The following is a 57,671-nucleotide window of genomic DNA, read 5'->3' as shown; positions in this document are numbered from 1 at the left end:
CTTGTCGCTACTAATTTGCCATCAGCATACACTTCCATTACACCGGGGTTTTGATCTAGTGGTACCCCAATTCGTACTGCTTCATCATTTTGGATTTCATATCCTTCGGCCACTCGCGCTATGGACAAAGTCACGGGCTTGCGAATGCTCAACAACTCCCAGCCATCACGAGCATACTGTGCAATGCCCGCCGCAAAGATGAAGTCCAGCTCCTCTTCGGTTTCACGCGTGATAGATAGCAGCCCTTTCTGGTAAAAATCCTCCTCCTTTACCATATCATTCGGTCCGGTGGTGGCTACAATCTGATCTACGGTGTTTTGGTTGTCATGCTTCACTTCCAGCATTTGTGCGGTGAGGTTGCTTTTTGCCTGAGTAAAAGTCACATCAGCAATCACCTGATTCTCGCCTTCAAAATAGGGATTGAATACCGTCACAAAGGGTTTGCTCCAGGCTTCTGCCTGCTGACGAATCACCAAAGCAGGGATTTGCTGCCCAATCATTGCTTTGGGAGCTTTGGTTTTATTTAAAGCATTGGATTTTGGTCCGAGCACTGAAAAGTAGTCCCTATTTTGCTGTCCGTTGATCCATACTTTTAAGTGGCTGTCGGGGGCTTCATTGCCCTGAAGGGTAAAAAGGGCCTGGACGCTGGCATCAGCAGCTGTTGATTTTTCATTCGAAAAATAAGCATACGCTGGCAGAAAGCCTTCCCTGCTCAACTCGCCTGATTCAGACATCACGATCTGACGATTGCCCTGGTACAACTGCAACGACTGCCCCAGGCCATGAAGAAAATAGTCATGGTGCTCAGACTGAGCTCCGGGCCTTTCCGACCTGAAAATATCGAGCACATAGCCATTTCCTATGGGCGTATTTACGATTGCTGTTAGCCGTTGCTGATTGGCCTGAGAGGCTGGCTCTACAAACGAAACTTTCGAAAAAGTGATCTGATCAAAAACACTCCGCTCACCGGATGCTGGAAAGTGATGGTCAAGGGTAAAAGGCTGGTTGACACGCATAGCACGACTATCGGAAATGCCGTCTACCACCACGGTGTTGTGCGCCGGATAGCGCGCATAGTATTGCCGGTGGTCTTCGTGCCAGTAGCTTGGCCCCTTGCTCATATCAGGCATCAGGACCTGGCCGTTGGCAAAAAGTTCGATACTTACTCCATTGGCATGGGCGTGGTTGCCTTTGGCTCCTGCAGTAGACACCATCAGCGCTTCATCCCCCGTACCCATCCGCTGAACAAACCAGCTGACATTTGGCGCATAAAATGTAGGAGATGTCACGCGGGCAATAAGTTCGCCGGTAGCCTGTGGAGCCGTTTCCATTAGTTCATCTACGTAGAAAAACAACTCAAACAAGCCCTTTCCGCGTTGTTCAGGAGCAGATAGGCTTTTGTAGAGTGCGGTAATCGTTTTTTCCTTTTCGGAAAAACCATATTTTCGGTAGTTGGCTATGAGGTATTCAAAGGTGTTGTCAGGTAATGGCTGGTGACGCGAATCTCCAAACGCCACTATGTCTCCATTTGGAAACAGGTACTGAAAGGATGCAAGCGTTGCTTTTTCTACAATGGGAAAGTTTTGCAACTCGTTGGCATGGGTAGCCTGATCCAGGAGGGTCAGGATCTTCAGGAGGGTTTCGGTCACGTGCATGGAATAGGATGCAGACTCTGCCCAGATGCCTGTCTGCTGGTCGTAGTTGAGAATGGCTTCCTTCAGTGCGATTTGCCGGTCCGTACTCACCTCAAAAGTATGCTTTAGGTAGTACTCCTGCCCTTTGCCATTATCGTAATACTGGTTGCTATCCAAAGTCAGGGCTATAAACGTAAGAAACCGCGCCTGAAAGAAATTCCAGTTGTTGTCAGGAATGCCATTTTTGATGATCTGATCTCCCCACTTTTGAAATACCGCCGCAGAAAGGTCCAGATCGTGTCCGTTATCCTTTAGGTAGTGGTACATAAAATCATGAATCAGGGACAGTGAGATGACAATCTTTTCATGAATCACCTCGAAAGTAGCCAGCCCGGAGACCCATTGCTGCTTCGTGCTGTCCAGATCTACCGGAGCATCTCGATAATACATCCCCTTCATGTAGGTATCGTATACAGGCATGGCAAATTCGGCATACTTTTTCTTACCGGTATACCAATACAGGAATGCAGCATCTTCCACAATAGCCATAATGTGCCGATTGATACCTTCAATGATGTACCCGGATTTTGACGGATGTATCCACTCCATTTGCCCGGTCTCACGATGCTGAAGGTACATGCCACGCTCATCGTCAACGTACGGCTGTACGTCCTCCAGAGGCGGTCTGGAGTATGCTGTAGCCCAGTCACGCGTGCCCGAAAAGCGAACCGTAGGCACCGGAGCCTCTCCTGCGCTATGCGAAAAGTCGCCACCCCGGAGGTACACTTTGTCGTGCTTCGTTTTCCAGTTCATCTGCAAACGCGACACCAGCCAATTGGGATCATCCTGGCAGCGTGCGATATAGGCATCTATACGCTCCTGTTTCTTAGCGATAATTTCAGCTTTCCACGACACGTTTTTCAGTGATCGTGAATAATCTTTGGCAGTAACCCCTCCGGTATAAATCCGGGGATGATTTTCGGGATCACCCGAGGCATCTGTCTGCGCATACGCGAAAAATGCCCAAAGAAGTAAAGAAACTGAAACTGTCACTTTGATCAGCTTAATAGCACTCATACCCATTATTGAAATTGTTTACTATACCCTCCGGCCCCTGCTCATTAGTGTGAGCAGGGGCTGGTTTGTTCTTTGTCTTTTTACTGCTCTACTCGGCTACCAGGTGCATGGCAAAGCCTTCGTTTGCCGGCAATTCCACCGTCAAATTGTCTGATTTTTTCACGACCAACTCCTCTATTTTCACTTGCGTACGTGTGTTGACAGAGGCATCATCGGTATAGAGCTTGCTGCGGTAGGATTTCCCTTCTTCCAGGAAGGAAAAGTCAAGCACTACGGTACGGTTTCCGGGGCCGTTGATGCCACCTACAAACCAATCACTCCCTTTGCGACGGGCAATAACTCCAAGCTGGGCAATCTCCGCTTCTAGCACTTTGGTTTCGTCCCAGGTGGTTGGCACATTGTCAAAAAATTCGAGCTCTGGTTCGTTTCCGATGGTTTTGGTGTCTCCCCACAGTCCATCGAGCTTTTCGGGAGCTGCTGGTACCCGGTCGTACCAGTAGAGAAACTGCAGCGGGCTAAACAGGCAAACGGTCTTCGCCAGCTGAGAAGCATGTGAGCCCATGGTTTCTACCCGCTTGTTGTAGTAGCAGATGGTATTGTCAGCAGCACCGGCCAGCATACGTGTAAACATGGTGATGAGGGTGTGCTCGTTGCTTACGCTCGTTTCATCTCCGGCGATCCCTTCCTGGGTAAGCAAGTTGGGGTAAGTTCGCGAAAATCCGGTGGGGCGGTATTCGTCGTGTACATCTACAATCATCTCATAGTCAGCCACCTTTTGGATAGCCTCATGTAGCCAGGCGGTAGCTTCCTGATCACCTACCTTCACAAAACCAAATTTGATACCGGCAATCCCCCACTCTTTAAAAAGCGGCAGCAGCTCATCCAGCTGCCTTTCGAGAGAGCGGCGGTTTACATAGAGCATTACTTTCACTCCTTTTTCTTTGGCGTATGCCGTGATTTTCTGAAGATCAAAAGGCCCTTTGGAGCGCTTCGGATCCAGCGTGACAGTGGTGGCATCTGAGGAGTCATCCATTTCATTGCCGTACCAGCCCGCATCGAAATGCACATACTGCATGTTGTGCTCTGCTACAAATTCCACAGCTCTCAAGCCTCCCTGTGTGGTAAGGGTCGTTTCTCTAAGCACTTTTCCTGGTTCTATCCACGATTCATCAGCTATGGCGCTGGGGTCGTTGAGGTTTTGGATCAGGTAGTTTTTCTCCAGCAGGTCGCCATAGCTATCGCCAATCATGATTACCCTCCATGGCGACTGAAATGGCAGGTTTTTCTGTACTTTATCCACTTGTTTTCTTCCACTTTTCAGCGCTCCCGTGATGGTATCCTGCTTTACTCTGATGAGCTTGCCATCCAGACTAGAAAGGATCGAAAGGGGTGCATTGGGATCTGCACTGTAGCTCAGTCGGGCATAATCCACCAGTTTGGCTTCTGCCAAAGCAATTTTTATGTCATCGCTGTATTCGATGAGCAACGGCCTTTCGGCCCCTGCCTTCAGCTGGCTCAAGGGGATTTTTTGGTATTCTCCCTGAGCAGTCAGCCTCCCGGGCTTGCGCTCCGGTGTAGACCATACCTCATAATCCTGATCAAAGCGGTAACTGATCAGCTCATCATCCAGAGAGATACTTTGGAGCCCTCCCTGCGCCGGGATTTCGTAGGCAAAGGCCACGCCTTCATCGTAGGCCCGTATGATGAGCTTGATTTTAGCTGTGGCGCTTTCCAGCATTACCTCTGTTTCATTGTACACATCAGGAACCGTACTTAGCTCCCCGAAGCGGGTTTGCCACTCACCCTGATAAGAATTTTTAGCAACGCCAACAATTTCATACGGACCACTAAAGTCAATATCTTTTGACAGCAGCCGGAAATCAGATGACTGAATCAACGCTTTGGATTCCTTTTCTACTTCAAAAGAGATACCCGCCTTGTCGCTGACGTTCAAAACAAAAGCGTGCTCGCCGTTTGGCGATGAGACATTTACAATTGATTTGACCTCTTTGGTACAGCCCGTGATGAGTAGACCGAGCACCGCCAGAAAGGTGCACTGTTTGATAGCATTGGAGAATACAATTGGATGTTTTTGCATAGCTATAAAAGACAAGCTACCAGACCAGAAGCCAATACACTTGACAGCTCCCTGCCTCGCAGCATTTAGAAGATTTTTGATTGTGTTTTTCTAAATGCAACCTACATGGTGCTTGTGCCAAACTAATGCAATTATGAATCTCTACTTATAACTCATGTACCATCTATCCTAAGAATCCATAAATCCTATCATTTTGTCCATGTATTGGTGCGCTAAACATGAATGAAGTATTAAAAGGATTGCATACCAGATGATCTGCCTCCATGCCTGCCAGGCGGCGTTAGGGATTCCAATTGAAAGCCAGCGGCCCCAGACGAGCTTGAAGTTGAGCTTTCAATTGCTGTACTGTTTCGGGAAAATCTTCCGCAACGTTTTTAACCTCTTTCTCTGCTGTATGATCATAAAGCTCCACCATCCCTTTCCCATTAATGGTAAGCCGATGAGTATCTGTGCGTATCGTGCTGGAAGTGGAGTAATAGGCCACTGCCGGATGCCCTTTGGCCTTTGGATCTCTCATAATGGATGCCAATGACGTACCATGGACAAAATCCGGTACAGGCAATGAGGTTAGGTCACACAGCGTAGGAAAAATATCTACGGTCTCCACAATAGCATCCGTTTTTAGGCCTTGAGCGTTCATCTCAGGATCGTAGATGATTAGGGGCGCACGCAGCGATTCTTCGTAAAGTGTATGCTTTCCCCAAATGGCATGTTCGCCCAGGTGCCACCCATGGTCTCCCCAGAGCACCACGATGGTATTTTTATCTGCACCCGTTTCTTTAAGCTTAGCCAGTATATCTCCGACATGTTTGTCTGCATAGCTCACACATGCCGCATAGTATCGTTTTAATTCCATGGAATAAGCAGAATCGGTACGTGGGTCTTTTCCTTGCCTATCATAGCTCATAAACTCACGAGAACCGCTCCACGAAGCATTGGCTGCAGGTTTATTGGGATAAGGGTTTGCCGGTATGGTGACTCCCTGGTACAGGTCGAGGTACTTTTTGGGTGCACCGAAAGGCAAATGAGGCTTGATAAGACCGATGGCCAGAAAAAATGGTTTGTCCTCAGCAGCCAGGGTTTCTAGCTGACTCAAACCTTCCTTTACAATCAGGCCATCTGGATAAATGTCATCTCCACCTTCGGCTGCCTCAATAGGATCTCGGGATGAGGCTGTTCTTACTTTTCCAAAAGCCAACCCATGCATCGCTCCTCTTGGATTTTGCCAGGCACCAGACGGCATCAGGTGTGCATCCCACGCTCCCGGCATTTCTGGAATAGTGTCACTGTCCCAATATTCACCGCCTCTTCCTCCAGGATGGTGAGACACCTTCCCTACAGAAACGGTGGTATAACCGTGCTGACGAAACCACTCCGGCATACTCGGAGGAATGGATTCTTTATGCTTCTTCATTGCCTCGGCTCTGTGGAACAGTGGCTGGTTATACTTTCGCCGATATTGCACCCCATACTGCCCCGTAAGCAAGGTGTATCTAGAAGGCCCGCAACTAGGCGCATTAACATAGTGCCGATGAAAAGATCGACCTTTGGCGGCAAGCATATCCATATTAGGAGAGTGAATGTAAGAAGAACCGAAAGCGTTTATTTCCGGCCTTAGGTCATCTACACAAATGAGTAGAATGTTTTTGGGTACGTCTTCATTCCGACTATTCTGACAGGAAGCAGCACCAAGTGTAAAAAGTAAGACCCCAAACAATTGAATCAAAAATTGCCATCTCTTCATGCAGCACTGATTTTATAAATACACAAAAACCTAAAAGTAACGTCTCCGCTCAGGACATCCAATAGATACCAATCTTCGAGATATCTTCTTTACTTATAAAAGAGGGCTCAAAACAGGAATATCCATCGCTATGATTCAAAAATTATAGCTCATGGTTCATAATTAACACTTGACGCATACATTATTTGGGAAATTACCGAACACTAAAAGATAGCATCTACCTAATAATTAAAGATCCTATCCTAACAATTCATCAAGTATTATTTCAAACACCAAATGATTATGAACAAAACAATCACCGCAATGATGCTTTTACTTGGGCTTTTGGTCTCATCGACCGCTCTGGCTCAAGACGCTACGCTTAAACACTCCTACACTTTTGATGACGCCACGGCTACAGACGTTGTGGGCGGTGCTCATGCCAGAGCTCATGGAGGTTTCTTTAAGGAAGGTAAGTATGTGACTACACAGGAAGGGCAGCACCTGGTACTTCCTGCAGAACAAATCGCCATAAATACCTATAAAGGGCTTACCCTCGAAGCCTTTATACAAACCAATAAGGAAAATGATGAAATCAGCATGCTATCATTTTTCGGGGCAACCCAGGGCTGGCATGGTAGCGATTACATCTATCAAACCGTGCAGCATAGAAAGCGGAGCAAATCAGTGATTTCTACGAATTCACCTATCAATCAACCCTGGAAAACAGAAACTACTGCACTGTGCAACGAACTAAAAGACGGCAAAAAGCATCATGTAGTAACCACTTTTGATAATAATGCGCTCAAACTCTACATAGATGGTGTGCTAGCCAGTACCCAAACTACTGATGATCACACCCACAATCGCATCGAAAACCTGAGCAATGCATCCGCCTATTTGGCAAAAGGTGGCTACTCATATGATAAGACCTGGAAGGGTGCTTTCGATGCATTCAACATTTACGATGGTGTACTTTCGGCTGAGCAAATCCTGGAAAAAGCCAAGAATTACCTACCAAACCTGGACCTGGCCGCTGTAGCAAAGCAAGTTAAAACCGAAGACCTGTTCATCTCTCGTTCGGGAGCGCTGGAGCAGCCAGTGACGGACAAAGCCGTATTCTTCGCAGAACTCATGCCCACTGAAACCGATGGAGATCGAATCTTTGATCAAATGCTAGTCTTCGGAGACAAACAAATAGAAAGCTGGGATGATGTAGCTGCCATGTTGAAACTAAGTTTCGAAGCTGATTTCCTGGCTGTAGCCGATGGATCCAAGGAAGCACACAATAGCTCCAGTAGAGTGGCTGCTGACATGGAACATGTCTATCAGTGCTGGATTGAGGTGGATGTGCCTGCCAATACTTATACAGTCTATGCCAAAAACTTAAGAATGTCTGCACCCATACTAATTTACGAGGGGGCACGCTTTAGAAACAATGCCTCGTCGCTCACTCACTGGAGCCTGGTTTCTAACCGGGTCAATGATGAACTACTTATGGGCACTTTAGCTGAGGTAGCACAAACTGGAGACTACCCCGAGGGGTACGTTGCCTCGCAAGAACTGGACTTTAGAATAGCTACAGATGAAATACCTGATGGCGCGGAGGTCATCGATCATCCTACCCATGGTGCCAAGTTTGGCTCCTACGAGCTCAGAAAGCTGGTTCTCACAGACAGCACCACCGAACTGTACTTTCATATTAGAAGTAGACGCAGGAACTGGAACATCATTTCCAGCCAAAAAACCATTCGCGTAGATGGTTCGGACAAAACACTCCAAATCAAAGGATCGGAAGGCATTGACCTGGACGTACGACACCACACGGCCTCTTATGGGTTTAATGAGTATAAGCTCATCTTTCCTGCGGTACCGGAGGATGCGGAGTTTATTGACTATGGCCAAGTGGGCAAACCAGGAGAATGGTACATCGCCAATATTTCTCTTGGAAGGGCGAAAGCAGCAGAAAAAAAGGGCCTGGCCGGACATTGGCACAATGCCGAAACCGGAGACTGGGAACTCTCCATTCTGGACGATCAGGTGATCTATGCCTGCAAACTATGGTCGATGGATGCTGTGCCTACAGGCAAAAAAGGTGTACTTAAACTCGATAATGAAGGGCATACTTTGGAGCTACCGTATACGCTAAAAAAAGGCATCCTGAGGCTGGGTAAAGGCAAACAAACCATTGAGCTCACCAAAAAGGCCAAATACAGCAAATTGCCCGGAGTCCAGAATCCAACAGGATTTACAGAACCGATCTTTAAATCCGATACGGCCATATTTCGAGGGCTCCTCTATGGTTATACACCACAAGCACGCAATAAAACAGGGACCCTATATGTCAACAATTATCTGATAGGTAGGCAAGAAAGCCACCTGGTAGATCCCAATGAGGATGGATACTTCGAAGTGAAAATTCCTCTGACGAACCCTACCACGCCATTTATGCGAATGAATGTGGGAAATGCACGGTTTGTACTTTCACCAGGACAAGAGTCCTTTATGCTGGCAGATCTGACTGGCATGGGAAACAACAAATTTATGGGGGCAAATGCCCGACTGTCTACGGAGCTATCCAATCCTGCTTTTGACATTATCTCCTACGACTACAGCATGGTGCACAGCGATACCGAATATATGAATGCGGAGGAGTACAAAAAGTACATTCTTGATCTGAAAGACCAGGATTTGCAAGAATTGAATGCGCTGTATCAATCAGGAGTAATGTCCGATTTTACCTACGAATACAAACTGGCAGAGCTACACACAAAGTACACAGATGAAGTCCTTCGCTTCAAATACCGCAAGAGCTTTCAATCTCCAGAAAACAAAGCCATCACCTCCGCCCCTTCCTATTACCAGTTTATTGGTAATGAAACGCTGGAGGGACAAACGGTATTTGCGACTGGTGAATTCTCTGGATTCATCAACTCGCTGAAATTTAGCCCGCTGCTTAGAAAGCCCTCTAAAGGACAACATAACCTACTAACTGTATTGGAACTTTTTGGCTCGGAAATTTCAAAAGAAGACCTCACACTCCTCACAGAGGAGCAACGTATCCTTACCGAAGAGTTCCGACAAGCAAAAATCAACTTTAACCAAACCGATGGTCAGGCTCTTGGGGGTTTCTATCAGGCCAATAGAGAACTGTGGAAGGAGGCAAGTGCCGAAAACAACTCCATGCCCGACATACTGAAGTATATACAAACCCACAAAAAGGATTTGACCAGTGAAGAAAAGGAAATCATCAAGAAAGCACTCGAACACTACCAATCGCCAGAGGTGCAACCTGTGCTGGATTTTTACCAGAAAAATGAAAGCAAACTGGCGGACATCAAAACTCAATATGCGACTGAAAAGAGAATCCGTTATCTACTGAACCAGGCAGACACCAGAGCGAAAAGTGCTCTGGACTTACCGCACCTAAACATGAAATTGGTCAATGACATCATGTTTTCTCAGGATCTATTGAACTTGATCGTAGAGGAGCTAACTCCACTCCCTCCGCATGTACTGGAGTACGTTTGTAACCGTGTGAGCAATCCGAACATTGCCGCTTATATCAGCGAATGCAACCAACACACCCTTGATAAAATCGAAAAAAATAAAAGCAACACCGGATTTAACGTCCACAACGCGCCTAAGTCCAAAGCTGATGAGCTGTTAAAAGAAATGCTGGAGCCATTTGCTGGTAAAGTGATGTACCTGGACTTTTGGGCTACCTGGTGTGGCCCATGCCGTAGCGCCATGAAAAACCAGAAGCCGATGAAGGAGCAACTACTGAAAGAAGGGAAAGACGTGGTATTCATATACATCACCAATCCCACCTCTCCGGAAACCGCTTACAACAATATGATCGCGGATATCAAAGGTGAACACTACCGCCTTACGCAGGATCAATGGAATTACTTATCTGACCAATACCAAATTAATGGAATTCCCCACTACATGATCGTGAATAAAAAAGGTGAAATCGTAGACGCTAATGCTCCGCGTGATCCCAAAACCCTCCTGGCAAAATTTGAAGAACTGATAACCGAAGAATAGCTCTAAATGGGTCCGGCTTTTCCTGAGGAAAAGCCGGACCTAATTACACCCCTTCTTGTAAAAACGCTGCTGGGCTCATACCATATTCAAAATGAAATGATTTCATGCTCCCCTAAACCTCATGAAGTTGTTGTTAGTCATTTTTTATCAACCTGACAGCCTTATTTCCTTCTTCACCCACAACTTTCAAGAAATACATTCCGGAAGTCCAACTTCTCAGGTCGATGGTGAGACTTTTTTGATCAGGCAAAAAGGTAAACTCCTCCAGCAAAATCCCCGTGCCCGTATACAAACGCACGGAGTGATACTGATGGTCGTGTCTATCCACTACTACCAAATCCTTAGCAGGATTGGGGTAAACAGCAAGTTCTGCTGCTCCATCACTAGCTAGCACAGCACTTCCTATTACTGCCAGATTCTGCGATATCGGTTCAGCAGGGGCAAATTCATCGTTGCCAGACTGTGAAACCGTAATGGTGGTTATCCCTCCACCCGTGATGCTAATAATGCCGTCCTCATTGATGGTGGCGACTGCTTCATCAGAACTTTCATAGCTCAATGTCAAGCCAGAACTTGCGGTAGCTCCTACCGGAAAATCCTCATCACCAACATATTTTAATTCGAAGGGTTCAAAGGATATCTCCTGAGACCGTAGCACTTTCAGTTGCTGACTAACATCTGGCGCTGCACCAAAAAAATCATTCCCGGGTTGTGAGGCTGTAATGGTGGTAGTACCACCACCGACAATTCTCAGTATGTCTTCCTCCACTATGGCTACTTCATGATCGGAGCTCGAAAAGACAACCTTCAATCCTGAGCTTGCTTCTGCTTGTAGAATAAGATCACCCTCTCCTTCTGTGATGATCGGAAGTGGCTCAAAAATTATCGATTGAGCAGCCCCTGTGACTACCAGATCCTGAGATGCAGATGCCGGGTTAAGCGTATCATTGCCGAGCTGATAAGCCGTAATGGTAGCGGTCCCCTGTCCTACCACACTTATTTTTCCTCCCACTATTAGGGCAACCCCTTTATTGGAACTTGTATAAATAACAGGCTGACCGGAGCTAGCTACGGCTCCCGGCTCAAAATCCATATCTCCTACTTTTTTTGCAGCTATCTCATCAAAAGTTACTTCCTGAATGGATTTCTCTGGTGCGTCATTGCTTAGGACGATCATTTCTCGGGTTTCTTCCAAAGCAGGCAGATAATTATCATTTCCACTCTGAGAAGCTGTGATGGAAGTAGTGCCTTCGCCAATGATGCGGATGTTGCCCCCGACAATGGCAGCCACCTCCGGATTGGAACTAGAATAACTAATGGGCAATCCAGAGCTGGCCATTGCATTTGGTACAAAGTCCGGATCACCGACAGACTTGTTGGGAAGGTCCTCAAAAGTAATGGTCTGAGGCTGCTGCTGGCTTTCATAGCCAAAAACCTGCACCTCTGCTAGCGTTATCGCTTTGTCTGAAGTTTTCGAGATTTTCACCACCTTGCCAATGACTCCACCGGTGCCAATACTTAGAAATGGGTTGGGAGGATCCACATATGTTTCTGTAAATACCACCTGATCTTGTGCATCGAAAACTTCAACTGTGAAATTATTGAGGTGAGCTCCGTAGTTAGATCCCGTACGATTGAAAATCCCAATGGATTCGATTGCTTTCTCACTGCCTAAGTCCACTTGCCACCATTTCAGCGTCTCACTATGGCTGGTGTGCGTTACGGAGCCATCGCCATAATTACCACTGGTGTTTCCATCAATGGCCCTATCTGCTGCGCCCTCATACGCTGTAGAAGATTGGGAGGCCGTACCTGCCAGTGCTAAGTTTTCGATGGTCGGATCCAGGGACACTTGCGTTATGGTAAGCTGGTCGATATTGAGCGTGGACAGTCCCGAAAAAACCATTTTCATCTTATAGAGCCCCTCAGCCAGCCGCACTTCTCGTACCACAATCATTTCGCACCAGTTTTCCAGACCACCTGTAGAAGGTACAACTACCTCTCCAGTGAGATTTTCCTCAGCAAATACAAACTGGATTCTGCCTGCTGAATTGGAGGCTGCATACTTCATACCAATGGCGTACACTCCATCGGCTGGTACAGCCAATGTATAAGCAAGATAATCTCCCGGCTCGCTAATGGTCACATGGTAGCCTCCTGAGGTGGTTTCTGAGACTTCCAGGCAGCCGTCAGTGCGATATACACTCTCAGCATTATGATTGTCATTCACTACTGTGTAATCAAAGTTTTCAGCCTCAATCATGGCAGGCAATACATTCATTTCGTACACAGGGGCTCCTTCACTATCAAAGCCACTAATCGGGTATCCCGATATGGTACATTGTCCGTCCACTCCAGAGGATTCTTCGATGTAAATTTCCACATCATTAAAGCCTGCTGTCACAGATCCTGAGCTCGACGCAGCCACAAGTCCAAGGTAATATTGATTGGTATTGTCAAACACTCTGTGAACCAGTGGAGCCCAGTTTTCACCGTCATCAGAAGTGAAGCCGCTAATGTCATCACCCCGAATTTCTATTCGCAACCAGTAAGGCAATGACCGCTCTACAGACGGAATATCTCTGGTGCCACTCACCCCATAGTAGTTGCTCTCAACATCCTGCCCCCGCCAGGTCGAAACCAACTCAGGATACTCCGCACTATTCCTTGCCAATATGCTCATCATATCGGCATCAGCATCGAGGGTTTCTCTAAACATCAGCCCTACCTCAGCTGTAGTGCTCGATGTGTTCATCGCATTTACGTGTGCTATGATGGTGGCATCTCCAGTGATTTGTTGGTATGCATACTGAAACGCATCGGACGATGCTCTCCCACTAATAGCCCCTCCATCAGCTGTTAGTGTCCATTCATTTTCTGCTTCATTGTAGCTAGCCGATCCAGAATTGATGTTACCTATTTGGCTTGCGGTAAGTAAATGATCGGTCTCCTTTGGAGTAAATCCTTCCGGCTCCAGCTTTATATTCGCCTCAAAAGATTCATCTGCCACTTTGAATAAAAAGGTATTTCTGGACACCGGAATACTATTTATTCGTTCGGTGGTGTATGGTGAGGGAATACCCTGACGCACCGTATATGCCCCATGAATGATCTCCAGCAGCGTATTGGTACTATGATCACTCCATCCCCTGCCTTTTTCACCAATGACCGACCAAAACCCATAGCAAGTGCCATGTGGAATGTACTCTACATCTACACCCAAGCCGTAAGCATTCCAATATTCTGATAGGGCTAACAAGCGATAGTTAAGGGTGGAAAAAAGGTCAACACCCTGTGAATAAGCTCTTTCTGCTGCCTGTGCGAGATTTATTACCATGCCAAAAGCATGTCCGTAATCTCTTCCTGTATCTCCATTCTGTCCGTTTGGTAAGGAGTTGACTATCCCCGCACAGGGTTCATTCAGGTAGTTATCAATGGCCTGATTAAACAGCACCACATCATTAGTGAAAATAGCAATGGTCAATGCCCCGTTGATCTGACCAGCTCCCTGATTGGCCACTCTGAGTGGATCCGGAATAAAGTGAGTTGGCAACAATACCTCCTTCGCCCATTTCTCAGTGATAGTAGTATGGCGCTCTGTCCAGCCGGGGTAATGGTACCTCAATATCTCCGCTCCTTCTAAAATTGCACCACCGGGGCCCCCTGCAAAAATAGAAGGTACATTTCCTCCTAAGAAGGTCATCGTTGTTGTCCAGGCATCAATCATAGCCAGCGCATTTTCCGCATACTGTGTGTTGCCAGTGACATAGTATAGGATGGATTGGTAGAGTACAGCATGTCCATCATTCTCAAAAGCGCCATGGTTTTGTCCATTTCTGTCTACCCGCTCCGCAGGCCCCTGCATTTGATAGTCAGGCGAGCTTCTAAAATCTTCCTGCAAAAGCCCATAGGCCGTTTTCCAGGGCTCTATATTGATACTGTTTTTCATGCGCTCCAGATCCTGAGTGCTAAATGTGATCCCAGGATGAGAAAACTCGAAATCTGATGGAACTTGAGCATTTACAGATGCCCCCAAGGTTACCAGAGCATAGATCAGGACGTAGGTAAGTAACTTTTTCATGGTTAGATCAGGTTTTTCATGATGAATCGGATTGCTCTGATTCACATAGGCATATTTATTATTTCACTTCAAGCTGTTTTTTGAAAACATGGTTATTTTCACCTTCGTCGATCACCTCACCAGCAGAAATTCCCGTGCAATTTTTACTATTGTCATCCAGCACCACCGGATAGCCCGTAAGGTTGTGCAGCACGATGTTTGAGGCAGAATAATTTTCATCTTTCCCAAGCATGCCGATGGTTCGGTTGTCACCACCCACGTGAATTTTCAGGTTAGTATCTGGATTTGGAATGGCACTCCGGAGAGTGATTTTATGATTGCTCCCAATGATAATGGCTGCATGGCCACTCCCATTATAAGTTTCCCCTTCGTACGGGAGTAGTGTGATATCTGCGGTCATCCCTTGATCCCAGGTATAGTCTACACCCAGAGCTGGACCATGCTGAGTATCGGCATAGCAGTCTACAATATCTCCAGATCCAATGCAAAACCCGCGTTCACAGCCTATGACGGTAGTACCCGACACGTACTTTTTACCAGTAGCATGGGTTAGCGTCACTCCTGCCCGCATGTTTTTCACTGTACAGTTGATGATGGTGGGGTTTGACGTACCTCTGCGGTATTCTTTTCCATCAATAAGGGTTTCACCGCCGTTGTAAGCACGAATACCCTCCTCTCCCGTACACATTATATAGCCTTTGGGCAGCTCATAGCCCCAAACTGTCTTAAAACCTACCTTATCGGCATCAGATCCGGTGCCCCGCTCGTTGAGCATATCATCTGTGGAGCGCATCGCTCCTTCCACGTAGCAGCCTTCTATGATGGGCAAGTCAGCCGCCTGCATAAAAATGGCGTGCCCGTACGAGCGATGGATGACGGTACAGTTTTTCGCGTGGTTCTTGTAGCCTCTTACCAGAAAAGAAGAATGCTTTCGGTGCCTGATCACGCTTCGTCCACCCTTGCCAAATGCCTCACCATACCCATAAGGGTATGCCCCTTTTGTGGTCAGGTGAAAACCTTCGATGCGGTTGTGTGAGCCATCCATCACGATGTTGGTTCCCCGGTGGGTGGGCGCATCATGTACAGAGCCTACATCCACCATGGTGAGGTTTTTTAGCACATTGTGATTGCCGATGACCTGCAGCTGATGAAACTCATCCTGATTGGGAAAAGCTGTAAAAACCTCTGTTTTTACCTCCAGGGTAACCCCTGTAAAGTCATAAACACTGTGGCTACCGGTAAAAAGGAGCAACACGTTGGCATTGTTTTTTATTCGGATCTGATCCGGAAAAGCTCCCTTTTTGATATCCTCAGCCGTAATGGTATATACACCCGGAGCCAGTTTGACCTGCACACTGTCCTGCTTGAGGTAAGGCCGCAGCTCCTGCAGTGAGTTTACCGTAACCTGTGCCATCCCATTTATGCTCAGGGTGAGTATCATCAGTAGTGTTGCCAATTGCTTTTCTATTTTCATTCTTATCAACTTTTGAAGCGGTTTTCCCATTATTTTCTTAGCATTTAATTCCAGATCGGTAGTTATTCGGCAGCTAGCTCCTCCAGTGTCCAGAAATCTTCCCGATCCTTTGTCTGCGCTCGGGCTCTTCTTACCTCTCTTCTATGGAAAGCGTCTGCATCGTTCATGGCCCTCACGTAGTTTAGCACATCGGTGATCCACTGATCACCATTGCTTTTGTAAGAGGTCATTATTCCATAATCCACCCCATCAATGGGGCCTACCAATCCATTCAACAATATTTTGCTCAGCTTATTGGGGTCACCTTTCACTCTGGGACTTCCGATCAATGGTGGAGCTATCGCCACTCCATTGTCCGTAACAACTCCCTGAAGATCTGGCCCATGACAGGTAATACACAGCTGCTTATAGGTATCATATCCGGCCAGAATACTTCTTTTATCTCGAAGGGGCCTTTTAGCTATCCTCTCTTTCAATTGCTCCAGGCGGGAATCATCTTTCTTGAGACTTTCTTGCACGGCATGCGCCACTACCTCATTGTCTTTGTAGGTGTTCTGGATTTCCTTCAAAAGCTCCGTGGCTGCCTCGCTGCGGCTATAGCGCAAACTGAGCGCAAGCTGCCTGACTACCTCTATGGAGGTGTCGGTCACCAGCGGTTGCATATGAGGAATAAATGCCACATCTCCCGACTTTAATAAATTCTCAGCCAAACGAATAGCGGTGACCCTCACCCTTGGGTCTTCATCTTTTAGTTTTTCGAGCAGCAGTGACCTATCCACTACGCCCAGTCCTTCCAGCGTCCACAGCGCATGTACACGCTGAATCTCAAAATCTTTATCACTATTGAATATTCTGTCTATAAATGAGGGGTAAGCAGACGCCAGCGCTTTCAGTACGGGCACCACTGACTGGTCATCTTTTAAAATGATGAGCTTCTGAGCGGTCATGCGGTACCAGCCATTTGGGTGGCCCAGGTAATCAATCAATTCTGAAGCACGCTTCCCTTTTAGCTGAGGCTTGCCATCAGGCGCTATTTCCTCATGAACGATGCGATAGATTCTACCCCTGCCGATGTTTTTGTCTAGCCCCTTTCTGAGGATATGCGGACGAATTTTACTTCCCTTTCTCGTCCAGTTGCTCTCCTGAATAATGCCCCGATACATGTCTACGATGTACAAGGCGCCATCAGGACCGGTTTTGGCCTGTACCGGTCTGAAGTTCAAATCAGTGGAAGCCATGAATTCGGCCTGATCGTAGGCATTGTATAGTACTTTTTTGCCGTCCTCTATTCTGACCTTTGCTCGTCGGATCAGTCGCCCGACAGGCTCTGGAATAAACAAGTCTCCGTAAGTAGCTGGTGGCAATCGATGACCTAGAAATATCTCTTGACCTGCCACACCAGTAAAATGGTTAAGTGTACCGTCTTCTCTCAACCTTTTGGGGCCACCCTGTATATCCGGTGTACCCACGATGGGCCAGGGCTCCATAAATCCTTCGGACAATCTCCCTTTGGGGTTGTAATCACCATATACGGCCGCTTGCTGAAATCCATAAGCAGGGTTTTCTGAACCAGCCGAAGAATAGTACATGATGCCCATTTCGTCCTGTGTTAGCCCCCACTGGCCGCTTGGCATATTGTCCAGAGAGTCCACAATCACCTGGTCTTTTTTGAATTTAAAGCGCATGGGATTGTACGTGGTATACACCCAGTTGTCCAGGTTCCAGAGCAATCCGCTCTGCTGATGCTCCAGGTTTCCGCCACGTCGGTTTGGATTGTAATAGACACGCTCTTTCTGGTCCGCAACTCCATCGTCATCCGTGTCTTTGTAACTCCAGAGATCATAAGAGAAGGTCTCGTTGACAATAAGTTCATTTTCCAACGGCAAGATCATTCTAGGTAACAGCAAGCTGTCGATGAAGATCGTGCTTTTGTCCATTTTGCCGTCTCCATCCAAGTCTTCCAGCAACCTGATTTTGCTGATGGACCTTTTAGTGCCGCTACCATCCACGTCCTGCATGTAGGTATTCATCTCGGACACATACATCCGCCCATCTCCGTCCCAGGCAATGGCTACCGGCTCATCTATCATGGGCTCGCTGGCCACCAGCTCCACCCGATACCCTTCCGGTAAATAAAATGTTTTCATACTCTCCTCAGGGGACAAAAACGTAGAAGGTGCTTCCTTTACAATTTCTGGTTTTTCATAAATCTTGTCAGAAAACTCTTTTTCTGCACACTTGACGAAGAGCAAGCCTACCACCAGGGCAAGCACCGTACTTTTTACATTCATGGTATTCTCTGTAATTATGTTTTGATCGTTCGGATCCCGAACATCTATCTGGCTATTTGGACTTGACTTTCTTCACCGCCCCAACACTCTGAATGTCGTTGCTGTTGGCTTCCGGAAATAGCAAAACCCTTGTATTTGTCTGGTTGTCTAGCGTAATGTTTATGGCGTGCATTTTGGCTTTTTTATTGAAATTGCCATAGCCCTCCCACACGGCCAGACGAATAGACATCTCTTCGGGGATATACTGATCATCTGCAGTGGTAATCTTCACCTGATGTCCCTTACCGTTGATTTTTGCCAGCAAGTCATTGGCAATCCCGCCTCTGCTATCCAAAATATTCATCTCCACATAGGCGTTTTTGGCATTGAGGTAGGGTACACAAAAGGCTTCCGCATATTTGGCATCAGCGCTGCAGTTGATCAGCGTGTCGCCATTGCCCACGTTGTATCCAGTGGCTACACAGTCGCGCACCACGCAGTTGATCACTTTGTCACCAGAGGTGCTCAACCCTGTGCATATTCCTCGCCGCATTTGTGTCACCGTACAGTTTTTCACAGTGGTGTTAAGCGTTTTGTGGCCCTTGTACTCAGGGTACATGCGTATGCCGTCTTCGCTGAGCGAGATGATCTCGCCGGGCATGATCTTGCCATCATCGCGAATCAACGTACCCTCGACATAGCCACCTTTGCCTGCATAGAAATCTTTGTCAAAAGCGTAACCTGAGGTTTCGGCCAGGATAGCATCTGTAGTACGAAGGAGTCCATCTACATGACAGTCCTCGATCAGGGTGTTTTCCGCACCCTGCAAAAAGATCGCGTGGCCCATTGCACGCATGTGTACCGTACAGCCAATGACTTTTACATTTTTGGCAGGATAGCCCACGCGGATGCCATTCATCTTGCGAACGTCACCTCCGCCCAAACCATATAGGCTACCGTATCCCCAGGGACTAGAGCCGGCTGTGCGAACTTCTACGTTTTTGAGGGTTACGTTTTCACCCACAAGGTTGAATATCTTGTTTTTGCTCTGTCTTCCCGGTGTGTGTCCGTAGGTTTCGATGTATAGCCCCTCCAGAGTTACATCGTTTCCAGATATTTCTATGGCACAGTACATGCTGTTGCCATCGTCGCTTTTGGCCAGGTCTGGTCTGCTAAACAGTTTGGTGTCCACCATAAAGCGCACTCCATTGAGGTCATAGTGTGCATTGTTGCCTGTGATTCGGATAAAGCGGATGCTTTCCGCCTCATCGATTTGGTAATTCCCCGGCTTTAGTTTTACCTGTACGTTGCTCTTGGGGAGGTACTGCTTCAACTCATCCAGCGTTGCGATTTCTACAACCTCTTTCTTTTCCTGAATGGCACTTGCAGGCAATACCCATACCAACGCCAACAGGGCAAGGATCCAACTCGCTCGTCTCATTTTTATATCGTTCGTCTTCATATCTGATTTTACTTTTTAAGAGGTATTACCATGTTCCATGTTTTGGTGCCGTTGCCAAAGCCTCCAGGCCCATCCATGGTGGCAAAAAAGATGTGTGTGGGTTTACCGTCTTCCACAAACACGAAAGGCCGCTCCAGCTGCCCCTGCTTAATGGTCTGACCATTGTCCCAGGTGACCTCCCGGGTGTAGGCTAGCGGGTTTTCATCCAGCACCCAGTTGATGCCGTCTTCGGAGTGTGCCAATACACCGCCGTGGTGATTGCCGTCACCAATGATGTCACCCCTCATGTCTTTGGCTATCATATGAAAGCCCTGATCGTCGCTCCAGAGATGGGGGTCCTCCACTTCTCCGAATTTCTCAGCCGAAAAAACTGGTTCATCTCCCACAACCTTATACGGGCCTTCTACAGCAGGTGCGGTGGCTACTCCAATGAACTGATCTGTATGGGTCAGCTCATCGTCTCGATAACTTCGCCCTTTAAATAGCAATACCACCGAGCCGTCTTCTTTGATCAGTGGAGACGGATTGGACGTAAGAAAGCTATAGAATGAATTCGGTTTAACGTCCAAAATGGGCGCATCTAACCTTTTCCAAGGACCATAGGGACTTTTGGATGTCGCCATCCCCACGCGCTTGCCCCACCTGCCCGCAATACACCATTTGCTGGATAAGGTCAATTCATGTGCATTTTCTTCCGTTACCTCTTCAAATGGGTGTGTAGACCCCATATGATATAAGATATACGTGTCCTTGTGTTTGACAATTTTAGGATTGTGACAGGATCGGCCATCCCAGTACTGGGCCCCTCTTGCACCCAGGGCAACATCACTAAATTCATAGGGGCCTTCGGGTGTATCCGATACCGCATGTACGATCTCGGAGGCTATCATCCAGCCAGGGTGAAATTTGAGATACTTGGGCCAGCGAGAAGCATACATGTGGTATTTACCATCATCGCCTTTGATCACTGAGCTGCCCCACACCCAGTAGTCTTCCATCTCCAGGCCTCCACCTACCGGTGCTTTGCCCAGGTTGTCATAAATGATGTTTTGGCCGCTGGCACCAATACAAATTGCACACAGCATTACAGAAAGGAATTGTTTCATATCACTATCTAATCGTCAATTGAAAAAATGCTTGTCTCATTTTATGATTGGAGCGATTGCCAGTTTCCACTCCAATAGGCCCGGTCTATATCATCTTCTGACCATGGACCCAGGCCACGCTTGGCCCGATCTAGCAAATCCATGTACACATAAAACTGCAACCAGAAGCCATAGCGGTATTGCTGGTTTTCAGACTTTGGGTCTTTCATAAATGCATACCAGGAGGTGTTAACACCCTGCGCCTTGGCCACTGCCAAAGCAGCCTCTGCCTTGCTCCAGATGTCGGCAGCCATCTGCGTGTGCAGCTGCCGATAGGCCTCATAATCTAAATCAGCTGTGGAAATTACTTCACACTCATCACTGATTGCCAGTGCTTTAAGCGACACTGTTTTATCAAAAACAGTATCCCCATTGAGATCTATAGCTATCTGATCAAAAAAACCATTGGCATCAGTATCGTCGTAGCGAAAAGTGGCAAACGGGAGGTTTTCGAGCTGCAATCGCTCTTTGTTGCTCGTATACTCATCATAAATACCTCCATAACCCTGATATGAAAATGCCAGCTGATCCACACGCCATGCGCCCCACTCGGCACCATGGAGGTGAATGCGCCCATCAAACCCCGCACGGTAGATGTTGCCCTCACCACTAAAGTCCAGGTCCCACTCCCCGCGATCACCAATAGCATCTGACTGACGGTTGTTGTCGAGCCCACCGTTCAGTGCTCCTACTTTGAAGAGGTTGTACGGTTCATACAATTCTACTCGCTCCCAGCGCTCACAATCATCATCTTCGTCATACACAAAATGTACCTGCTCCCACTCTCCACGATTGTACACCAGATCAGGGGTAGTCTCATGATCCGGATAGATAAGCTCTGAAGTTTGACGCCATCTGGGATCTATGAAAAAATGGTCTGCAGCTGGCTCACGCTTGTTTTCGAAGGTGTGCACCTGATCCATATAATCGAATCCCGGCCCTTCAAAGCGAAACGACATGTCGAAATCCAGCTCATTGCCCGGGCCATTGTCATTGTCCAGATCCAGCGTAATGGCGATGTAGTTTACCTTGCCTTTGAGCGGAAATCCTTTCAACCTCGCCTCCGCTCTTTTCTCTTCACGCGTAGGATCGTCCAGCACGCGAATGGCCATTTCAGAAAGACCATCCTCATCATAATCGTAAAATAGAAACGGGTTTTCCCAGTTGAGTCGCACATCATTCATGTAGAAGGTAGAGGAATGCAGTTTGAGAAATGTACTCTGACCATTATAGTCTTCTAAAAAGTTGGAGCCACCTTCGTGCAACCAGGCACGCACTTCAAAGGTATTCCAGTCGATATAGTTGAATACATTATCGTGATCTGTGTCTAGCACCCAAAAATAATGATGCCCTTCACCCCAAATTTTGGGATTGTCAGCGGTACTGTTCTCTACATAAGCCTGCATATCAGCATCTCCATCACCATCTGTGTCTATCCAGTCTACTGCTACATCTCCACGGTCGCCGTACTTGCCGTCTTTGTTTACATCGATGAGTAGGCAATCGCTATCGGTATCTCCTTCCAGATCGCCGACTTTCATGTCATCGTCATCGTCTATCCAGATAATGGGCGTGTTGTGTATGGTCACAGAACGAATGATGTCAGGATCTCCATCACCATCGAGATCTTCCTGTGTGGGCTGGTAGCCCACGGGTGGTAGCGGTAAGCGATAAGACACCAGCGGGGTGTTGCTGTTCCAGTAAGGCGTGGAATCCTGTGCCCGAAGTGACGAAAAATACCCGAAAGATATGAGCAACAATGTCCATCTCAGAAACGGCCATGTGGTACCGCGCCTGATCAGTAAAAAATGGGAAAGGGTCATCATGTAATTGTGGTTAGAAATCTTGTTTACACAAATCTGCCTACCCTTCCCCTTAAGGTTTATTAATCATTGCTCAGAAAAGATAACTTATGATCTTTTGCTTAGCAAAACATCTTTATGAAAGGATCATCAAGTTTCCTTTGCACTTTACTCACTAAAGCTCTTGTCTTACTTTTTTATCACTTTCAGTACTTGTTGATCCTGATCGCCTTGAAGTCTAACCAGGTAAATTCCTTTGCTCAAACCAGCTGTGTCTACCTGGAAATTTGACACTCCTGGCGCAATCACCCCTTGCCGTACCACCATGCCTTCTAAATCAAGAACGCTAAACTCATAGAAGGCATTTTCGCTTACCTCTAGTAATAATTCAGTATCGAAAGGGTTAGGGTACAGCTGAAGGTTTGAACTATCAGAAGTCCCTGAAAGGATCACTACCACTTCAACTTCGGCAGAAGCAGTAAATCCCCCATCTTCGGTAGTGGCGGTAATCGTGGTGGACCCTTCCCCCAGCGCTACCACCAAACCAGAGCTATTGACAATGGCCACATCTTCATCACTAGAAGTCCAGACAATGGCCTGATTGCTTGCCGTTGTAGGAACTACAGACGCATTATACTGGACCGTCTCTCCGACTTTGAGCTCTTCATTTCCACCAGTAAGCGCTATGGCCGTCACCTCAACAGGCGTAAATTCGAACCAATTGATCACCGCACCTTCACCCTTAAACAACACATACAAATCATGCTTTCCACTCACTTCCACCACATCGGTAGAAATGGTCTCCCACTTATCCTGCCCCCCTGTTTCGGGGATGGCTACTGTACCTATGTGCGTGCCGGACAAGCTGTCTAAACGCAACTCTACAGTGCTAGCCTGACTTGCTGCCACTCTAAACGCTACTGAATCGACATTTGTACCAAAGTCAAAATCCGTATAGCTCACCCAATCCCCATCATCGATACTGCTCAGGTGTTGCTTACCGGATACATCAGATGTACTTTCTTTGGAAACTCCAGCATACGCGCAAAAATCTTCAGCTTCGATTTTGGCATAAGCCTCAAAGGGCTTGCACTCCGCGGGGTTGACCAGGTCATATCCATCTACGCCGTTGTACAGCGCCACATTGTCATAAGTGACTGTGCGTGTTTCGCCTTCCAGGTGACCATCATACGAAATGTTCTTTCCATCATAAGAGTCGTCGGTATTGGGTTCCACGAAGAAATTGTATTGTCCTAAGGAGGTCCCAAAACAATGGGTTCCATTGATCATGCCAGTTTCGTCCAATTCACCCCAACCGATAGTCTGATTGGTTTCATTGACCTTCAGTTCGCCATTTACCCAAACCTGCACGATACCGTTGTTACGGTTTTTGAGCTGCACATGCACTACGACATCTACAAATTCATTTCTGGGAAAATTAGGCTCTATCAGGTGGTATGTTTTATTCTTCACACTGTTGTACCGATGCTGCCACACCAGTGCGCCTCCTTTTCGCCCATCAAATTTGAGCATACACATATGGTTTCCGTTGCCCTGAGCGCCGGTAGTACCCCAGATCTGCATGAGCCCTGCATTGGTATTGGGGTTGTCTTTCATGTAGTCTTCGTGGATCTTGATGCGCAGCCCCATCCAAATGTGCTGTGTAAAAATGATATCCTCTATGGGTCTAAACTGGGCTTTTCGTCCGGAGTTGGTGCCATTGTATAGCTCCTGCTTCCAATGGGTTTCTACAGCCCCGTCTTTAAGATAGACTCTGGCTTTCTGATCTGACTTATTTACTTCATAAGGCCCAAAAGACCCGTCGTTGAAATCGTGTTTAATGAGCCGCTGGGCATTGCCTAAGTGAGTAGCACCAAACATTACCACGCCTAGCATTGCAAGTTTAAAACCTTCCTTTATTACTGTTTTTTTCATTCTTGTCTAGTCTAAAATATCTTCACTGTATCTGCTCAAAATCAGCAGCACCATGTCCAACAACCTCTCATTTGCATTTCTAGATGCGTTACTTTTTTATCACCTTGAATCGATGCTCCTGGCTAAGTCCAGAAAGCTTCACGATGTAAATACCTGGAGAGAGCCCTTTAAAATTTAGCGGTAATTGATCCATGCTGTCATCATGGATCCTTTCGTAACGAACGCTCCGCCCATCCATGCTGAGAATAGTATAGTTGTGATACGATGCTTCGCCTACAGTCACAATGGCTATGTCATGAACCGGATTAGGGTAGCAAAAAGGCTTGTTCTTAGTCTGAGCATTAAGCACTGCCCCACCGATCACCGCCAGGTTTTGAGATACATCCTCAGCGGCAGAATAAGCATCATTTCCTGGCTGCGAAGCTGTAATGGTGGTAATGCCACCTCCCTTCAACGAAATGGTTCCATGCTCATCTACGATGGCCACCGATTCATCCGAACTGGTATAGGAAATCACCAGGCCCGAACTAGCCACAGCCCCTGCAGGGAATGGAGAATCACCAAGTGATTTCACCTCAAATTCATCAAATATTATCTCCTGCGTTTTTAAAACCCTTAACTCCTGACTCACATCAGCTGCCGGATCATAAACGGAGCTCCCACCTTGAGATGCAGTAATGGTGGTAGTGCCCCCTGCGACTATGTTAATTAACCCATCCACAATTTTGGCCACCCCCTCATTGGAACTGGTGTAGGTGATTTCCAAACCGGAGCTTGCCACCGCACCTGGATCAAAAGGAGAATCACCTACGATCTTGGTTGGCAAAGGCTCAAAAGTGATGTCCTGTCCGCTCTTAACTACATGGAGCACCTGAGTTGCAGAAGTAGGGTTGTAGGTATCATTACCCAATTGAATGGCCGTAATGGTTGAACTTCCCCCACCTACAATGCTGATTTTGTTATTGACAATGATTGCAACAGCATCATCCCCACTGGTGTAGATCACATCTTTTCCAGAGCTAGCCACTGCACCAGGTGAAAAGTCTACATCACCCATTTGCTTTTGTGGGATCTCATTGAAGGTAATTGTCTGATTTTGCTTGCTACCATCTGTAGCGCTACTTACAATTAAGGTCTGAGAAACATCCTTTGCTGGAGCATAGTCATCATTTCCTTCCTGCGAGGCTGTAATTATCACCTTGCCAGGTCCTACCAGATTGATCTTCCCATTGACAATAGTAGCCACGGACTCATCTGAACTTGAATAGGTTACTCTTAAACCTGAACTAGCTGTGGCTCCCGGAGAAAAGACTGCATCGCCTACCTTTTTATTTGGTAAAGCCTCAAATGAGATTACCTGAGTTGCTTTTGGAGCAGCATAACCAAAGACCTGTACTTCAGCTAAACTAAGTACGGCACCAGACCCTTCGACTTGTATCTTTACCTTATTCCCGACGGTGCCTGCTGCAATGCTGACTGATGGTTGAGGATTATCCGCGGGATTTTCGGTGAAAACCACATGATCCGCTTCATCCAAAATAGCAACCGTAAAATTTGAAAGTCTGTTGGAACAGCAGTCTGTTCGGTTGTAGATGATCAACCGATCAATGAAATATTTTCCCCCCAGATCCACCTGCCACCAGGGATTATCCTGTGTAGTGGTATGTGAAACGGATCCAGAAGCAAAAACTCCATTTGTATCCCCATCTATTGCATTAGATGCAAAACCATCATTAGCCCGGGATGTCGATTGTGTGGCCGATCCCTGAAGCGCGAGATTAGAAACAGCATAAGTCGATAACTCAGTTACGGTAAGTTTATTGAGCTCAAAGGATGAAGGCCCTGAAAAGTGCAATTTCACACTATGAACACCCGCACTCAACGATACAGCCGAAGAGATTGTAAGATCTTCCCAACTATCAAAACCACCAGTAGAAGGAACCGTCACATCCTCTGACACTTTCTCTCCATCAATTTCAATGGCTATTTTCCCTGATGAACTCTGTGCTGAGTACCTGACCGCAAACGAATAGGTACCCGTTGCAGGTGCAGCAATCGTGTAGGTCAAAAACTCTCCATCTTCTATAGACGACACCTTATAACCCCCTTCGGAGCAAACCGCAATATCAACAGCCTCACCGGGCCTGTATACTCCTCCCTCATTTTCCGCAGAAATATCATGGTATGTCCGGTTTTGCCCATCCAGTGCGAAGTAGTCAAAATTTTCGGCTTCAATTGTTCCGGGGACATTGTTCATGGCGTAAATGGGCAAACCATTTGAGTCAAAACCACTAATAGGGTCTCCAGGACTCACCCTTCTAAACATCAAACTACCGTAAATCGGAAGCTGGACGGTATTGAGGTCTGCCTGTTCAAACCCTATTTCCTGAATTACATATTGTTGACCTCTTTCTACCCACTTATAGTCGTCTTTTGGCAAATGCATCCGATCTCTATAATGTGCCAGCGGCAACTCGTAGATGGCTCCCAGATTGGTTCCTCCTCTCGTCACTCTTTCCTGGTCACAGTCCACGCCCGGGTTTATTTTCAGCAATTCTCTCCGCTTATGACGTGTTACCCGTTGGATGTATTCACCGCTTTCTACAGTCGGTTCCCATGGAGTAGGCTGATCTTCGAAGGATACATCCTTACTCAAATTGTAACGAACATGAAATTCCATTCCAAGAAGTGGGCGATTGTCCAGATGTCCATAAAGGTCATCACCCTGATTCCATGCTATTTCCGACATGAGGTTGATAGTAGCTACTCCTCCTATGGAGTGTGCCTGATCTCTGGATGCCTCCTGACTCTGTCCATTCTCAAATATGTAATGGCCTATGACCTCATTGTAGCCATAGTCTTCGATGGTAGATTCAAATCCATTGAGGCTCCATTGCCTTCCCCATTCGCAATCGATGGTCAGTTTTCCCTGGATAGGGGGTCCTGAGGGATAAGGCAAATCGTCTGACCGGTGAGGAAGCCCCTTCAAATGCCTGATTGCACGGTCATACATGATTTCATTATCCAAAAAAACACCCATGGCCATCATCAAGCGCACACCTAATAATCCCTGGTTTCCAATTCGGCCGGGATCTCCATTGTACACTCGCCAATAGAAGGTAACATCATTGCTGGCAATGGCCTCCTCAGGCACTTCTGTATTGGAGTATCCTGGATAAACCAACATATCTTCGAATGCTTTCCTGTCTGCATCAGACCACCCATCATAGGTGTGCTTAATGATCTCCGCTGCATCAATAACCCTTACAATGCGGCCGTTTGTGAGTGAAAAGGTGGATGAACTTCTTCTCAACCCCGACCAGGTTTTAAATATTTCGATGGCTTTTTCTGCGTGCCTGGAATCCTCTGTGAAGTACCACATGAGAGCATTCAGATATGCGGCGGTAGCATCGTTTTTAAAAAAATTAGCACTGGCCCCTGAATAATCTACCAGATAGGATGGATCCTGATTCACTACGGTAACCGGGTAATCGTATTGTGCTTTTGGCTGATTTTTGAGATGCTCGAAACTCGAAGCCCATGGGTCCACCCCTGCAGCTATCATGGCCTTCATCCGCTGTAAGTCAGACAGCTTGTGAGAGATACCTGGGTGAACGAACTTCTTCTGTGCATCAACACTTAAAGCAATAAAGCTAAAAATCGCCACCAAGAGTAGCGAAATGGTATGGCACCGACTTACGTGCATCAATTGGGTATGACCTTTTATCATCATCCTTTTGTTTTTATCATGGTGCGATTTCGCATTGAGTAGCTTCTTATTTGGAGGTATCATCAAGTCAGCAACCATCCGGATATCTTACTCCCGGATGGCTGGGAGTAAGGGCATCCCTATGGTATTCGATCATTTGGCAATCAGCGTGATGCTGTGCCCGGGCTCCATATTGAAGTCATACATGAAGCTTTTTGCGGGCTGATATGGTGCTATGCTTGCTTGATCATCGATCACGGGCTCCTTAATCTCCGGAGTCTTATAAAACGGATTTTCGTTGGTTCCTTTGGCTTTTTTCAGCTTGCCCTTGCCCTGTAATTCCAGTTGGGCATAACTTCTTAGCCTGAGGTTTCCACCAATTGTGGACCGAATTACCGCTTTTTGCAAGGTCCCATCTTTCCACTCCAGTGACTCTATCACAAAACCACCACGTGCTCGGAGACCTGTGACTTTGCCATCTTGCCAAACATCTGGCAAAGCAGGCAGCAAGTGAATAGCTCCATCGTGGCTCTGCGCGAGCATTTCGGCCAGACCGGAGGTAAATCCAAAATTGCCATCGATCTGAAAAGGAGGGTGCGCATCCAACATATTGGCGTAGGTACCACCCCCTCGAGGAGATCCCGGACGGCCTACTAGTTTGATTTGGTCTCCCATGAGCTTGTAGGCATGATTGCCATCGAGTAGACGCGCCCACAGGTTTATTTTCCAGTTCATAGACCAGCCCGTAGAGGGGTCTCCACGGTAGATCAGCACATTTTTGGCAGCCTCAAACAACTCAGGAGTGCGGTAGGGTGAAATCTGATTGGATGGCTGCAAGCCATAGAGGTGCGAGACGTGCCGGTGCTTGTCCTCCGGGTCGTCCCAGTCTTTGATCCATTCTTGTATCTGACCGTGCTGCCCTATTTGCATTGGCGCCAGTTTGGGCAAGGTTTCTTCTATTCTTTTTACGAGGGCTTTGTCCACGCCAAGTTGATTGGCTGCCTCGGCGGTTTTGGTGAGCATATCAAACACCAGCTGGTTATCCATAGTGGCGCCATACTGGATGTTTACCATGTTTGGAAAGTGTGCAGGGCGATTTTCTGGTGAGGTGGAAGGTGTAAAAATCAACCAGCCATTTTCTGGCTCAGGCACCAAAAAGCTCAGGCAAAATTCAGTGGCTCCTTTCATGGCCGGATACACTTCACTTAGGTACGCTTCGTCCCCGGAGTACAGGTATTTGTCCCACAGGTGCTGACTCAGCCAGATTCCTCCGGATGGCCACATGCCCCAGGTGGCGCCATCCACTGGTCCACAGATGCGCCACAGGTCGGTATTGTGATGCGTCACCCAGCCTTCAGCGCCGTACATGACCTCCGCAGTTTCCTGTCCTGCTTCGGATAGTTCCTTCACCATAGTGATCAATGGCTCGTGCATTTCTGGCAAACTGGTCACCTCTGCTGGCCAGTAATTCATCTCCGTGTTGATGTTGATGGTATAGGCACTTTTCCATGGTGGAGTAATTTCATTGCACCAGATGCCCTGCAGGTTGCCCGGCTGACCGCCCGGTTGTGAGGAGCTAATCAGCAAATAACGCCCAAACTGAAAATACAATGCCGCCAAAGCCGGGTCATTTACCTGGCTAAATGCTTTGATTCGTTCATCGGTAGAATTATTGGCCGCATCGGAGGTGCCCAGATCGAGGGTTACGCGGTTGAAATACTCCTGATAATATGCGATGTGTGCCGACTTCAATGCGTCATAACTCTTTTTTTCTGCAGCAGTGAGGTAGTCTATAGCACGCTGGTTTTCATCGGCACTTACGTCCTGATAGTTGACGAAATTGGTAGCAATGCTCACGTAGATCAAAACGCTGTTTGCTGACTTCACTACCAATGAAGTATCGGTAGCATCTACACTTCCACCTTCAGGAACAATTTTTACCCGGTTTTGAAATTTCACCAGCCCTTTTATGGGCTCTGCTTCTTTAGGAAGCCGCTTACTTTTGACGTCATGTCCCCTGCTCTCAAGTTTCAACACATTATTGCCTTCAGTAGAAAGCAATAAGGGAGCGGTACCGGGTCTGTCCATAGCAGCAACAAAGCTGAGCTTCGCGGGCTCACTTGCCGTCAACTTCACTACCAGCACCTGATCCGGAAAGGAAGTAAACACTTCACGTTCGAATTTTACTCCTCCAACTTTGTAAGTGGTTTTTTGCACTGCTGTGCTGATATCCAACTCCCGATAATAATCGGAGTAGTCTTCATGGCCTTCAAATTTCAACCGAAGGTTTCCGGCCGTCTCATAGTTCATGCCATGAGCCGTTTTAGATATGATTTTTGCATTGGCCAGGTTGTGAGCCTCCTTGTATTTGCCATCGAACAGCAACTGACGGATCTCATCCAAAATAGCTCGAGTCTCCGGGTTGTCATTCCGATGCGGTCCACCAGACCACAGCGTTTCTTCATTGAGTTGGATGTTTTCTGCCGATGGTCCTCCATGCACCATGGCCCCTATCCTGCCATTGCCTATAGGAAGCGCCTCGTTCCAGTTAGGTGCCGGCTCATCATACCAGAGTTTTAAATCCTGCGCTGACAGTGACACAGATATGCCAACAGCAATGATGACAACCAGGTGCCTTATATTTAGTATACCCATGATTTTCTTCTTATTTCCTTATAAACATTAGTTGACTTGCTCGATCAGCACCAGACTCCAGGGAGTTAGCTCCTGATTGATGCTCACCTGTCCGTTTTCATCAGCTGAAACCAGTGTCGTCTTCAGGTTTTCGGCATATTGCTTCATCACCTTGATCTGCTCGCGAGTAGGAGGCTCTGGCTTGCCCATTCTCTCCCAGTAGTTGTAGATATTGCCACTTTCCCAGTCGAGCACTTCCACTTTAAACTGGGTGCCCGGTCTCAGGTCTGAAAGAGTGAAGTCCAGTTGACGGCTTTTGCCATTTTCATACTTGTCAATTTTGCGAATGCTAGAAGGAACGGCCTTGTAGTGATCCTCAGGATAGTTGTAGGCCAAAGCAACCACTTTCCCATCGCCGGCATCCCGACTGACAAAGAGGTAGTCGTTCTTGAATAACTTCTCATCCCCTAGCTGGTGCAGCATGCGGTAGGCATGGTATGAAGGTTTTACCAGTCCCTGGAAGTTGATCATGCCAAAGCCCCCATGGAAGATGCTCTGCCCGCCACCTTTTTCTTCGAAAATATCTGTAAACGTCCAGAAAGCAAGTGAATTGGTCAGACCAATACAGTCGAGATTGACCTTGGTGATGTAGGCAGCCGGAGGCAAAAAGTCATGCATCGCATCCCGGCTATTGGGACTCGTGTTCCATTCGGTCAGGTGTATCTCGGCATCAGGAAACGCACTTTCACTGATGACTTTGTTGAGCCACTCTATATCGTCTTTGGTAGAGTTTACATAACGCGAAAAATCCTTTCCTTTCCCCGTACGCGGGTTAAATGGATAATCTGTAGGGTATGGGTGAGTAGTCACAAAATCTACTGGAAGCTTTTCCTTTTCGCAGTATTCCAAAAAGTCTTCGATCCAAACACCCTTCCACTCCAGGTCATTGATGTTTTCGGCGGTAAAGGTGATGAGATCACCATCACGACTTTCGATTTCACCGGCATAGCGATCATCGGCTACAAAATTGCTACTGGAGGGACCGCCTACTTTCAGTCGGTCATCTACAGCTCTCACCGCCAGCACGGATTGCTTGTACAGCTCAAAATACTGCGATTTGGTACCGTCAAAGAATCCGTAGTACAAGTTGGGCTCGTTCCACACTTCGAAATACCAAGTGAGCACCTCATCTATCCCATAGCGATCCACACAGTGCTGCGTAAAGGCTTTTACCATGTTGTGCCACTCATCAAACTTTTCTGGGTCAGGCGTGATATTGGCTTTCCACCAAAACTGCGTCTTGCTGTTTTCGGCAGCCAGAGGAGTGGGAAAATACGCGAGCTCTACAAAGGGGCGAACATTCAGATCGAGCATCCGATCGAATAACTCATCGATGTATTGCCAGTTGTAAGTGATTTCACCATTTTTTTCAAATACGGGAAACATGTCGTCATGAAAAATGCCATGAAAGCGCACATATTCAAATCCACAGTTTTCCTGTACTTTTTCAAGTTGCTCCAGCCAGCCGGCACGCAGGCCTTCATTGGCACGCCCTGCTCCTACACACTTGCTCCAAAAGTGCTCAAATTTTTCTCCCTCAGCTTTGGCACTAATACTTACAGACTGGGCACTAATCATGCCTGCCTGGACCAAAAACAGCACAACTATCAATAGTTTTTTCATCCGTGATTTAACTTTTTCGTTTGATTGGAAATCATGACCAAAGCCGGTGATCTACCCCGGCTATCGGATGCTAAAGATATCTGGCAGTGAAGGCTCACTATATCACTAATGGCCCAAAAAGCTCACGTCATGAACCATAAGCTGGCTTTAAAACCAGGATCACTCCTTTTTGGGCCATTGCTCTAAACTGAGGCCCTACCATCACGGAAATGCTGCTAGTGCCTGGTACAGGAAAAGGCTCAATGAATAATCTGATTGTTTAGTCCCCGGTCTATGACATCTCCGTTGGTATGTACGGTGCAATTGTGAGCCTTCTCTCCTAATGTGACAGGCATTCCTGTTTCATTAACTAATGTGAGAGCAGATGCCTCTTCCTGGCTGTAAGGCGACATAGATTCCCCATGAAGCGGTGGAGTGTAGCCTACCAAAATAGGTAGGGCTTTCTTTTTCTGCTGGCCGTCTTGGGCTTTTAGCGTCACGTTATTGCTGTCTCCAAGTATTGTAACAAGGGAATGGACCAACCGATCGGATTCTATTGGATCAACCGTGAGCTCCACAGCCACATTGCTACCTTCTACAAACAACAAAGGCCCATAATTGGCATCTCCTGTACAGTTTATCATCTCCGTATGCTCTCCAATCCAATAGGCACGTTCGGTACCAATGGTGGTACAGTTTTCCAGGCGCGCACTGTTGAAGCGCAGCTCGAACCCTCCACGGGTATTTTTAGCCGTACAGTTTTTAAAGGCGATGTTTTCGCATACGCCATAGGTGCGAAACCCATCTTCACACAGTGATTTCATATAGCCAGGCGTAACGACATATTCTCCTTCTCGATTTTGGGTCCAGGTTTTGAAATTTACATCAAAGGCAGGCCCAGATGTTTCTGCCAATATATCATCCGTAGCGCGCACCTCTCCCTCAGCATAGCAGTCTTCGAAATAGACATTTTTAGGATGCTGCTGCACAAAGAAACAATGACCGAAGGAGCGGTTGTAGATCCGACACCCATAAAGCCGGGTATGACTTCCTGTGACTAAAAGTCCACTGTGCTTTCGATGCCTGATGGTTGATTCTTTTTGCTTGCCTTTGCCAAACAAGTCTCCATAGCCATAAGGGTATGACCCGGCAACATGCAAAGTGATGTTTCGGAGTACATTGTGTTCTCCAGCTACCTGTAGCACGGTACCACCTCGAGAAGTGCCCTCACCAATGCACCTGATGGTAAGCCCTAAAAAGGTGTTGTTGGATCCAGTAATCAGAAATTCATCCGAATGTATCGGCGGGTTTAGAGCGGTTCTAATCTCCGTATCCAACTCGATCTCCACACCCTCAAGATTGAACGTGTTGTTGCTTCCGCTAAAGGTGATGTATTGATAAGCTTTGCGATTGCGACGATCGCGGATGGAGTCCGCATTCAAATAATCAGTCAGGCGATAAACTCCAGGCTCCATGGTTATCTGATTTCCACTCTCAGCAGCATATTTTGTCAGTTCTTTTAGGGAGCTGATTTTTAGCTCCTGAGCAGAAGTAATATGGCAGAGCAGGTACAACCCTAACAGCAGCAGTCCATTATTTGGTCTCATATTTTGAATAGGTCTATTTGAAGGCTAAAACGGCTGACTCCCCAGAGGTTAACTTTAGGAGTTCTTTAAATTTTATCGTTTTCTTGTCCGCTATAGTAAAAGATTTCAAAGCCACCGTCCCATGATACACAGACAGCTCCACATCAGAACCAGACTGCTCACAAATCCCCCATGCACTTCCATTGGACCAAAACATCTTGCCATCAAAGGGAGCAAATGCCATGGACTTCTCCACGGCAGAGTACTGAAACCCTGAAAGGGCAATGACCGCCCCCCAACTTGCCATGGCCCTGGCATAGTTATGGCCACACTCTGCTTCATTGAATGGGTTGCGCTTGAGTCCGTCGTATCGGTCCCTGATGTTTTTGATCGTTAGCAGCCCCTCCTCGGTCTGTCCTTCGTATAGCATACCAACAGCCGCTGTATATTCAAACCCGGTCATCGCTTCGGTGAAGTAAGGAAAAGGGTGCTTGGGGCGTGTACCTGGATAGCTGGCCATCACCAGGGATTTTTCGTCACCCAGCACAAATGACCGCATGGCATTAAAGTCGGAATTACTGTCATCCCGATAGTTGTATTTCATGATGCTTTTCAGCGTGGTTTTAGTGTTTTGCTCATCGATGAGATAACCAAGCCCACAAATATGGGCGAGGTACTGGCCCACAAGCTGATCTACCAGGCATCCCTCTCCCAGCTGATAGTCGGGGTTGCCTAAATCTTTCGCTTCCAATCCTTTCAGCAATGAAGGAGCAATGTCATCTCTACTTTTGGGAGGCTGAATCAAATGGATGTAATATTCGCCGTTAAACAGGTTTTCATCAACCCAATGGCTGCCTTTTTCGAAGAGGCTTCGGCACGTTTTGGCAAACTTTACATCCCCCATGTACTGTGCCATTTCTTCGGTAGCCCGTAGCGCTCCCAGGTACCAAATACCCATCTGCGGATTGGGACCGAAATACTGCACATCCATGGTATTGTGCTGGCAGCCATCCATCACACCATCTTTGTCTGCATCCCAGCCACCGTCTATCCAGGCAAATTTCATGGCCTTTTTCACATTGGGCCAGAGCTTGTGCAACAAAGCATCATCACCGCTCAGCTGCCATTCCCGATACATACGCATGATGCTTCCCATTTGTCCATCTGCAGCTGTGCGATCAAAATAGGTAGCACGCTCCAGTGGCAGTCCTACCCGGAAGTTGAGCATGCCCAACTCATCTGTAGCATGTCCAAACTCCACCTCGCGCATGGTACGGGCGAGCTCTCCATACAAGAAGGGAGTAGCCTGTTCGTAATTCCATACGTGCGTGCAAGACCCATGGCAAACACCTTCTATATTGCTGGTCCCTTCCCAACCATAAAACTTTCCATCAGCCGTCCGAAAACAGGTCTGGGTCCGTAGCGTGCTGCTGTTGTACAGAGCCGCTTCCTTCACTACCTCCGGCAACGGACTACCGATGAATGCGTTGACAAACTGCAAGGATTTTGCTTCGAGCTCCTTTATTTGAGGAACAACCCGCTCTGCTACCTCCCATGCATCGGCATATTGGGTGGCATAGTAGTTGGTCAATACATTATCCAGCCCATCGTCATAGGGTGTCCAGGTCATTCGGTTGGGAAAATGCCACGTCAGATAAAAAGTCACTTCTCGAGTACTATTGGCCGGCACTTCCACTTCCACAGCCAATGAAGCCATAGGCCTGTCTTCAATGTTTGGTGGACGTTTTTGCAGTTTTCCATCCGCACTAAAGTCATCCCAAAAATCCAGCCTTGCATTTCCCCATTCGTCTTTACTCCAGGAGGTCCGGTAAGTAATTTTTTCATCTGCAGATGTAGTTAAGCCTATGGTCCCCCATGTAGTAGCTTTTGGGTCTACACCCTCCGAACTCATAAAAATGCCTTGTACGTCCTGTCCTTTTCTGAATTGATTCTTGTTTTTTTTCGCACCGTAGGGCGTCCAAAAACCTCTCCCCTTGATTTCCTGATCTGAGCCATCCATACCGATGAAGTTGGGGATGTTTCCAGAAACAGCTGCAAACACTTCTTCCTCAGAATTATTGGTAAGCTCATAGGTTAAGACAGCTATTGGCAAACCACTAGCATCTGCATCCCCGGGTATCATTGGATTAAATGCCTTTAGCTTTACTTTTAAGGGAATATCCTCATCAGCAAGCTGCACCTGACCAAACGGGTAAGCTGCTTGAAAGCTGCAGGAGTCAAAGCGTGGAAAGCCGTGGTTTGGCGTGGTGCTCCCAAACGGGCCTTCATAGTGTGACACATCCAAAGGTCCTTCCAATGCGCGTGTGGCACGTTGGCCATTGGCGGTTTCTGTGTATAAGACAAAAATGGGCCCTATATACCCCCGATGCTCACTGGTAGGTATGTAGCCAACTGCGGGCTTGTTCATAATGGCCCAATCGCGAAGGTCTCCTCTCCCACCCAGTGAAACAGTACCAGTCCCTATACCACCAATCGGCATAGCAATTCTGGCAATATGGTTCTGATCGTAGGTCGTCAAAACCGGCCAATCGGTTGGCTGTTCCTGATGTTTTTTGGCCGTACCAGTTTTACCTGAAACAGACTGAGCAAAACTGTATGAAATGACAAAAGCACTCCAAAGCACGGTAAACCAAATCCTTTTCATGAGTATAAAATTATCTCCAATCGTCGCGTGGGATGTTGAGATCATTTCAAATATTCATTACTCTGCATCAGATCGCTCTGAACGAACCACCTGCCCATTTTTCATTTCTTTCACCTCGACTTTCACCTCTCCATCAGAGCCCTCCAGACCACTGATCACCAGCTGCTGCTCACGTCCATCTTTCAACTTTACCAGCAGCTCATTTTCACTTTTAGCTACTACCCTTTCGATCATAGACTCAGTTTCATAAGGCTCCACTATGGACAGGTAGCGTGCTTCCGTTCCTTTGGTTCGTACCGCCATGGATTTGAGTCGGGAGCTTTCGTCTCCTAGCGGAAAATCTCCCCCGATCGTTGCTTCAAAACGCTGTGCGGCTATACCGCTAATGTCCACCGTAATCACAGCGGCTTCTTTCGTGTTTTCAGGCATCCCTGGTGTTGGGTTGGCCATGGGCTCACCACTGATTTTTACCGGCCCACCGTAGTAGTCTTTACCTGCATCTTCGGGCAACAACACATTTTGGTACTTCACGGGCAACGAAGACAAGTACACTTCAGATCCATCCTCTAATATCAGCTTGGCATCTCCCCAAAAAATCGTATTGTTTCGAATTTTACCTGCTGTTTTGGTGGTCAGCACCAGCTCATCCGCATCGGTTACATTTAGCGAAACTTTTTTACCTCCCAGTATCCAGGCTCCAGTGCTGTCGTTGAGAATTTCTTTGCCATCTACTCCCACGGTATACCAAAGCTGTTTGTTTACATAGAAGCTCTCTGTAGACGTCCCGATCATGATTTCTGACTTAGGCGGCCAGGCGTTGATCACGTCTATTTTCAATGGACCGTCAAGGCTGTGAGGCAAGCGCACACCTTCATTATCACAACCTTCACCCCAGCACATTTCAAATTGGGTTCTGGCCACACCTTCCACATCGTACCAGTTGCAGTCGGTGATAAACTGCGCACTGCCGATAGGGTCTGGATTCATTTGGTTGGTATGACGGGCGAAAGCCACTTTCTCTGCCTGTATTCCTTTAAATCCTTTGGCCTGAAACATCCAGTCAAACTCGTGCTCCTGCTCACCTTTAAGGTAATCTGCCAATACGATGTAATCATCTAGCACCACCATGAGTCTACGCTGTAGCACTGGCTCAGTAAACCCTGTCACTTCAGCATATTCCGGAGCATTTTCGGGTACGGGTATTGACCTGCCCTCTTCCCACATTTTTTCTGCAAAAGTCTGCTCCTGGTTGTAATGAATGCCTCCATACGGTGGGTGACTCCACTTTGAGTTAGTCTCTATGGCCGTGGCCTGCATCATATCTCCGGAGTGAAACAGCAGTCTGGAGTTGGGCACAGGTTGTTGCATTTTTTGGTCTACTACGACCATGTTTTTATTGACTGACACCTGCTTCCAAAACTTGTAGAGATAGCTACCATAGCCATACCAAAACATCAGGGTGCCATAGAAGCTGCGTCCGTATCGGCTCATGTGGACGAGATTCGTGCGATCAAAGTGGCCGTGATAGCCACCATGCGAGCCATAGTGCAGTGCTGCCTGGATCTGGTTGCTGATGGGGCGATCATCTGTTTGAGATCTGAGCTGTACCACCCCCATGTTGTCGGCATAGGCCGAAACGGTCATTTTTTTCGAATCCACTTCGGGCAGGTCAGGTACGCCATACAGTAAATCGCGTTCGCCACCGCGGTGGATGATAGCCGCATATTCCGGGTCTCCGTACAGGTAGTAAGCCAGCTCATAGGATTTGCCGGATAGTTTGCCCTCTACAGCATCATTCACAGCTAGCAGCACGCCACGAAAATCTGTGAAAGGTATGGCGGCATCCCACATGTCTTTGATACCTACGTGGTTGCGTTCTATTTTGCCCCACTTCTCAAACTCCATGCCCATAATGCCACTCTGCCGGCGGCTAGAGAGCAAGGAAAAATGCTTAGTCGTTCCGATGGGGAATGTCATGTCTTTGAAATTGATGCCCCAGGGCTTTAGCGCCAAAGCGATCTCAGAAAACTCTGTAGCCACCCAGGTATTATAACCTACCGAGCACTCATACCACCAGCCATCGCTCATGATGCCATGCTCCAGGTGTTTGTAAATGCCCGTTGGGTTTTCGAGTAGCTCGCTGATCAGGTACCAATCCTGAAGGTTAAGTGCGCAATACAACGCTGCAGTGATTTCAGCCACATTCCAGTTGCTGATGGCCCCTTTGGTATTGCCTTTGAGGGTTTGGGTGGCAAAAAGCCGAAAAGTCTCTTCGGTCAGGCGTTTGTCTTCGGCGGTGACCTGAGGACTGGTCCTGATCATGTCGTACATGCGCGCTACAGACTGCCAAAACTTGCCTTCTCCTACAAACGAATTACTTCCGCCAACCAATGTGGCTGGATATCCCGTTTGCGGGTCGATCAATCGGCGCAGCAGCTTCAAGCACTTGGTCACATATGCTTCATTGCCAGTAAGCTGGTAGGCTATGCCACAGTCAAGCGCTCCATATGCACTGGTTCTGAAAACAGCTATGCCAAGTGGTCTTCCATCTACATCGCTGAGATCTGCGCCTTTCGGTGCATCCCACTTTTCAGCTTTACGTACATATGCTTCCAGGCCTTCTTTCGCCCATTCATAGTTTTGGGCTTTTTCACGCACCTTTTGCCAGCCTTCGGCAGTAAACACAATGTTTGGAAATGGAACACTCACAGCAGTAGTAAACTCAATGGTGGCTACTGAAGCTCCAGAGCCATTGGCTATGGCTTTGACAACCTGCTTTTCACGGATGCCTTTTGGCAAATGATCGGCTACATCCACTGAGAGCGTAACGGGCTGCGCTGCCCCCGGTGCCAGGGTAAAGCTTGCTGGCTCCAGGCGGGCATTCATAGACTCCCACCCCATCGTTTCGATCCGAAGCTGAATGGCCTGCGGCTGACTGGTAGAGTTTCCTACTTCAATTTCATAGTTTACGGTAGATCCGGCATCAGCGGATTTGCCCTGGATACCTGCTTCCAGGTACACAGACTTGCCTTTGACTAGCTGTACATCACGAACCTGTACCGAAGGGTTTTCATCGGACTTTACAGAAAGCAACAGATGCTTCACCGCAAAAAGTGTGGCCCATTTTTGGCCTGCATCCACATCAAAAAGTTCCCAGGGAACAAATACCGTGTGCCAGCCCTGGCCCGTTACCTGTACTTTGGCCGTGTTCACAGGGTTGAGGTCTCCATAGTCGAGGGAGTCCACCTTGAAAACGGCCTCTACCTGCGCAGTGGAATGCTTTTTTAAGAAGATGTCAAATTCGATGCCTTTGTAGGGAGTCCAGTCGGCGGCATCTCCCAGAAAGGGTCTTTTAATGCCCGGAAAATAGACCCTGTTTTGGTTGCTATATGTGAACGAAATGGTATCTTCAGCAGTCACTACCGCTGCGTCATTTTTCACTTTATTGACGCCCTGCCAGTCGGAAAAATCAGCAGAACCTACCTGCTGCGTAGGCTGAGCAATCAGATGAATAGATGCCCATAAATGAACCAGGATAAATGCACTACAAGTTTTGATAAATCGCATGAATATTAAAGCTTAGGTAACATTAGGTAATAAGGAGGCAAGCCTCTCGTGCGGGGCAGCACATGCGATGGTAATAATAAGCAAGCGAAAAATGCGGGAGTGGTGGCGGATTCTACTGTGCACACATGTGCACATAATCTTGTAGCCTTCCCATTTTTAGGAAGGTGTAAAAAAGAAAAAGTGTCCCAAAAACTCAGGTCATCTAAATTTTCGAAACACTTTCCCAGTAAATTCTTGAGTTAAACCTATGCTATTCCAGCACCGTTTTCGGCTTCAGCATCGGGGCTCACAGCCTTGAGGGTACCGTCTGCATTTTCAGCAAAGAGCAGCATGCCTTGAGACTCAACACCCATGATCTTACGCGGTGCGAGATTGGCCATTACCACTACCTTTTTGCCGACCATTTCTTCAGGAGAAAAATGCTTGGCTACACCACTCACGATCGTGCGTTGATCCATTCCGGTATCTACGGTAAATTTTAGGAGCTTGTTAGACTTTGCCACCTTTTCGGCAGTTTTGATCTCCCCTACACGCAGATCCATTTTCATAAAATCATCAAAGGTCACTTCCTCTTTGGCAGGAGCTACCTGAGGGGCTGCTTCAGCAGCTTCATTTGCTTTTTTGGTATCCATTAGTTTTTGTACTTGAGCTTCTACAGTCTTGTCTTCTATTTTTTCAAACAATAAAACCGCCTTGTCTATCGCCTGACCAGCGTCTAGTAAGTTGAGGCTGCCAGCCTCTGCCCAGGCCACCTGGTTTTGCTTCAGCATACCCCGAAGCTTCTGTGAGGTAAACGGCAAAAACGGCTCAGACAATATTGCCAGGCTACCGGCTAGCTGCAAAGCGATGTGCATGATCGTTTCTACACGCTGCTGATCTGTTTTGATGAGTTTCCACGGCTCAGTATCTGCCAGGTATTTGTTACCCACACGTGCCAAATCTATTAGCTGGGTAGCTGCTTCACGAAACTTAAACTGCTCCAGGGCGCTTTCGATCTTGCCTGGAAACTCTTTCATAGCGGCAATTACCTCTTCGTCACGTGCAGTTAGCTCATGGCAGGCAGGTACTTTGCCCTCGAAATATTTGTGCGTCAGCACTACCGCCCGATTCACAAAGTTGCCAAAGATGGCCACCAGTTCATTATTGTTGCGGGCCTGAAAGTCTTTCCATGTAAAGTCATTGTCTTTGGTCTCTGGAGCATTGGCCGTGAGTACGTAGCGTAGCACATCCTGTTTTTCAGGAAACTCCTCCAGGTATTCGTGCAGCCACACGGCCCAGTTGCGGGAAGTAGAGATTTTGTTGCTTTCCAGATTTAAAAACTCATTGGCAGGCACATTGTCTGGCACTATGTAATCTCCATCTGCTTTGAGCAGCGAAGGGAAAATGATACAGTGAAACACGATGTTGTCTTTGCCAATAAAATGCACCAGGCGTGTTTCCTCGTCTTTCCAGTAGTCTTCCCAGTTTTTATTGTTGGCTGCTGCCCAGTCTTTAGTAGCGGATATGTATCCGATAGGCGCATCAAACCAAACGTAGAGCACCTTACCGTCGGCACCTTCTACAGGCACCGGTATACCCCAATCCAGATCACGGGTCATCGGTCGTGGACGCAGCCCATTGTCCAGCCAGCTCTTGCACTGCCCAGCTACGTTGGGTTTCCACTCTGGGTGCTCCTCTCCGATCCACTCACGCAGCCATCCTTCATACTGATCCAGCGGAAAATACCAATGCTTCGTCTCTTTCATCACAGGTGCTTCGCCGCTGAGCATGGATTTGGGGTTGATCAGCTCCGCAGGACTCAGCGTGGAGCCACAGCTTTCGCACTGATCTCCATACGCCTCTTCAAAACCACAAGTCGGACACGTACCCTTGATGTACCGATCTGCCAAAAACTGCTTTTCCTTAGCATCATAAAACTGCTCTGAAGACTGCTCTACAAACTTTCCATTGTCATAAAGCTTCTTAAAATAGTCGGAAGCGGTCTGGTGGTGTGTTTTACTACTGGTACGCGAGTAGATATCAAAGCTGATTCCGAATTGCTCAAAGGAGCCTTTGATCTGCTCATGGTACTTATCTACAATCTGCTGAGGCGTAACTCCCTCTTTGCGCGCTCGCAAAGTGATGGCTACACCGTGCTCATCGGAGCCACAGATAAAGGCCACGTCTTTGCCCCTGAGGCGCAAATAACGCACATAAATATCCGCAGGTACGTACACTCCAGCCAGGTGACCAATGTGCACGGGTCCGTTGGCATATGGCAATGCCGCTGTAATGGTATATCGCTTAAAATCTCTTTGTGACATAATTCTTTCCAATTGGGCAGCAAATATAGAAAGAATGAAAAGGCGGCCCCTCCTGAGAGCTGGGGGAATTTTCTAAACTTATCACTCGCAAAATGATTTATTTACCAATGCATGGAAAAGAATCACCGGCTGTAAGCTGGAGATGGCCATTAAAATAATAGCCTCAGCTATATTGCAGGGGATTCCGTTCCTTTGTTTAGCAATTACAACACTTTAAAAATCACATTTATGAGAAATACCGCTCTTGCTTTACTTATGTCTTTGGCTTTTACCATGGCCTATGCGCAGGGTGACAGCTATAAAGTAAACATAGACCTGACTGCCACGGCAGATGACAAAGTGCCTGTCACCGTCTACCCTCCTGCATCCACTGCACCCGCTGTAGAATATCACATGGCCAAGATCGTACCTGGAACTTATAGCATTTCCGATTTCGGACGGTTTGTGTCTGAATTTAAGGCCTTTGATGCTGGCGGAAACGAACTGGAAGTGGAGCAGCTATCAACCAACCGCTGGAAAATAACCAACAACGACCTTTCCAAAATCACCTATCGGGTGGATGACACCTGGGATCAGTTTGATGGATATGGAGACAATATCGTATTTGAGCCCGGCGGAACTAATATAGATGGCGAAGAGCAAGTGTATGTGATGAATACCTTTGGTTTTGTGGGCTACATCGATGGAGAAAAGTTCAAGCCCTACGAAGTAACTGTTTCGCATCCTGAAAACATCTATGGAGCTACTGCCCTCAAGAAAGAGGAAAAAAATGCGACCACAGACGTTTATTTTGCCGATGATTTTAATTTTCTGGCGGATGGCCCTATCATGTACAGTGAGCCAGACACAATCACCCGACAGATCGCCAATGCTGAAGTACTGGTAGCGGTATATTCGCCCAACAAGGCGCTTTCTGCGCAGGAGGTGATGGACAATGTATACGACCTCATGGAAGCTCAGGCCAGCTACCTGGGTGGCCAACTGCCTGTAGACCGCTATGCTTACCTGATCTACCTCAACGATCAACCAACGCTTTCTGGATCTATGGGTGCACTGGAGCACTCTTACTCTTCTGTGTATTCGCTACCTGAGGCTGGCGCCGACCGTATCGGCCAGACGGTAAGAGATGTAGCCGCTCATGAGTTTTTCCATATTGTGACCCCTCTCAACATCCACTCGAAGGAAATAGGTGAGTTTAACTACATAGAGCCTGAAATGTCCAAACACTTGTGGCTCTACGAAGGGGTGACTGAATACGCCTCTATGCACGTGCAGGTAAAATACAACCTGTATGGCCCTGAGAAGTTTCTGGAAGAAATCCAGGAAAAACTACGCATCGCGGACAAATTTCCGAATGTATCGTTTACTGAAATGAGTGAACAAATACTTGACCCGGAATACGAGCCGATGTATGTAAATGTGTACTACAAAGGTGCGCTGATCGCCATGTGCCTGGATCTACACATCATTAAGTACTCTGATGGTAAAAAAGACTTGCAGTGGCTCATGCAGGAGCTAGCCAAAAAGTACGGCAAAGAAGTTTCGTTTGATGACGATGAGCTTTTTGATGTGATCGAGGCACTGACCTACCCCGAGGTTCGCGAATTTTTGGATACATATGTGGCAGGCGACCAACCGCTCCCCATCGAAGAAGTGCTCAGCTGGGCAGGCATCGAGTACATAGCTGAGCGCAAAGTGAAGGAAATCTCCATGGGCAATATCAACCTCAACATCAATGCCGACCGTCAGATCATCATCGAAGGACTAGATAACGCCAACGAGTTTGCCGTGGCAATGGGCTACCAGGTAGGCGATGTGATTTTGGAGATCAATGGAGAAGATTTTTCGCTAGCTAATGCACAAGCCGTAATAGACGACTATAAGGCTAATACTAAGCCGGGCGATAAGATAAAAGTTACGGTGCTTCGTGAGAAAAAAGGAAAGCTCAAAAAGAAGAAGCTCAAAGCAAAAGCGATTGAAATCGAAAAATCGGAGAACCACTTCCTGGAGTTCGCTGAAGAGCCTTCAGAAAGCCAATACAAAATATTGCAAAGCTGGATTGTGGCCGGAAAATAACGGATCATCCGTAAAACTCCTAGTCGAATTAAGACTAGCAGACCTACGACTAGTCTTTTTGTAAGCGAAAACTATTCAAATAAAAACGCCCGCCTTCCTCACGAAGGCGGGCGTTTTTATATGCGGATACTTGCTTGCCGGGCTGGCGGATACTCCATGAAGACAAAAAACTCCTTCGAGCAAAAGATAGTAGTGCCGCAGGCATGCCAATGGCAAAAGCACATCTGTTTCATTGCGACGGTTAATCGGGATGTTCAGCAGTCACTTTGCAGATGGCTAGTTAAGGCCATGAGCAATATCCCCTGTTAGCTTTGCGTTCATTTTCGCCTTGCTTATTAAGTATTTACTGGTGAAAAATTTATAGACTGCCTTGTCATGTCGGCCATTCCATTCTAGGCAAATTTTGTCTTTGTTAGTTAGATTAATTGTTACCTCTACGTTCCCAAAATGGTAACCAAATCTTGATAGGAACCTTACGGATCTAGGTTTAAAGCCGAGCTTGATAAGTATCCAATAAGGAGTCAGCGGGATCGCCAAAACAGTGTCTGGATGTCTTATGATATTAATTGCTTCAATCTCAGAATATTCAATGGCCAGCGCGTCCAACTCTTTAATTCCCCTAAGTCTAAAGACGATGCCTTTAGTTAGCTGGTCAAGGTGAGGACGAACAGAGAAGTTCTTAAGTTCAAACCACTTGCTCAAGATGTTTGGATGACCTTCCATCGGCCTAAAGAATCCAAGTCCAAAAATCTTGAGTTTAAGTCGTTCTGACAGAGTTAGTTCCCTGCCATAGCGTTCTGCTATTTGCCTTGGCACTTCACCGTCTGATAGAATTACAAAACTTTCCAAGTTGAGATGAATTGTGAGTTCTGCAGCATGCAAGCCAACACCCAGAAATGGCGTTGTGGCCTCCGAGCTTTTTAATTTCCGATAAAAGTAGCTTATCTGCCGGTGCATACAAAGCCTGCAAGCAGGTATCAAACAGACACTGCGCCATGAAGATCAAAAAACTCCTTCGAGCTGAAGATAGTAGTACCGCAGGCATGCCATTGCAAAAGTACTACCCCTTCTCAGCGACTAAAGTATGTAAAGTGGCAGTTAGTGCATTCGTGCTAGCGATTGTTACCTGTTGGCTATTTTTTCTTAAAGTTGGTTTGCCTCGATGATTTCAGTTCCTTCGAATGGGTTCAGTTCCAGAAGGTCTTGGTCACCAGTTACAAGGAAGTCGGCCTGAGAAACTCTTATAAGGCCAAGTAGAAAGTTGTCCTTGACATCTCTACAAATGTTCGGATACTCTCTGACTTCATAGTGAGTTCCTAAAATTTCCATGAGTTTGAGAAGTTCATCGACTTCACGTTTGCCAAAATACCTTTGAAATTTCTTTCTTGACGTTACTTCAGTCAATTCTGTCATAAGTTGGTCGGACAGGACTAACTCAATTTTTCTTGCGGAAAGGAGTTCGGTTAAGTCACCAAGTTGGCGACCAATGAGATAACTAATCCAAATATTGGTGTCGAAGATGACCTTAATTCGATGTTCGCTTGTCATAAAGGTCTTGGCGGACTTCTTCAACTTCCTCGGTTATCTCGTCCATCGTGAGTTTATCAGTTCGAAAAGCAGTAAGAAGCTCAGTCAATTTGGAGCTAATAGTTTCACGTTCAAGTTCCTGCGAAATCTTGATTTTTTGTTCACCTGGTAAATTCCTGACCAATTCAAGAATCTGTGAAAAAGAAAGGTTCATGTTAGCCTCCATAATTCAAAGTTACGAAAAAGTGGCACAACTTGTTATCTAAGCACTGCTGACAGATAACGGTTAGTATATGAAAAGTAGGCGATTTCGAAGCACCAAACTTTCGGTTAAGCACAAAGTTTGATACGAGCCAAAAGCCTTGATTTTATTGCTGTTTCGCCTATTTTTTATATACATTGTTACCCAACGTTTTTATTTTTTTGACTTCCCTTCAGGACTTTCAACCGTCATCCATTGTCTATACTTGTTAGTATATTTATTTCGAAAGTTATCCATTGCAGCTTTGAATTGGCCTATAATTAAAATAGCATCACTATTTGAAGGTAGCGTATCCTCATCTAATAGGTCTAAAAAAGAAACTGTAGGTTCATCATTTAAGAAGGACTTTATTTGAGTCAAAACTCTGTTCACATTTTTTACTTTAAAAGCGTTGAGAGCATCATCAGGCTTCTTTTTTGAGAACTCTTTCATTTCAGTGTAAATAGAATCTGTAAGCTCGCTTAACATTTCAAATTTAACGACCTGAGCATCTGTTGGAAGTGAGTCTTTTTTTGCCATTTTATTTTATTTTTTTTGGTGGTGAGGTTTTGATTGTTGACTTAGACTTATCAACTACCCAAAACCATTCGTAGAAGTATTTATTCCCATCATATTCTTGCTTTCGATAGATATTGTCTGACCGCAATTTTTCAAAACAACTCAAGTATTGAGAAAGTATAAAGGTTACATCACTATTTGATGGTAAATCATCCTCATCAAACTTCTCAAAAGAATCTAATGGCTTGTAGGCCTTCCCTAATACTTTATTCGAATTCAGAATAATTTCATTGATGAATTTCAATTTGAATTTATTAACGCCATCATTAGGTGATTTTTTAGCAAGATTCGTTACTTCAACTAATAATCCTTCTAGCTGACTTTGGGTTTTTTCAAAATTATTTATGTCTTGTTTATTCATAATCTGATTTTTTTATGATGGACATGCTCTTGTAAATTCAATGTATTTTTTCTTTATCACTTCTATAGGATTCCGTTGTTTACTTTCAAACACTTGTGTCATCATTTTTAAATCAGTGTCATCCAAGATTAAAATACATTTCCTGTGTGCTGACCATAAGTCGATAACGTTTTTAATGACTTTTTTTGGAGGTGGATTTCTAGTAATGATTATTCCAAAATTTCCGAATTGGTCTTTGAGATACCTATTAAGCTGTAAGATATGTTCCTGTTTTACTTCATGAACATTTTTGAGCTCCATAACAATCTGCTTACATTTATAAGCTTCGTAGATTTCTTCTAGAAAATCAAAAGATTTATTATTGTAGAATACCAAGTCTCGAATTTGAACCCCTGACTCTGTTCTACTTTGTTCTTGTGCAAAATCCAAATGAGGGTAAACAAGGGATGTCATCAACTGGCATACATTGTCTTCAAATTTTCTATCTGCATTATCCGTCTTGCCTGTTGCCAACTTAGTTATAGTTGAAATCTTTCTTTTGGCGGAGGTGACAGGAATTTGACTAAAAAGAGGATCGTTTTTACAGTTTTCAATTTGTTTTTCTTTAATGGCTGTATATGCTTGAACCATGTCATAATTGTGCCTATTAAAGTTTAAAAGTCTTATTCTGTCAGGAAATTCATCTCCATCCTTGTGAACGTTTTTTATGTAATAGCTATTAAAATAATCATCTGTATTTATCCAAGGAATAAATTTCAGCCACCTTTTAGGTATGAATAAAATTGGAGCTTTGCTATTTGGATTTACGGGTAAATGAGTTTCCTCAACTCCAAAGGAGTTTGTTTTAGTATTATAAAGATTGTTCAGCTTGACCTTTTCTATTGGAATGCCATATTTTTCTGATTGTTCAATCGTAAAATCAATGAGGAAAGATTGAATGAAATTGCACGCAATGTCACTTACTCTATCTTTTGAAAAATTATCAACCAACAATTGTAATTCTTCGAAATGTGTAAATCCATTTTTATTCAATTGTGGTATTGAGGTAAACTGATTTAAAATTGTTAAAGCTAATTTTTCTCCAATTCTCTTTCCCTTTTTGGTTTTAGAATTACCGAGTCCAACTTCATCACATTCTGAAGCTCTAATAATTATTTCGCTTGCTTCTTTCTCTTTACCATTAGATACTAAATAGCCTAAATGATTAAAACTATTTGTGATAGTAAGGTGCAATGAATTATCTTGAAGTGATGGGGATTTCCATAGCAAAAATGGGTCAACATACAGTGGAATATCTTCATCAATAAAGGGAATAGCAAAATCAACCTCTTCCTGTGTCATAGGAATATTGTAAAAATCATTTAGTCTTGGTCGAATAATGCTCATCTATTTTTTAATGTTGGGTAACAAAAGTGTCTTGCACACTTAGTGCACAATAACCTATTATACCCTTCGAAGGTAATGGTTTTTAAACAATTGCAAGTACCTAAACTGTCAATCCATAGCAGGCCTAAATCCTATCCTGTATGCTTCACCTGGGATTACAGCAATCCAAGTAAAGTGTAAATAGGATGATCACTTATCATGGTAAATTATTATTAGAATTAAGTAAAAACCTGTCAAGTAATTTTAGGACGGGGCCTCGGTTGAGGTGGTGGAGAGTTGCGTGCCTCGCCGGAAGGCGGGCGTTCACATGGAAGATAGTCGCGTTGAGGCAGGCGACTGGCTATTGTATGCTCGATTTGACAAAGCGGTCGTTTTTTATGTAAAAAGGCTAACCCGAAGATGAGAACATCTCTGAATTAGCCTTCTAACACTAGTTAATTAGGTTTGATTAGTGACTTAAGCGTACTTTTTAGCTGACCTTCACAATATTGAAAATTCAATCGAAAACATTCGAACATTAGAAAGGAAGACCTGAATCCATCTGATTCAGGCCTTCGGTTCCTAACGGATTCGGATAAAAATTCCCAACACCGAATCCAGTGAACAAATTACCTTTCAAATTCCCTTCCTGATGTAACCCTCGTTGAATAGGAACATTTTCTCGGTGAATGACGATTAAATTTATGAAAGGGACCAGTATGTGGTCATTCACGCCGATATTTCACTTGAACCTATCCCTTATATCAATTCATAGATTGATTTATCGGTTTTAATGAGGATACTGTTCTCTCAACTCTATTCAAAGTATTCCAGGGAGTCAATACAGACCAATGGATAAAAAAAAGCCTGTTCTATACGGACAGGCCTCAATTCCCAACCAAGGATCCTTTTTTTCCCAACCACGGATCCTTTCGAACTAATTTATTTCACCGCCCCTGCCCACCGGCACTTACTCGGTGAATGCAGGCAAATTCTCGGTGAATCAACTGACTATTTGTTTACGACAATAAATCCTGATATCGGTTTACTACCATCTCCCAGGTCTATCAAATAAAAGTACGTTCCTGAAGGCACCTCTCGCTGCCCAAGAATCAGCCCAACATTAGACTCTGAGCTCCATACTTTACTTTGGTTGTCATAACCTTCTATTTCGAACACTTTATTTCCCCATCTATTGAATATCTGCACGTTGTTATTCGGGTACTGCTCAATGTTTTCGATATAGAAGAAATCATTCACACCATCTCCGTCAGGCGTAAAGCCTTTGCGAGGAGTCACATCTGCACATTCGTCCGCATCCAGGTAGTTTGGCGTTCCGTCCTGATCACAATCGTCATTGGTGTAATCGCCATCCATGTTCGAATCTTCATCTATGGTCTTCACCCCATCACCATCATCGTCATCGTCCAGATAGTCTGGTGTACCGTCACCATCCGTATCGTCATTGGCAGGATCACCATCGCCATCTCTATCTTCCTGATAATCTGTCACTCCATCGTCATCGGAATCCACTAGCGAACAATCATCAGCATCCAGGTAATTCGGAGTACCATCCATATCACAATCGTCGTTGGTCAGGTCTCCATCACCATTGGCGTCCTCATCGGCACTCGGGATGCCATCGCCATCATCGTCTGCATCCAGGTAGTTTGGTATGCCATCGCCATCCGTATCATCGTTGGTAGGATCCCCGTCACCATCTACATCCTCTTCTGATGTAGGTATTCCATCACCGTCATCATCTAAGTCCAGATAGTCCGGGTTACCATCACCATCAGTATCATCATTGGCTGGGTTGCCATCACCATCAATATCCTCTTCATCGTCAGAAACTCCATCAGAATCTGAATCTACTGTACATGGGTCAGCATCCAGGTAATTCGGCGTACCATCCATGTCACAATCATCGTTGGTCAGATCTCCATCACCATTGGTGTCCTCATCGGTACTTGGGATGCCATCACCATCATCGTCCGAATCCAGATAGTCTGGTGTACCATCACCATCCGTATCATCGTTGGCAGGGTTACCGTCTCCATCTACGTCCTCTTCTGAAGTAGGTACGCCATCACCATCATCGTCCGAATCCAGGTAATCTGGTGTGCCGTCTCCATCGGTATCGTCGTTGGCAGGGTCACCATCTCTATCTACATCTTCTGCGGTATCTGATACTCCATCGCTATCCGAATCGGATGCACAAGCATCTGCATCCAGGTAGTTTGGTGTGCCGTCTCCATCGCAATCATCATTGGTCAGGTCTCCGTCACCATTGGTGTCCTCATCGGTACTTGGGATACCATCACCATCATCGTCTGTATCCAGATAGTTTGGCGTACCATCACCATCTGTATCATCGTTGGCAGGGTTACCGTCTCCATCTACGTCCTCTTCTGAAGTAGGTACGCCATCACCGTCATCGTCTGTATCCAGGTAATCTGGTGTGCCGTCTCCATCGGTATCGTCGTTGGTAGCATCACCATCTCCATTCCTATCTTCATCGGCAGAGGACATTCCATCGCCATCATCATCACTATCCAGGTAGTTTGGTGTGCCATCTCCGTCCGTATCATCGTTGGCAGGATTTCCGTCTCCATCTACATCCTCTTCTGAAGTAGGTACGCCATCTCCATCATCGTCTGCATCCAGATAGTTTGGTGCTCCATCGCCATCCGTATCATCGTTATTAGGGTTATTATCACCGTTGAGATCCTCATCCTTATCAGCTACTCCATCTCCGTCGCTATCATTTGTACCCACAAACACCACGAGCTCTTTAGTAGAGGCATCTGAGCTGGAATTACCCAGATCATCGGTGCTAACCACCACCACTTCATAGGTGTCATCATCCAATGGATTGAAAGGCCCTCCTGATGTTGGTGTATCCGTTTCGGTATCGATGGTCCAGTTTCCACTAGCGTCTGCAGTGGTAGTAAACGTTACCCCTGCCACCGTCACGGTCACGGTAGTGCCAGCATCTGCTGTACCGCTAAGCACTGGTGTAGCATCTTCTGTCACCTGCGCATTTACTGTAGGCGAAGAAGGAGCAGATGAGTTAATCACCAGTTCATCAGATGTGTTATCTGTTGTAGCATTGCCCAAATCATCCGTACTGGTCACTGCAACGTCATAGGTCCCATCTGTCAAAGAATCAAATGGACCACCCGATGTAGGTGTATCGTTCTCAGTATCCACCTGCCACACACCTTCGCTATTGGCAGTGGTGGTGAAGGTTACTCCATTGATTACTACGGTGACAGTAGTACCGGCATCTGCAGTTCCACTGAGTACTGGAGTTCCATCATTGGTTTCCTGCACTGTCACTGTAGGTACAGAAGGTGCAGACGCATCTATGACCAACTCTCCCGTAGAATTGTCGGTACTTGAATTTCCAGCTCCATCAGTACTTGAAACTATTACATTGTAAGTACCATCAGCAAATCCAGTAAAAGGACCACCTGATGTCGGTGTTGCCGTTTCGGTATCTATTGTCCAGTTGCCGCTGGCATCTGCTGTAGTGGTAAAGACCACTCCATCAATCGACACTCTTACTTCAGTGCCTGCTTCGGCAGTACCTTGAATGACTGGAGTGTTGTCGGTGGTGGTCTGACTCTCCACAGTAGGAACGGCAGGCACCTCGGTATCTACAACTAATTCGTTAGACGTAGTATCTGCTGTGCTATTTCCTGTATCGTTTGAGCTTGTAACCTGCACTTCATAGGTTCCATCAGCCAATGGGGAAAACGGACCTCCTGATGTAGGTGTCAATGTCTCTGTGTTGATAGACCAGTTGCCACTCGCATCTGCGGTAGTGGTAAATGTCACACCATTGATTACCACACTCACGGTGGTGCCTGCATCCGCCGTACCACCTAAAATTGGGGTGGTGTCATTGGTGGTAATCGCCGTGATGGTAGGCACAGAAGGATTGGCAGTATCGATCACCAATTCGTCTACCGTCGCATCAGAAGAGCTATTTCCTGCAGCATCTGTGCTCGTCACCGACACATCATAAGTACCTGTTGTCAATGGTGTAAATGTTCCAGAATCAGGTGTAGCTGTTTCCGTGTCTATACTCCAATTGCCTGAAGCATCCGCAGTAGTAGAAAAAGTCACCCCATTGAGTTCAACAGTTACCGTACTTCCAGCCTCAGCAGTACCTGTCAATACTGGTGTGGTGTCATTGGTATTTTGAGCATCTACAGATGGCACAGCTGGAGCCGTAGCGTCAATTTCGAGCTCATCAGTGGAAGTATCTGAAGCTGTATTACCTGCCGCATCTGTACTGGTTACCGCCACATCAAATGTACCGTCACTCAACGGTGTAAATGGCCCGCCAGACGTAGGTGTATCTGTTTCTGTATCTATAGACCAGTTGCCACTGGCATCAGCCGTAGTAGTAAACGTAACTCCATTAATTGTAATTACTACCGTACTCCCCGCTTCTGCCGTACCTTCTACTACAGGTGTCGTATCCGCAGTATTCGACGGGGTAACGGTAGGTACTGCCGGAGCCTGAGTATCTACTACCAGTTCATCTGCCGTAGCATCTGTGGTGGTGTTTCCAGCCTGATCAGTACTGGTTACCTGTACGTCATACGTACCGTCAGCCAGAGCTACAAAAGGTCCTCCTGAGGTAGGAGTATCTACTTCAGTGTTGATAGTCCAGTTGCCAGAGGCGTCTGCGGTGGTGGTAAACGTAACTCCATTTACGAGCACATCAACCTGTGTATTCGCATCGGCTGTACCGGTCAATACCGGAGAGTTGTCATCTGTAACCTGGCTAGTGACCGTTGGCACGCCTGGTGCCGTGGTATCTATCGTCAACTCATCTGTCGTAGCATCCGAACTTGTATTTCCTGCTGCATCCGTACTGGTTACCTGGATATCATAGTCTCCTTCGGTCAGGGCCGTAAAAGGACCTCCCGCCGTAGGGGTATCATTTTCTGAATCTACAGACCAATTGCCACTCGCATCAGCAGTGGTGGTGAATTCAACCCCATTTAGCGTTACTACAACCGTAGACCCTGGTTCTGCTGCACCTGTGAGCACAGGTGTTGTGTCATTGGTATTTAGTGCAGCAACCGTAGGTGCATCAGGAGGTGTAATATCATAAACAGTAGTAGCAGTATTGGCCATTTCGTTTCCATTTCCTGCCTCATCATTCGCCACGTTTGCTGCTACATCCACGGTGATGTTTCCATTTCCGTCAGGCGTAATGTCTACTGTATAGGTATCACCATCTACCTGTACGAAGTTGCTGGCCGTACCATTTCCAATACTAAGATCACTCAACTCAAATCCAGAAACGGAATCACTGAACTGAATCGTGACGGTGTAAGTAGCTGTAGTATTTACTTGTGCCGGTGCATTCTCTATGGTCACCGTTGGGCTTTGATCATCAAATCGGGTGGTCACAGTGCTTGCCGCGTCATTTGAATTTCCAGCTGCATCAATCGCTTCACCGGTACCATAGTCTATCGTGATATCACCATTGCCATCAGGAGTAATCTCCACCGTATAAGTACTGTCATTGACTACTGTCAGCGTGCTTGCACTACCATTAGCTACCACTACATCAGACAGTTCCACTCCCGTGACAGGCTCATCAAATGCCAGCGTCACTGTATAAGAAGTATTGTCATTGACGATAGTCGGAGCATTCAGTATCTCAACACCCGGATTGTCAGTATCTAACAGCGTAGTGACAACTTCCGAAGCAATGTTCGGGTTACCAGCTGTATCCACCACTGTTCCGCGAGGCACATCTACTGAGATGTCTCCAGCTCCATTTGGTGTAATATCCACTGTAAAGGTGCTATCATTTAGGTTTACCAAATTGCTGGCCGTACCGTTTACAACCCTCACATCTGACAGCTCTACATCAAATACTGCTTCGTTGAACGAAAGGGTCACCGTGTAGAGGTCATTGTTATTGACAACCTCTGGTGCATCTTCTACCACTACTTCCGGACTCTTGTCGTCAAACAGCGTAGTTTTGGTAGTGGCTGCGACATTGGCATTGCCTACCCCATCGGCTGCCACCCCTGCCGGAATATCTACCGTAATATCACCGGTTTCATCAGGCGTAATCTCCACTGTATAAGTCCCATCACCATTGTCGACAAAGCCACTTACAGTTCCATTTCCTACAACTATGTCACCAGCCTCAAATCCATAAACCAACTCTTCAAAATCAACAGTAATGGAGAATGGTGTATTGTCACTGACAGTTTTTGGCATCCCTGTCACAACCGGTGCAGGTGATGTTACATCATAAACAGTAGTAACAGTAGTAGCCGCTGTGTTGTCATTACCTGCGGAATCTTTAGCCACAGCTGCAGCAATTGCAATGGCTATATCGCCATTACCATCCGGGTTGATGGAAACCTGATAGCTATCGGCATCCACTGCAATGAAATTGTTTGCAAAGCCATTTGTTACGGAAATATCCGCCAGCACAAAATTTTCTACTCCTTCACTGAATTGAATGTCCACCACATAAGCCGTGGTAGTATTTACGGTATCAGGGGCATTTTCAATCGCCACCGTTGGAGGCGTAGTGTCATAAATCGTTGTAACGCTCGCTGATGAATTGTCATTACCTACTGCGTCTTGTGCGGCGCCTGCTGGCACTTCCACCACTATGTCGCCGTTTCCATCTGGCGTTACTTCCACCGTAAAAGTGCCATCCCCATTGTCAACAAAACTGGTAACCGAACCATTGGTGATGTTAAGATCAGAGTTGGTAAAACCAGTCACCTGCTCTCCAAAATCAACTGTTACTTCATATGGAGACATGCTGTTTACCCCAGTCGGTTGTCCCGTAATGGCTACCGTCGGGCCTGTGATGTCATAAGTCGTCGTTACAGTAGTAGCGGCTGTATTTAAATTACCAGCGGCATCTTGAGCCACGCCGGCAGCCACATCAATCGTGATATCACCAGCTCCACTAGGAGTGATTTCCACATCGTAGGTACCATCTCCATTGTTGGTAAAATTGGTTACTGAGCCATTTCCTACGGAAACTTCACTGGCAACAAAACCAGACACCACTTCATCAAAAGCTACCACCACCGTATAAGGAGTTGTAGCATTTACTGCAGCTGGTGCATTTTGAATTTCAACCGAAGGAGACTGGTTGTCATAAACAGTCACCACTTCTGAAGCTGCAATGTTGTCATTGCCTGCATTGTCCTGAGCCACAGCCGCATTGATATTGATCGATATATCACCAGTTCCATCTGGTGTGATCTCCACGGTGTATTCACCACTTCCAAGATCCACAAGGTTTGCCGCCGATCCATTACCTACCAATATTTCAGATAAGTCAAACCCTGTAACCGTTTCACCAAAATCAATGGTCACGGTATAAGCCGCGGTGTTGTTGACATAAGCAGGCTCATCCTGAATGTCTACCGTAGGTGCATCTTCATCCAAAATCGTGGTGACGGTGGTAGCTGCGGTGTTGCCATTGCCAGCATTGTCGGTAGCCACATTTTCGGCTACTGCCACACTGATATCCCCTGCTCCATTTGGCGTGATCTCTGCCGTATAGGTGCTGTCATTGACTTGCGTCAAAGCGGTTACACCTCCATTGGTCACCGTGATATCTCCGATGGTAAAGCCATTGATCGCCTCGTTGAAGTGGATTTCCACATCATACGGTGAAGCATTGCCTACTACTGCCGGAGCATTTTCTATGCGTGCTGTCGGACGGTCTGCATCGTAGATCGTTTCCACCTGTGTGGCCGCTGTGTTGGTGTTGCCAGCAGCATCCTGCGCCACTCCTGCTGCTACATCTATGGTGATGTCGCCAGCGCCTGATGGTGTGATGGTCACATTGTACGTTCCATCCCCATTGTTGACAAAGTCGGTAACAGAGCCATTGCCTATTGTAACTTCTCCAGCTACAAAGCCGCTGACCACTTCGCCGAAATCGATCACTACTGTGAATGGATCAGTGGTGTTCACACTGTCTGGTGCATTGTTGATCACCGGTGCTGGTGATGTGTTGTCGTAGATGGTTGTCGCAGTTGTAGCTGCGGTGTTGCCATTGCCAGCAGCATCCTGAGCCACGCCACCAGCCACATTGATTGTAATGTCGCCAGCACCATCAGGGGTAATCTCCGCTGTATAAGTACTGTCATTGACTGTAGTCAGATTAGCAGCTGTACCATTGCCCACGTTAATGTCTGAAAGCGCAAAGCCAGTTACATCTTCATTGAAACTGAAGGTCACGGTATAAGCCGCGGTGTTGTTGACATAAGCAGGCTCATCCTGGATATCTACCGTAGGTGCATCTTCATCCAAAATCGTGGTGACGGTGGTAGCTGCCGTGTTGTCATTGCCAGCATTGTCGGTAGCTACATTTTCGGCTACTGCCACACTGATATCCCCTGCTCCATTTGGCGTGATCTCTGCCGTGTAGGTGCTGTCATTGACTTGCGTCAAAGCAGTAACACCTCCATTGGTCACTGTGATATCACCGATGGTAAAGCCATTGATCGCCTCGTTGAAGTGGATTTCCACATCATATGGAGTAGTGTTGCCTACTACTGCCGGAGCATTTTCTATGCGTGCTGTCGGACGGTCTGCATCGTAGATCGTTTCCACCTGAGTGGCTG

The 57,671-nt window shown here is 46.6% G+C and carries 26 protein-coding genes (1 of these 26 cut by a window edge); 2 read left to right on the top strand and 24 right to left on the bottom strand.

Annotated features, from left to right (window positions below; all coding sequences use genetic code 11):
* From C7460_RS17925 to C7460_RS17915, 3 genes are all read right to left on the bottom strand, one after another.
* Nucleotides 1-2,711 carry the 5' portion of a heparinase II/III domain-containing protein gene (locus C7460_RS17925; protein ID WP_170148089.1) on the bottom strand. Its footprint begins 91 nt before the window's first position, so the window shows 2,711 of its 2,802 coding nt (coding positions 1-2,711); its start codon is at nt 2,709-2,711; its stop codon lies off the left edge, out of view.
* Between the two features lie 88 nt (nt 2,712-2,799).
* Nucleotides 2,800-4,809, bottom strand: a complete 2,010-nt coding sequence (locus C7460_RS17920) for a glycoside hydrolase family 97 protein (RefSeq protein WP_115869514.1) — start codon at nt 4,807-4,809, stop codon at nt 2,800-2,802.
* Nucleotides 4,810-5,089: 280 nt separating this feature from the next.
* Nucleotides 5,090-6,553: a sulfatase gene (locus C7460_RS17915; RefSeq protein ID WP_115869513.1), complete on the bottom strand. Its 1,464-nt coding sequence runs from the start codon at nt 6,551-6,553 to the stop codon at nt 5,090-5,092.
* A 282-nt stretch (nt 6,554-6,835) separates the two neighbouring features.
* On the opposite strand from C7460_RS17915, the gene C7460_RS17910 reads away from it, so the two are divergent.
* Nucleotides 6,836-10,582 carry a LamG-like jellyroll fold domain-containing protein gene (locus C7460_RS17910; RefSeq protein WP_170148088.1) on the top strand — a complete coding sequence of 1,249 codons (3,747 nt, stop codon included), beginning with the start codon at nt 6,836-6,838 and terminating at the stop codon, nt 10,580-10,582.
* A 133-nt stretch (nt 10,583-10,715) separates the two neighbouring features.
* Here the strand turns inward: C7460_RS17910 and C7460_RS17905 are convergent, their stop codons facing one another.
* The 14 genes from C7460_RS17905 to metG form a co-directional block, all read right to left on the bottom strand.
* Nucleotides 10,716-14,663: a galactose-binding domain-containing protein gene (locus tag C7460_RS17905; RefSeq protein ID WP_147303015.1), complete on the bottom strand. Its 3,948-nt coding sequence runs from the start codon at nt 14,661-14,663 to the stop codon at nt 10,716-10,718.
* Nucleotides 14,664-14,721: 58 nt separating this feature from the next.
* The gene (locus C7460_RS17900; RefSeq protein ID WP_147303014.1) at nt 14,722-16,137 is read right to left on the bottom strand and encodes a hypothetical protein; all 1,416 of its coding nucleotides are present in this window, start codon (nt 16,135-16,137) and stop codon (nt 14,722-14,724) included.
* Between the two features lie 62 nt (nt 16,138-16,199).
* A complete protein-coding gene (locus C7460_RS17895) occupies nt 16,200-18,428 on the bottom strand; it encodes a DUF7133 domain-containing protein (RefSeq protein ID WP_115869509.1) in 2,229 nt (742 codons plus the stop codon).
* Between the two features lie 52 nt (nt 18,429-18,480).
* On the bottom strand, nt 18,481-19,869 hold the full coding sequence (locus C7460_RS17890; protein ID WP_147303013.1) for a right-handed parallel beta-helix repeat-containing protein: 1,389 nt from the start codon (nt 19,867-19,869) through the stop codon (nt 18,481-18,483).
* An 8-nt stretch (nt 19,870-19,877) separates the two neighbouring features.
* Nucleotides 19,878-20,975: a glycoside hydrolase family protein gene (locus C7460_RS17885; protein WP_115869507.1), complete on the bottom strand. Its 1,098-nt coding sequence runs from the start codon at nt 20,973-20,975 to the stop codon at nt 19,878-19,880.
* Between the two features lie 41 nt (nt 20,976-21,016).
* The gene (locus C7460_RS17880) at nt 21,017-22,840 is read right to left on the bottom strand and encodes a hypothetical protein (RefSeq protein ID WP_147303012.1); all 1,824 of its coding nucleotides are present in this window, start codon (nt 22,838-22,840) and stop codon (nt 21,017-21,019) included.
* Between the two features lie 165 nt (nt 22,841-23,005).
* Nucleotides 23,006-24,751 (bottom strand): carbohydrate-binding protein, encoded by a 1,746-nt coding sequence (locus C7460_RS17875; protein ID WP_115869505.1) that lies wholly within the window; start codon nt 24,749-24,751, stop codon nt 23,006-23,008.
* Between the two features lie 88 nt (nt 24,752-24,839).
* Nucleotides 24,840-28,484 (bottom strand): carbohydrate-binding protein, encoded by a 3,645-nt coding sequence (locus tag C7460_RS17870; RefSeq protein ID WP_170148087.1) that lies wholly within the window; start codon nt 28,482-28,484, stop codon nt 24,840-24,842.
* A 129-nt stretch (nt 28,485-28,613) separates the two neighbouring features.
* Nucleotides 28,614-31,115 carry a glycoside hydrolase family 95 protein gene (locus tag C7460_RS17865; RefSeq protein WP_115869503.1) on the bottom strand — a complete coding sequence of 834 codons (2,502 nt, stop codon included), beginning with the start codon at nt 31,113-31,115 and terminating at the stop codon, nt 28,614-28,616.
* Between the two features lie 27 nt (nt 31,116-31,142).
* Nucleotides 31,143-32,777 (bottom strand): GH39 family glycosyl hydrolase, encoded by a 1,635-nt coding sequence (locus C7460_RS17860; protein ID WP_115869502.1) that lies wholly within the window; start codon nt 32,775-32,777, stop codon nt 31,143-31,145.
* 239 nt (nt 32,778-33,016) lie between these two features.
* Entirely contained in the window at nt 33,017-34,363 is a 1,347-nt protein-coding gene (locus tag C7460_RS17855; protein ID WP_115869501.1) for an SET domain-containing protein, read from the bottom strand.
* Between the two features lie 13 nt (nt 34,364-34,376).
* Nucleotides 34,377-37,007: a GH116 family glycosyl-hydrolase gene (locus C7460_RS17850; RefSeq protein ID WP_115869500.1), complete on the bottom strand. Its 2,631-nt coding sequence runs from the start codon at nt 37,005-37,007 to the stop codon at nt 34,377-34,379.
* 57 nt (nt 37,008-37,064) lie between these two features.
* The gene (locus tag C7460_RS17845) at nt 37,065-40,574 is read right to left on the bottom strand and encodes a COG1470 family protein (RefSeq protein ID WP_115869499.1); all 3,510 of its coding nucleotides are present in this window, start codon (nt 40,572-40,574) and stop codon (nt 37,065-37,067) included.
* 245 nt (nt 40,575-40,819) lie between these two features.
* Nucleotides 40,820-42,877 carry a methionine--tRNA ligase gene (metG, locus tag C7460_RS17840; protein ID WP_115869498.1) on the bottom strand — a complete coding sequence of 686 codons (2,058 nt, stop codon included), beginning with the start codon at nt 42,875-42,877 and terminating at the stop codon, nt 40,820-40,822.
* A gap of 228 nt (nt 42,878-43,105) precedes the next feature.
* Here metG and C7460_RS17835 point away from each other — a divergent pair, with 228 nt between their 5' ends.
* A complete protein-coding gene (locus C7460_RS17835; RefSeq protein ID WP_115869497.1) occupies nt 43,106-44,953 on the top strand; it encodes a M61 family metallopeptidase in 1,848 nt (615 codons plus the stop codon).
* A 276-nt stretch (nt 44,954-45,229) separates the two neighbouring features.
* On the opposite strand, the gene C7460_RS17830 is transcribed toward C7460_RS17835, so the two are convergent.
* The 7 genes from C7460_RS17830 to C7460_RS17800 all read right to left on the bottom strand — a co-directional run bounded on the left by C7460_RS17830 (nt 45,230) and on the right by C7460_RS17800 (nt 57,660).
* On the bottom strand, nt 45,230-45,802 hold the full coding sequence (locus C7460_RS17830) for a hypothetical protein (RefSeq protein WP_147303011.1): 573 nt from the start codon (nt 45,800-45,802) through the stop codon (nt 45,230-45,232).
* Nucleotides 45,803-46,096: 294 nt separating this feature from the next.
* Nucleotides 46,097-46,525: a putative toxin-antitoxin system toxin component, PIN family gene (locus C7460_RS17825; RefSeq protein WP_245986450.1), complete on the bottom strand. Its 429-nt coding sequence runs from the start codon at nt 46,523-46,525 to the stop codon at nt 46,097-46,099.
* The gene (gene vap15, locus C7460_RS24560; protein WP_394340433.1) at nt 46,479-46,694 is read right to left on the bottom strand and encodes a type II toxin-antitoxin system VapB15 family antitoxin; all 216 of its coding nucleotides are present in this window, start codon (nt 46,692-46,694) and stop codon (nt 46,479-46,481) included. Before vap15 ends, C7460_RS17825 begins: the two co-directional genes overlap by 47 nt.
* Nucleotides 46,695-46,895: 201 nt before the next feature.
* Complete coding sequence (locus C7460_RS17815; protein WP_115869493.1) at nt 46,896-47,261, bottom strand: hypothetical protein; 366 nt, start codon at nt 47,259-47,261, stop codon at nt 46,896-46,898.
* A 1-nt stretch (nt 47,262) separates the two neighbouring features.
* Nucleotides 47,263-47,661 (bottom strand): hypothetical protein, encoded by a 399-nt coding sequence (locus tag C7460_RS17810; RefSeq protein WP_115869492.1) that lies wholly within the window; start codon nt 47,659-47,661, stop codon nt 47,263-47,265.
* Nucleotides 47,662-47,673: 12 nt separating this feature from the next.
* Nucleotides 47,674-49,047 (bottom strand): hypothetical protein, encoded by a 1,374-nt coding sequence (locus C7460_RS17805; protein ID WP_115869491.1) that lies wholly within the window; start codon nt 49,045-49,047, stop codon nt 47,674-47,676.
* A gap of 990 nt (nt 49,048-50,037) precedes the next feature.
* On the bottom strand, nt 50,038-57,660 hold the full coding sequence (locus C7460_RS17800) for an Ig-like domain-containing protein (RefSeq protein WP_221409572.1): 7,623 nt from the start codon (nt 57,658-57,660) through the stop codon (nt 50,038-50,040).
* Nucleotides 57,661-57,671: the final 11 nt, after the last annotated feature.

The organism is Marinoscillum furvescens DSM 4134 (genome assembly GCF_003386095.1).
GTDB classification, from domain to species: Bacteria; Bacteroidota; Bacteroidia; order Cytophagales; family Cyclobacteriaceae; genus Marinoscillum; species Marinoscillum furvescens.
Note: the sequence above shows the minus strand (reverse complement) of the source record. Positions and strands in the feature narration are given on the sequence as shown.

What these genes read in the sequence shown, in the direction of transcription:
- C7460_RS17890 (WP_147303013.1), bottom strand. Translation starts at nt 19,869, where the DNA reads ATGAAGACGAACGATATAAAAATGAGACGAGCGAGTTGGATCCTTGCC.
- C7460_RS17850 (WP_115869500.1), bottom strand. Translation starts at nt 37,007, where the DNA reads ATGAAAAGGATTTGGTTTACCGTGCTTTGGAGTGCTTTTGTCATTTCA.
- C7460_RS17845 (WP_115869499.1), bottom strand. Translation starts at nt 40,574, where the DNA reads ATGCGATTTATCAAAACTTGTAGTGCATTTATCCTGGTTCATTTATGG.
- C7460_RS17895 (WP_115869509.1), bottom strand. Translation starts at nt 18,428, where the DNA reads ATGAATGTAAAAAGTACGGTGCTTGCCCTGGTGGTAGGCTTGCTCTTC.
- C7460_RS17870 (WP_170148087.1), bottom strand. Translation starts at nt 28,484, where the DNA reads ATGATGATAAAAGGTCATACCCAATTGATGCACGTAAGTCGGTGCCAT.
- C7460_RS17815 (WP_115869493.1), bottom strand. Translation starts at nt 47,261, where the DNA reads ATGGCAAAAAAAGACTCACTTCCAACAGATGCTCAGGTCGTTAAATTT.
- C7460_RS17875 (WP_115869505.1), bottom strand. Translation starts at nt 24,751, where the DNA reads ATGAAAAAAACAGTAATAAAGGAAGGTTTTAAACTTGCAATGCTAGGC.
- C7460_RS17900 (WP_147303014.1), bottom strand. Translation starts at nt 16,137, where the DNA reads ATGAAAATAGAAAAGCAATTGGCAACACTACTGATGATACTCACCCTG.
- metG (WP_115869498.1), bottom strand. Translation starts at nt 42,877, where the DNA reads ATGTCACAAAGAGATTTTAAGCGATATACCATTACAGCGGCATTGCCA.
- C7460_RS17905 (WP_147303015.1), bottom strand. Translation starts at nt 14,663, where the DNA reads ATGAAAAAGTTACTTACCTACGTCCTGATCTATGCTCTGGTAACCTTG.
- C7460_RS17915 (WP_115869513.1), bottom strand. Translation starts at nt 6,553, where the DNA reads ATGAAGAGATGGCAATTTTTGATTCAATTGTTTGGGGTCTTACTTTTT.
- C7460_RS17880 (WP_147303012.1), bottom strand. Translation starts at nt 22,840, where the DNA reads ATGATGACCCTTTCCCATTTTTTACTGATCAGGCGCGGTACCACATGG.
- C7460_RS17885 (WP_115869507.1), bottom strand. Translation starts at nt 20,975, where the DNA reads ATGAAACAATTCCTTTCTGTAATGCTGTGTGCAATTTGTATTGGTGCC.
- C7460_RS17805 (WP_115869491.1), bottom strand. Translation starts at nt 49,047, where the DNA reads ATGAGCATTATTCGACCAAGACTAAATGATTTTTACAATATTCCTATG.
- C7460_RS17855 (WP_115869501.1), bottom strand. Translation starts at nt 34,363, where the DNA reads ATGAGACCAAATAATGGACTGCTGCTGTTAGGGTTGTACCTGCTCTGC.
- C7460_RS17910 (WP_170148088.1), top strand. Translation starts at nt 6,836, where the DNA reads ATGAACAAAACAATCACCGCAATGATGCTTTTACTTGGGCTTTTGGTC.
- C7460_RS17865 (WP_115869503.1), bottom strand. Translation starts at nt 31,115, where the DNA reads ATGGGTATACTAAATATAAGGCACCTGGTTGTCATCATTGCTGTTGGC.
- C7460_RS17810 (WP_115869492.1), bottom strand. Translation starts at nt 47,661, where the DNA reads ATGAATAAACAAGACATAAATAATTTTGAAAAAACCCAAAGTCAGCTA.
- vap15 (WP_394340433.1), bottom strand. Translation starts at nt 46,694, where the DNA reads ATGAACCTTTCTTTTTCACAGATTCTTGAATTGGTCAGGAATTTACCA.
- C7460_RS17835 (WP_115869497.1), top strand. Translation starts at nt 43,106, where the DNA reads ATGAGAAATACCGCTCTTGCTTTACTTATGTCTTTGGCTTTTACCATG.
- C7460_RS17860 (WP_115869502.1), bottom strand. Translation starts at nt 32,777, where the DNA reads ATGAAAAAACTATTGATAGTTGTGCTGTTTTTGGTCCAGGCAGGCATG.
- C7460_RS17920 (WP_115869514.1), bottom strand. Translation starts at nt 4,809, where the DNA reads ATGCAAAAACATCCAATTGTATTCTCCAATGCTATCAAACAGTGCACC.